The 53,663-nt window shown below is 56.9% G+C and carries 41 protein-coding genes; 22 read left to right on the forward strand and 19 right to left on the reverse strand.

From position 1 onward, the window contains the following. Positions 1–484: 484 nt before the first annotated feature. Complete coding sequence (locus tag SFX18_07245; GenBank protein MDX1962930.1) at positions 485–1,969, reverse strand: glucose-6-phosphate isomerase; 1,485 nt, start codon at positions 1,967–1,969, stop codon at positions 485–487. A 579-nt stretch (positions 1,970–2,548) separates the two neighbouring features. Here SFX18_07245 and SFX18_07250 point away from each other — a divergent pair. After that, the gene (locus SFX18_07250) at positions 2,549–3,340 is read left to right on the forward strand and encodes a hypothetical protein (GenBank protein MDX1962931.1); all 792 of its coding nucleotides are present in this window, start codon (positions 2,549–2,551) and stop codon (positions 3,338–3,340) included. Positions 3,341–3,581: 241 nt separating this feature from the next. Here SFX18_07250 and SFX18_07255 read toward each other — a convergent pair whose 3' ends face one another. Then, positions 3,582–4,514, reverse strand: a complete 933-nt coding sequence (locus SFX18_07255) for an NAD-dependent epimerase/dehydratase family protein (protein ID MDX1962932.1) — start codon at positions 4,512–4,514, stop codon at positions 3,582–3,584. 418 nt (positions 4,515–4,932) lie between these two features. Here SFX18_07255 and SFX18_07260 point away from each other — a divergent pair, with 418 nt between their 5' ends. Continuing rightward, positions 4,933–6,963: a hypothetical protein gene (locus tag SFX18_07260; protein MDX1962933.1), complete on the forward strand. Its 2,031-nt coding sequence runs from the start codon at positions 4,933–4,935 to the stop codon at positions 6,961–6,963. Positions 6,964–7,037: 74 nt separating this feature from the next. On the opposite strand, the gene SFX18_07265 is transcribed toward SFX18_07260, so the two are convergent. After that, complete coding sequence (locus SFX18_07265) at positions 7,038–7,730, reverse strand: zinc metallopeptidase (protein MDX1962934.1); 693 nt, start codon at positions 7,728–7,730, stop codon at positions 7,038–7,040. 589 nt (positions 7,731–8,319) lie between these two features. On the opposite strand from SFX18_07265, the gene SFX18_07270 reads away from it, so the two are divergent. The 4 genes from SFX18_07270 to SFX18_07285 all read left to right on the forward strand — a co-directional run bounded on the left by SFX18_07270 (position 8,320) and on the right by SFX18_07285 (position 16,703). After that, positions 8,320–12,837 (forward strand): hypothetical protein, encoded by a 4,518-nt coding sequence (locus SFX18_07270; protein MDX1962935.1) that lies wholly within the window; start codon positions 8,320–8,322, stop codon positions 12,835–12,837. Positions 12,838–12,976: 139 nt separating this feature from the next. Continuing rightward, the gene (gene trmB, locus SFX18_07275; GenBank protein ID MDX1962936.1) at positions 12,977–13,630 is read left to right on the forward strand and encodes a tRNA (guanosine(46)-N7)-methyltransferase TrmB; all 654 of its coding nucleotides are present in this window, start codon (positions 12,977–12,979) and stop codon (positions 13,628–13,630) included. Between the two features lie 412 nt (positions 13,631–14,042). Further along, positions 14,043–15,071 carry a beta-ketoacyl-ACP synthase III gene (locus SFX18_07280; protein ID MDX1962937.1) on the forward strand — a complete coding sequence of 343 codons (1,029 nt, stop codon included), beginning with the start codon at positions 14,043–14,045 and terminating at the stop codon, positions 15,069–15,071. A 42-nt stretch (positions 15,072–15,113) separates the two neighbouring features. Next, on the forward strand, positions 15,114–16,703 hold the full coding sequence (locus SFX18_07285) for a hypothetical protein (protein MDX1962938.1): 1,590 nt from the start codon (positions 15,114–15,116) through the stop codon (positions 16,701–16,703). Positions 16,704–17,189: 486 nt separating this feature from the next. Here the strand turns inward: SFX18_07285 and SFX18_07290 are convergent, their stop codons facing one another. Next, positions 17,190–17,468, reverse strand: coding sequence for a zf-HC2 domain-containing protein (locus SFX18_07290; GenBank protein MDX1962939.1), 279 nt, complete (start codon positions 17,466–17,468; stop codon positions 17,190–17,192). Beyond that, the gene (locus SFX18_07295) at positions 17,465–18,031 is read right to left on the reverse strand and encodes a sigma-70 family RNA polymerase sigma factor (protein MDX1962940.1); all 567 of its coding nucleotides are present in this window, start codon (positions 18,029–18,031) and stop codon (positions 17,465–17,467) included. Before SFX18_07295 ends, SFX18_07290 begins: the two co-directional genes overlap by 4 nt. 390 nt (positions 18,032–18,421) lie before the next feature. Between SFX18_07295 and SFX18_07300 the strand changes: the two genes are divergently transcribed. The 4 genes from SFX18_07300 to SFX18_07315 all read left to right on the forward strand — a co-directional run bounded on the left by SFX18_07300 (position 18,422) and on the right by SFX18_07315 (position 22,565). Next, positions 18,422–18,658: a hypothetical protein gene (locus tag SFX18_07300; GenBank protein ID MDX1962941.1), complete on the forward strand. Its 237-nt coding sequence runs from the start codon at positions 18,422–18,424 to the stop codon at positions 18,656–18,658. A 133-nt stretch (positions 18,659–18,791) separates the two neighbouring features. Then, the gene (locus SFX18_07305; protein MDX1962942.1) at positions 18,792–19,418 is read left to right on the forward strand and encodes a redoxin domain-containing protein; all 627 of its coding nucleotides are present in this window, start codon (positions 18,792–18,794) and stop codon (positions 19,416–19,418) included. A gap of 64 nt (positions 19,419–19,482) precedes the next feature. After that, a complete protein-coding gene (msrP, locus tag SFX18_07310; GenBank protein MDX1962943.1) occupies positions 19,483–20,466 on the forward strand; it encodes a protein-methionine-sulfoxide reductase catalytic subunit MsrP in 984 nt (327 codons plus the stop codon). 170 nt (positions 20,467–20,636) lie between these two features. Further along, entirely contained in the window at positions 20,637–22,565 is a 1,929-nt protein-coding gene (locus tag SFX18_07315; GenBank protein ID MDX1962944.1) for an FAD-binding oxidoreductase, read from the forward strand. Positions 22,566–22,610: 45 nt separating this feature from the next. Here the strand turns inward: SFX18_07315 and glyA are convergent, their stop codons facing one another. The 6 genes from glyA to SFX18_07345 all read right to left on the reverse strand — a co-directional run bounded on the left by glyA (position 22,611) and on the right by SFX18_07345 (position 29,153). Next, positions 22,611–23,867 carry a serine hydroxymethyltransferase gene (glyA, locus tag SFX18_07320; GenBank protein MDX1962945.1) on the reverse strand — a complete coding sequence of 419 codons (1,257 nt, stop codon included), beginning with the start codon at positions 23,865–23,867 and terminating at the stop codon, positions 22,611–22,613. Positions 23,868–24,004: 137 nt separating this feature from the next. Next, positions 24,005–25,003 (reverse strand): 2-hydroxyacid dehydrogenase, encoded by a 999-nt coding sequence (locus tag SFX18_07325; protein MDX1962946.1) that lies wholly within the window; start codon positions 25,001–25,003, stop codon positions 24,005–24,007. Positions 25,004–25,250: 247 nt separating this feature from the next. After that, on the reverse strand, positions 25,251–27,038 hold the full coding sequence (locus tag SFX18_07330) for a hypothetical protein (protein ID MDX1962947.1): 1,788 nt from the start codon (positions 27,036–27,038) through the stop codon (positions 25,251–25,253). A gap of 235 nt (positions 27,039–27,273) precedes the next feature. After that, the gene (locus SFX18_07335; GenBank protein MDX1962948.1) at positions 27,274–27,687 is read right to left on the reverse strand and encodes a hypothetical protein; all 414 of its coding nucleotides are present in this window, start codon (positions 27,685–27,687) and stop codon (positions 27,274–27,276) included. A gap of 59 nt (positions 27,688–27,746) precedes the next feature. Further along, entirely contained in the window at positions 27,747–28,355 is a 609-nt protein-coding gene (gene scpB / locus SFX18_07340; protein ID MDX1962949.1) for an SMC-Scp complex subunit ScpB, read from the reverse strand. Positions 28,356–28,952: 597 nt separating this feature from the next. Further along, positions 28,953–29,153, reverse strand: a complete 201-nt coding sequence (locus tag SFX18_07345; protein MDX1962950.1) for a hypothetical protein — start codon at positions 29,151–29,153, stop codon at positions 28,953–28,955. A gap of 140 nt (positions 29,154–29,293) precedes the next feature. Here SFX18_07345 and SFX18_07350 point away from each other — a divergent pair, with 140 nt between their 5' ends. The 4 genes from SFX18_07350 (at position 29,294) to SFX18_07365 (ending at position 33,086) form a co-directional block, all read left to right on the forward strand. Next, the gene (locus tag SFX18_07350) at positions 29,294–29,887 is read left to right on the forward strand and encodes a thioredoxin family protein (GenBank protein MDX1962951.1); all 594 of its coding nucleotides are present in this window, start codon (positions 29,294–29,296) and stop codon (positions 29,885–29,887) included. Between the two features lie 218 nt (positions 29,888–30,105). Continuing rightward, positions 30,106–30,984 (forward strand): ABC transporter permease, encoded by an 879-nt coding sequence (locus SFX18_07355; protein MDX1962952.1) that lies wholly within the window; start codon positions 30,106–30,108, stop codon positions 30,982–30,984. Beyond that, on the forward strand, positions 30,977–31,879 hold the full coding sequence (locus tag SFX18_07360) for an ABC transporter ATP-binding protein (GenBank protein MDX1962953.1): 903 nt from the start codon (positions 30,977–30,979) through the stop codon (positions 31,877–31,879). The genes SFX18_07355 and SFX18_07360 overlap by 8 nt, the downstream gene beginning before the upstream one ends. A 121-nt stretch (positions 31,880–32,000) precedes the next feature. Beyond that, the gene (locus SFX18_07365) at positions 32,001–33,086 is read left to right on the forward strand and encodes an MlaD family protein (GenBank protein ID MDX1962954.1); all 1,086 of its coding nucleotides are present in this window, start codon (positions 32,001–32,003) and stop codon (positions 33,084–33,086) included. A 435-nt stretch (positions 33,087–33,521) separates the two neighbouring features. Here SFX18_07365 and ilvA read toward each other — a convergent pair whose 3' ends face one another. The 4 genes from ilvA to SFX18_07385 all read right to left on the reverse strand — a co-directional run bounded on the left by ilvA (position 33,522) and on the right by SFX18_07385 (position 37,696). After that, positions 33,522–34,745: a threonine ammonia-lyase gene (gene ilvA / locus SFX18_07370; protein ID MDX1962955.1), complete on the reverse strand. Its 1,224-nt coding sequence runs from the start codon at positions 34,743–34,745 to the stop codon at positions 33,522–33,524. Positions 34,746–34,939: 194 nt separating this feature from the next. Further along, positions 34,940–36,037, reverse strand: a complete 1,098-nt coding sequence (locus SFX18_07375; GenBank protein MDX1962956.1) for a PDZ domain-containing protein — start codon at positions 36,035–36,037, stop codon at positions 34,940–34,942. Positions 36,038–36,215: 178 nt separating this feature from the next. Continuing rightward, complete coding sequence (locus tag SFX18_07380; GenBank protein ID MDX1962957.1) at positions 36,216–37,076, reverse strand: hypothetical protein; 861 nt, start codon at positions 37,074–37,076, stop codon at positions 36,216–36,218. A 41-nt stretch (positions 37,077–37,117) separates the two neighbouring features. Next, the gene (locus tag SFX18_07385) at positions 37,118–37,696 is read right to left on the reverse strand and encodes an RNA polymerase sigma factor (GenBank protein MDX1962958.1); all 579 of its coding nucleotides are present in this window, start codon (positions 37,694–37,696) and stop codon (positions 37,118–37,120) included. Between the two features lie 235 nt (positions 37,697–37,931). Between SFX18_07385 and SFX18_07390 the strand changes: the two genes are divergently transcribed. Both SFX18_07390 and bioF read left to right on the forward strand, forming a co-directional pair. Then, entirely contained in the window at positions 37,932–38,531 is a 600-nt protein-coding gene (locus tag SFX18_07390; GenBank protein ID MDX1962959.1) for an EVE domain-containing protein, read from the forward strand. Positions 38,532–38,548: 17 nt separating this feature from the next. Beyond that, a complete protein-coding gene (gene bioF, locus SFX18_07395) occupies positions 38,549–39,730 on the forward strand; it encodes an 8-amino-7-oxononanoate synthase (GenBank protein MDX1962960.1) in 1,182 nt (393 codons plus the stop codon). 128 nt (positions 39,731–39,858) lie between these two features. On the opposite strand, the gene SFX18_07400 is transcribed toward bioF, so the two are convergent. The 4 genes from SFX18_07400 to ccsA form a co-directional block, all read right to left on the reverse strand. Next, positions 39,859–40,884, reverse strand: coding sequence for a response regulator (locus SFX18_07400; GenBank protein ID MDX1962961.1), 1,026 nt, complete (start codon positions 40,882–40,884; stop codon positions 39,859–39,861). Positions 40,885–40,952: 68 nt separating this feature from the next. Further along, a complete protein-coding gene (locus SFX18_07405) occupies positions 40,953–42,323 on the reverse strand; it encodes an Hpt domain-containing protein (GenBank protein MDX1962962.1) in 1,371 nt (456 codons plus the stop codon). A gap of 278 nt (positions 42,324–42,601) precedes the next feature. Further along, positions 42,602–43,876, reverse strand: a complete 1,275-nt coding sequence (gene hemA / locus SFX18_07410) for a glutamyl-tRNA reductase (GenBank protein MDX1962963.1) — start codon at positions 43,874–43,876, stop codon at positions 42,602–42,604. Next, the gene (ccsA, locus tag SFX18_07415; GenBank protein ID MDX1962964.1) at positions 43,873–44,784 is read right to left on the reverse strand and encodes a cytochrome c biogenesis protein CcsA; all 912 of its coding nucleotides are present in this window, start codon (positions 44,782–44,784) and stop codon (positions 43,873–43,875) included. Before ccsA ends, hemA begins: the two co-directional genes overlap by 4 nt. A gap of 295 nt (positions 44,785–45,079) precedes the next feature. On the opposite strand from ccsA, the gene SFX18_07420 reads away from it, so the two are divergent. The 6 genes from SFX18_07420 to SFX18_07445 form a co-directional block, all read left to right on the forward strand. Next, complete coding sequence (locus SFX18_07420; GenBank protein MDX1962965.1) at positions 45,080–48,049, forward strand: hypothetical protein; 2,970 nt, start codon at positions 45,080–45,082, stop codon at positions 48,047–48,049. A 245-nt stretch (positions 48,050–48,294) separates the two neighbouring features. After that, positions 48,295–49,710, forward strand: coding sequence for a VCBS repeat-containing protein (locus SFX18_07425; protein MDX1962966.1), 1,416 nt, complete (start codon positions 48,295–48,297; stop codon positions 49,708–49,710). A 38-nt stretch (positions 49,711–49,748) separates the two neighbouring features. Then, the gene (locus tag SFX18_07430) at positions 49,749–50,600 is read left to right on the forward strand and encodes a PEP-CTERM sorting domain-containing protein (GenBank protein MDX1962967.1); all 852 of its coding nucleotides are present in this window, start codon (positions 49,749–49,751) and stop codon (positions 50,598–50,600) included. A gap of 137 nt (positions 50,601–50,737) precedes the next feature. Beyond that, a complete protein-coding gene (locus SFX18_07435; protein MDX1962968.1) occupies positions 50,738–51,694 on the forward strand; it encodes a DUF1559 domain-containing protein in 957 nt (318 codons plus the stop codon). A gap of 41 nt (positions 51,695–51,735) precedes the next feature. Next, positions 51,736–52,176: a hypothetical protein gene (locus SFX18_07440; GenBank protein MDX1962969.1), complete on the forward strand. Its 441-nt coding sequence runs from the start codon at positions 51,736–51,738 to the stop codon at positions 52,174–52,176. 77 nt (positions 52,177–52,253) lie between these two features. Continuing rightward, a partial coding sequence (locus tag SFX18_07445; GenBank protein MDX1962970.1) for a hypothetical protein occupies positions 52,254–53,663 on the forward strand: 1,410 nt, incomplete at its 3' end.

Consider the following 53,663-nt stretch of genomic DNA (forward strand, 5'->3'; position numbering starts at 1 on the left):
ACTGTATGGAGCGCATGGGGCACCTCCCCTATTAAGCAACGAACTCAGCTTTTATAGAAACATCCCTCCCTCCAGGATTCATTATGGCAGTCCGGATAAGCAATTGGCAAATTTTTAGAATTTATTGCTACTGTAAAATCCGTCCAACAGAGTTTGTTTTGATGGACTGGGAACACATTTGCACGGAGTCCTAGATAAACCATGCATCCCGCAGGGATGCCAGCAATTAGCCGGTGGTCGCGCAGCGCACCACCGGATGGAAAAAAACATTTCTGATTTGGCATCCCGCAGGGATGCCAGAGAATAAAATAGCCTGCCATCCCTGCCGGGATGAAAAGAATCGTTCGGGGATATTTTTCCGGTGGTATCGCTGCGCTCAACCACCGGCTAGGGGCGGTGATCCCTGCCGGGATCGGAGATAGTGGGTAGTGATAAAATGGGGCTGTCCACGTTCCCCTGACTACAATCCACTCACCACTTCCTATCAGCCCCTTAGATTCTTTTGCATGTGCTTTTTGTAGCCTTCCACGCCTGGCTGCCCGTAAGGATTGATGCCAATCAAACGCCCCTCAAGCACGGTGGCCAGCATCAACATTTGAAAAAACTGTCCCATCGAGTATTCATCCAAACCAGGTAAGTTTAGGTCGGCGGTGGGACGGCAATCATCCGCGTAGGCCTGGTTGGTGCCGTCGATCGCGGCGGTCAGGATCTGAGGGACGGTCTTGCCCGCAAGTTCATTAAGCTTGTCCTGGTCCAAATCGCTAGCTTCGATGGCCAGCCGGTCGCGCCGCACGCTATGGGAAATGACGTTGGTGATGACCTTGTCCCGGCGCCCTTCTTGGTGTTGTTGGCCGCGGGAATGCAGGTCGCGCGTGTTGACCACGGTCAGTGGCGTTGCTCCATGTTCTTTCTTACCCAGGCTTTCGCTGAGGAGTTGGTCGTACCACATCCCCGCGGCCTCGAGCCCCTTCCCCCAGGTGCTCAGGATGCGGATGGTCGCGCCTCGCTGGACTTCTAGTAAATGGCACACGCCGACGTAATCAAGCACGGGGTTGGAACCCAGTGGGGTGCGATTGCTAAACGCCCCCGCCGTGCGATAGCGCGCATTCATGGCGGCAGCTCCTTCCAGCAAGCGGACAATATCGATGCCAATCACCGCGGCTGGCAACAGGCCCACGGCGGTTAAGATTGAAAACCGCCCGCCGACGCCATCGGGAATATCAAAGATCTCCGGACAGCCCAGCGCGCGACTCAGTTCAAAAAGGCGGCCGCTTTTACCGGTGACAGGGACAATGTATTCCGCCAAGGCCGAGCGTTCCCCACCCAGGGATTTTTGCAGGGCATTCCAAAACAGGCGAAACGCGGCGGCGGTTTCCAGGGTGCCGCCGCTTTTGCTAATCACCACGATTCCCCAGCGGTCTTCAACGGCGGTTGCCACCGCTGGCGTGGCGCGGTTGCAGCCCAAGAGATCCAGCAACCCCTGCAGGCTGTCGTTATCGACGTTGTTTCCTTCAAAGTAAATCCTGGGTTTGCCTCCCCGTTCACCCCGGGACAGTTCATTATGGTAGGGGTGGCAGCAAGCCTCTAGCAGTGCCCGGGCGCCCATGTACGATCCGCCAATGCCCAACACCACGACGCGATCGATCGCCTCGCGCAGGCGGGCGGCCGTGGCTAAAATGCGGCCCAATTCGCTGGTGTGGCGGTTGGTCTTGTAATCGGCCAGGAGGCGGTCGGGCAAATCCATGAATCCCGCGTCCAACGGCTGTTTGTCGGCGGGGACGGGACCCCCGGAGTGCCACAACTCGAGATCGGCCAGGGTTTCCGCGCGGGCGGCTTCGAGTTTGGGGGCTAGGGCCGCCAGGTCGGCCTTGTCGATGCCCGTTTGGGGGATGAAACAGGCCGTGGGATCGTAAGAAAGCTCGCGATTGGTGGGATTAAAGCGCAACGTCATGGCAAATTTGCGGGTCAAGGGGGAAAAATGATCAACAACCTGGGCGGGCGTGCGTCAACAGGTAGTGTAACGCCGGGTTGGCGTAGGGAAAAGCGGGCGATGAAAAGAGCAGCCAGCCATCACCGCAGTAATACAGCAGGTGATAAGAAGGTATTCGTCCCGCAACTCATTGGGCACACAGATAAAAATGGATAAATTTTTTGGAAAACACAATTTCTGGTGATTGACAAAACTTTAATTGTTAAGCATATTCTACGAAGCTTATGGAAGCTGCGAAGGGCAGATTCCAGATGGGATAGCAGGGCAGTTCTGAGTTTTGGGCAGATTCTTTTTTTGTGTTGGGGCAATTCTGTTGGTACTGGGCAGGTTTCTTAGTTTTTTGGGCAATTCTGGTGTTTAAGGCGATTCCTATCTGACTCAATTAGAGTCGGCTTTGATTTGCTAGTTGACTTCACTTTTTTGTATAAGGGGCAGCTTATGCGGCTGGCAATCTGGGCGTGCGCGCTTGTATGGACTTTTACACATGTTTGCCATGCTGAACTTGTATGGGACCCCCTCTCGGTCGGCAACTGCAATCTCTATTTGGATGCCCGTGACTTGTCCACGCTCACACTGACCCCCGCGGGTAAAGTGCTGGCCTGGAAAGACAAGGCCACGGGATTGGTCTTTTCCGCCCCGGATGAAGATCGTGCACCGCAGTATTTGGCAAATTCCCCGCTCGGCCCGGCGGTCTACTTTGAGCCGATCCACTACCTCAAAGCGACCATTGCGGATTGGATGACAACCCAAGGCCAGATCGGGATGAACGTCCACTGGCTCGAGCAATCGTCCGAAACGTTCCCGCTCTCGAGCGCGGATGAGCAATCCAACTCAAAGTACACGATGTTTTACACCCGCCAAGTAGGACCGAATTACCGATTTGGCATGCGTATGCGTAATCAACCAGACGTACCGGCGTTTAACGGCGGGATCGAGGCGGACGGGTCCAGCCTGCAACTGGACACCAACTATTCGCTCAACATCCGCGCGCACGGGACGGGGGGAACATCCAGCTACGAACTGTGGGGGAACGGGATCAATTATCCACCCACCTATGGCAGCAACGCGGCGATGCTCAATTCGTGGATGGGGTCAATCCCCGGCCGCGACAATCTGATCCTAGGGGCGTTTCAGCTTCAGGATAGCGTCCAGCAAACGGGCAAGTTCTACATTGGCCAGGCCGTGGCGTTTAGCTCGCCATTGAATAACCAACAAAATGCCGAGTTCCAGGAAATGCTACTGACGATTGGCAGCACGCCGATCCCGGAACCGGGGAATGGTATTACATATATAACTATATTGGCTAGTCTATCAGGCTGGCTACTTCGACAGTGTAAGAGAAATATTTAGCAGCACAGAGATAGGAATTGAGGATTTAGATTATCCCCTAATTGCGTGTTGAAATTCGAACGGCCAACCCTGCAAAGCATTGATGAGAGGGTGTTTAGGACAAATAGGGGACATAAGGTGTCGGCGAGACAAGTTATGCAAGGAGAACGAAGCAGAGGAATCCTAAACTTCGTCGCTGGAGCTCGACGAAGCACAACGCGGTCGTAGCCTGCCAGAACGACACAGATAAATTATACGCTCTCTAGCAGAGTTTTTCGTTCCCCAACAGATCCCGCAGCAACTCCGCCAGACCCGTGTCAAAGGTCGCGTAGCGGGGCTGCCAGCCCAGTCGGGCCTTGACCAGCGCATTGCGCATCCGTAGGGAAACATTCAGCGCCTCGACCAGGGGAAATCCCAGCAGCAGCCCGACAATCCAGCCGGGCGCGTTTCCCACGCGCGGCAGACCCAGGGCGGCGGCCAGGCGGCAAATGACCTCGGCGCGGCGCAATGGCAGGTCGTCGCCGACAAAGTGGTTCTGCCCCGCTTGGCCGCGCTCGAGCGCTAGGACGTACACCTGGGCCAGGTCATCCACCTGCACCAGTCCCCAGTAGTTTGCCCCCTTGCCCACAATGCGATATTGGCCGCGCCGCAGCAGGGAGATGGTTTCTTGCATAAATCCCCCCGGTCCATACACAAATCCCGGCGTGACCACTTGTGCTTGCAGGCCGTGTCGCTGGTGGAGGGTCCATAGTTCGTAGACCATTTCGGCGTGTCCCCGGGCCAGCAGACACGGACGCAGGGGGGCGCTTTCATCCATCCACGACTCTCCTCCGCCAGCATGGGCCAAGGCTCCGCTAGTATAGATGAGCGGTTTATTTTGCAGCAGGCACTCGGTCGCCAGCGCGCGGGTCATGGTGGCGTCAGAACGATGCATGGCCACGATTTTGCCGTTCGTCCAGCGTCCCCGCGGTTTGGCCTGGGCGGCATGGATAACGGCCTGGGTTTGGGCCACCAACGGGGTGTAGGTTATCGGTTGGGTCATCTCGCCCACGGCGATGCGCATTCCCCGCGCCTGCAGGTTAGCGCCTCGCGCGGGATGGCGCACCAGTCCCGTGACCGCGTGCCCCCGCGCTAATAACGCTCGGACAATCGCCGAGCCAATAAATCCGGTCGCGCCGGTAACCAGGACATGCATGGGAGTTCGTCGAGGAAAGGATTCCGACCTGGGGATGGTAATTACAATCGGGAAGCGGGCTGATCCACCAGGAAGACGCAATGCGCCGCGCTTTCCCCCTCTCCAGAGCGAATTTAGGCCGCGTCTGTTACAATAAGCGCTAATCACGCCCAGGGAGGCTGATCCGTAAGGTCCAGAAGGTACAGCCGTGTGGTGATCAATTTTGGCAAGTTCTGCGCAAGACGCCGGGCAAAATGACCAAAATTGCCGAGAAATAGCCTGCGGTTTACAGCAAAATTATTATGAGTTTGTTAGTTTTGGGGAGTAATAGGGCTAACTCATCAGGACTTAACATTTACCGTATAACCTATGGGGGCAAATTCGATTTGCAATGACATTCTCGTTTCTAGCTCCTTCATCGCGCCCCTGGAGTCACATCATGCCAGTTCGGATTCAGCGATTTGCCCGGTTGTTTTTTCAGTCCGCCGCCACAGTCGCGTTTTCGCTTTGCGCGGGGACGGCTTTGATCGCCGACACTCGGCCCGGTGATTTGGATTTAGATGGCGATGTGGACTTTCAAGACGCCTTCGTCTTGAACGGAAATTACGGTACCACCTCAGGCGCGGCTTGGGCTGATGGAGATATCAACCAGGACGGAGCAGTAAACTTTGCCGACGCCTTTGCCCAGACGAACGAGTCCGGCACTTCCTACGCCACCACTCCGGGGACGCTGGGTGATAACATTTTGACGCTGATTTATGACGCCGCCACGGGGGTGGTCTCGGTGGAAGGCCCCGTCACCGAGCAATATAAATCGTTGAGCATTCAAAGCGCATCAGGCAGTTTCGCGCTCAATCAGGCCAATTGGCTAAACGGCACCGGCGGGCCTAATCCGGGCGTGGGCTTTGTGGTCAACACCGCCGCCCAACAGGGATTTGCCTCTAACACCGCGCTGGGCCACACGTTTTTGATTTCCAATGGTTACAATGTGGGGGATATTCTGGGAACGGGCTTGACCGAGTCATTCTTGCTTTCGGATTTGACGATTTCTTACGGGATTCAGGGCGTGGTGGGAACCAAAGTTGGCGATTTCCGCATGAGTGGCGCGATGGTCGTCAATCAATGGGTTGGCGCGAGCGGCGCAAACTGGACGGTCGCCGGCAGTTGGGCCGGACCCGTCCCCAACAGTAACACCGCCGAAGCCAGCTTTTTGGGAATGGGCGGGGCTAATGCCAACCTTAACGCCAGCCAAACCGTCAATAAGCTCACCTTTAATTCCAGCGTCGGCTATGTGTTGGCGGGTCCCGCAGCCAATGTTCTCAGCTTAGCAGGGACGAATCCGGTCATTAGCACCGCTGGTACGGGCAGCCCGTCGGTTAATACTTCGCTCAACCTGGGTAATAACACCGCGATCACGGTCGGTGGCGGGGGATTGAGCTTTGCTCTGCCAACAGGTTCCACGAGCACTGTGGGTACCGGTGTCGCCGCCACGGTGGCCGGGGGAAGCACATTAACCCTAGGAGGAGCTGTCAGTGCCTTGGGAAGCACCGCCGGCAATAAAGCCAATATCACCACCAGTGCCGCAACTAGCACGCTCAGTGTGACCAATGGCGATCAGGTGGTCGGCCATGTCGCGGGACCTGGAGCGGGCGCGGGGACCGCGGTTGGCTCCACTAGCATCACGGGACAAAAGTCACTGACCGTGGATGGGCTGCGGCAACAAAGGCTGACATTATCCGCCGGAAATGCCACCACCTTTACCCGGCTAAATGCCCGGGCCGTGGATGGCGGGGCAAATGGCCTAATCCTGATTAATAACACCCTTTTGAATGGCGGTTCCGGGACCCCCGGCATGTCGTTGGGAAATGAGTCCTATTTGGACCTGAATGACAACGATTTGATCTTGTATCACTCGGACAATGTGGGTGACCCCAATCCGTTGGCCACAATCACCCAATATGTGGATAATTTTTATAGTTTTGGCTCGGCTCCGGGGAATAACGTCCCGGTCATTGGCAGCTCCACGGTGGAGAACTCTGGCGGATCGCGGATCTTGATTCCCGTGGATAACAACAATAGCCAATTTGGAGATGTCGGCAATCCGTTTTATGATTTGACCCTGGGCAATAGCACGCTGGGGACCGGCTTTAATCAAATTATCGTCCGCTTTACCTATCCCGGCGACTACAACCTGGATGGCAAAGTTGACGGCTCGGACTATATCGTGGTTGACTCCAATTTGGGAACGCCGACCCCGGGATTATCCGGTGGCTGGTTGTTGGGTGACGGGGACTTTGACGGGATCATTACACCCGCCGACTATCTCCCGATCGACAGCAACTTTGGCCAGGGGGTCAGCAATCCGCTGGGGATCGCCGCCACCGCCATTCCCGAACCTAGCGTCTGGATGTTGGGCGCGGTCGGGTTATTTGGTTTAGCCGCCTGGGGTCGGACCCGCAGGCGTGGCTAAAGAAATCTGCTTGTCATGTCTGGGTCAATTTTATTTTTGATCTTTGGCGGGGATGTCGACTTAGCCCTGGAAAATTATTCCTCGGACTGGCTGCGTCCCCCGCCTAAAAAGATCATGGCATAGTAAGCCACTGTCAAAATTGACTCTAAGGTCCCCGCGACATAGGTCAGCGCGGCGGCATTAAGCACTTTATTTATGTGCGGCATCTCGGTCGAGGGGACGATGCCGCTGTCGACCAGGATCCGCTTGGCCCGGGCGCTGGCGTCATACTCCACGGGCAAATTGATAATCTGAAATAACGCGACGACCGAAAATAAGCCAAGGCCCGCCCAGATCAGCGGTTGAATCTGCATGACAGCCCCTAGCAGCATCAGGCCAATCCCCCCCGAACCGCCAAAGTTGGCGGCGGGAACGGCCAAATTTCGGATTACCAGGGGCGCATAACGCTCCGCGTCTTGAATGGCGTGCCCCGCCTCGTGCGCGGCGATGCCCACCGCCGATAGCGACCGTCCGACAAAGTTGGGTTGGCTAAGGCGGAGCGCTTTGGCCGTGGGATCATAATGGTCGGATAACTGTCCCGGCACGGCCTCGACGCCGACATGGTGCAACCCGGCCGAATCCAATATATACCGCGCCGCCGCGGCGCCGCTCAGCGGGGCGGGCATTTGACTGGCATCGTTATACGCGCTCATCATGCGCGTGCGGGCCCACAACGCTAACAACAGCGCGGGTGCTAAAAAGACAAAGTACATTGGGTCAAAAAACATGCTGACGTTCCTTATCGCTAGCGAATAACCAGAAACCTCCCGTGAATCACGCTACGGTGCCAAAATGGCAGTGGCTTGCGGTGGGGTTAAAGTTATGCCATCTTCGCCCTCCTAAGGGAAAACACGCTAGTTCTGTGCCATCAATTAGTTTTGATTGAGCCGCAGTGTGCTAGCCCAAACGGTTAGAGCGTCAAAAACCTTAGGCTAGTGTCCTGCGGCTGATCAGCTCCACTCGAATCCTTAACTTTGACACAGCACTAGTCCTCAACCTGTAATACGCTAGGCGTTCATTCTTGGCAGTCCTGGCTGACTAAAATTTACCGCAATCCATCACTGCGATTTACGTGCCAAGGAGAAATGGGTGTTCTCAGATATTTGTATTCGGGTTGGGTATATCAGATGTAAGTGTAATTGCAACAATGGCTTATGGAAAACAGTTAGGATAGTTCCCGAGCTGCCAAATCGTAAAAAACCCACAAGATTTGGCTAGTTTGCAAAAGGCAGGCTCAGTATACTTTGCCCCGCATCTTTTGTGCTCTTTTTGCATAGTTTCGCTCGAGACAAACGGATTTGTCCGCTTGGTGCTGTTTTGAAATCCTCGCGCAAGGCCGAGACAGGGGAGCATGGCTGCTCCCTCCGGGCAATTTGCCGGCCTGGAACCGCCAATAACTGGTGCCGTCGCGGCGCTCCCGCTGGTGGGGGCGTGGGAGCCTTTGCGCGCGCTTGGCGGGGAGTGGTTTGCTGGTTGGGATTAAGCTGGATCGGCATGGCCCTGGCCTCAGGAACACTCATTGCACAAACTCCGGCGGGGCCGGCGCTTTCCCCTTCGACAGCCCCTTCCGCCCCCCCGGGAATTGATTTGACGATCCGCCCCGCTCCTGCCCAAGCTTTGGGAAAAAATGAACTTGCACAAAAGCCGCGAGCAAATCCCGTTTTAAGGCTCTCGCCGGGCGAACCCTCGGCTTCATCGGATCATTTGCCGATGAACGCGCCGTCTGGTCCTCTCACCCTGGGGGCCGCGTCCGCCGCCGCGCCAGTCAGCACGCCGCATCAAACAACCGGGGATCAGCCTGGCGTGGCTAGCCAATCTGTCGCCGCGCAGCCGTTTCCGCCCGTACATGCGACAGCTCCGCCCGGTGCCGGTGGGGGCATGCTCACGGTGGACGCGGACCCGCCGGCGGACGACCTATCGGCCAAGGATCGGGGGTGGACAATTCAGGTGCGGGCGGCCTGGGGCGGGGGAGAGGAGCAAACTTGGCAGGCCGAGTTTTCCTGGTCGGCGGGGCCGATCGTGCTCATTCGCGCCCTCGGGATTGAAGCGGACGAGCCGGGTTCGATGTGGACGGAGGATGGCGTGCTGCATGTTCGCCAGCCCAGTGCGCGCGCCTATGACGGAGTGGACATGCGAATGCCCTTTGATGCCGAAGGGGTGTTGCGGTATCGCTTTACGACTAAAACAGGCGAGACAATCAACGGGCAGGTCACCGTGGCCGAGCTACTGGGGAATACCTGGCAAAAGCCGCTGGACGAGTCGGGGAATAGGCTCTTTTTACGACGTATGCCGGGGGACGCGCTGCGGGTTCATTGCGAGCGCGGGCACTTGGTATGCGACGTGGGGGAGGAATTTCGATTTGAAGTGACGCCGCATCTGTTGCCCGTGGCGGATGGCGCGGGGTTGCGCATCCGGCCAAAACTGGTGCTCAAGTCCAGTGGGCAGGAAGTGGGCGCGCAGGAATACCAGATCCATAAATACACGCGCAACTGGTCGCGTCCCGCCGCCGCGGGGGGGGCGCAACCTTCGATACCTTTTACTTTGCGCATCCCGGAACAAGAGGGAGTGTACGAAATCCAAATCGAAGTGACCGAAAAAGGCCCTTTGCGCTGGGGCAAACCCCTGATGAGCCGCACGGTGCAATTGGTGGCGGTGGCCGAATTGTCCTCGCGGCCCTCGACCGGTAAGCAGCAAAACCCCTGGGTTAAGGTGCAGGAAATAGATCCAACCAATAACAGTTGGACGGAAAAATTTCGCGGCAACTGGTCATTTTGGCCTGGCAGCCGACCCGGTTCCCTGGGAAATGGCAAATCCCAGGTGATCGAGGTCGCGGGTTGGGGAAACTATTTGCAATTAAACAACAACGATCCAGCGGGAGAGACCGCATGGGAGGCCTATCCGCTGACGATTGCCCAGCCGGGAATGCCGCACATCCTGGAGGTGGAATATCCGACGCAATTAGCGCAGCGGTTAGGGATCAGCCTGGTCGAGCCGAATGCCGCCGGCCAGGTCCAGCCGATTGGTCTGGATAGCGGAGTATTAGTAACCCCCGAGGGGGTGACCAGTCAACCTGGCTGGGGTCGCCAACGGGTGGTGTTTTGGCCGCGAACAAAGACCCCTGTGTTATTGTTGACCAATCGCGGCGCGGCGGGTGTGGCGGCCTATGGCAAAATTCAGGTTTTGGCGGGACCGGCCCATTTGCCAGCGGCGGGGAGCGCGGCGAATTTTGGGGAACGGCTGTGGGGAGCGGGCTGGCTACGGCCTCTTTTTCCTGAAAATTTTTCCGCCGCCGAAGCGCTTGACCCGTGGAGCGGGCGCACCTTGGATGACTGGCAGACATTTTGGGAGGGGTCGCAGCGGATGCTGGAATATCTGCGGCATCACGGCCACAATACCCTGGTCTTGGCCGCCTATGCGGATGGCAGCGCGATTTTTCCCGCCTCGGGACTGGGGGCCACGCCCCGCTATGACACGGGCGTCTTTTTTGACGCGGGCCAGGACCTGGAACGCAAGGATGTCCTGGAATTATTATGCCGCCTGTGCGATCGCGAGCAGGTGCAACTGTTCGCGGGATTGCAATTTGCCGCGACCATCCCCGCGCTAGAGCGGCAACTTCGGGAGGACCCCGTTGCGGCGGTTGGTATTTCCCTGGTGGGGGCCGAGGGACGCCCTTGGACCGCGGTCCATCCCGCGCGGCGGGGGCTGGCCCCTTATTACAACCCGCTTGATCCGCGCGTACAGGACGTGATCCGCCGAACCGTGCGCGCGACGGCAAGGCGCTACGCCCCGCATCCCTCTTTTCGAGGATTGGTATTAGAAGTCTCCGCCGACGGCTTTTTGCAATTTCCGGGTGAATACTGGGGATTGGATGATCGGACCGTGGCGGAATTTGAACAATCCGCCCAACTGCAAATTCCCGCATCCGGTCCCGAGCGACATTGGCAACGCGCGCGCTACTTGCAGGCAAATCCCGCCGCCCGGCAGGCTTGGCTCAATTTTCGCGCGGAGCGATTGAGTGATTTTTTTGCCCGACTCACAGCCGATGTTCGCGATGCGCGGGGGGACCTGCAATTGGTCTTTTTGCCCACGAATCCGTGGGAATCCCCCGATTTGCCCGCCGCCCGCCAGCCCACGCTGGTAGGGGCGCGGTCGCCGCGGGATTGGACCCTGCCGATTGGCGGGCAGGGGTGGGGAGCGGCAGGGACCGACGGCGATCTGCGGGACGCCGGTCCATCTTCCCCGCGGGCCGTGATCACTGTCAGTCCGGAGTCACGAGAACGCACAGCGAGCGCGGCCCCGTTGTGGCTGCATACCGCGCGACAATTTGCTTCGACGGAACTGCTTACCGGTGATAGCGAACGGGAATTTCTGGCGGAACTGCGAAGGCCGGAAGAATCGCCACGCGGCTCGGCGCCAAACTTGGCGGACATGGTGGCTGGTACGGTGTTTTTGCACGAACCGCAACGGCTGCGTCTGGCCTCTTTTGACGAAAAAAGCCCTTTTGGCAAAGAAAAGACCTTTACCTGGCAGGTAACGCAATTTTCCCCCGCCGCGTGGGGAAATCGCCGCCGCTTTGCGCTGGCCCTGGCCGAACGCGACCAGCCCTGGTTGATCGACGCCGGCTGGCTGCTCCCCCTGGGTCAAGAAGAACACCTACAGGAAATGGGAGCCGCGTTTCGCCGCCTGCCGGCTGAAACATTTGGCACGCTTGATATGGCAAGCGAGCCGGTCACCCTGCGGTGGCTGGTTCTGAATGGCCAAACCTGGCTGTACGCGGTCAATAGCGCTCCCTTTGCGGTCAAGGTCAAACTGGGGATCAATTTACCCACAGGGTCGCGCCCCGTGGAGCTAAGCGGAATGCGGGTGGTGGCCCCAGTGCAGGGAAATACCTGGACGCTGGAGCTAAAACCATACGACCTGTTGGCGGTACGTTGGCCGGGAAATGTGCAGATTATCTCCGCGGAAACGCAATTTCCCGGGGAATTGGCCGACACACTGCAATCGCGCCTGGGGGAAATGCGCGCCCGGCGGGCCACCCTGGAAAATCCACCCCCCTTGACCACACTTCTCAATGGTGACTTGGAACGTCCCGTGGACAAAAACGGCGCGTCTCCCCATTGGCAATTGTCAGCCAGCGAGGACGCCGAAGCGGCCGCCGCCCCCGAAATGCGAGTCGTTTTTGACAATCCCCAGCAAGGTACCCAGGCACTGTTAATATCCAATCCCTTGGCGCAAAGCGCTACTCTGCAAAGCGAGCCCCTGGCCGCGCCGATCAGCGGGCGTTTGGCCTTATCGGTATGGTTGAAAATTGCGGACCCCCGTGCCCAACCCCAGGTCCGTCTGGTGATAAGCGGCTTACTCCGCGATGAGGAATTCGTGCGCTACGCCCCGATCGGCGCTCAGCAGCCCGCGGCTCCCCTGCGCGACTCTTGGGCCCAATATGTGCTGCAGGTGGATGACCTGCCTACCCAAGGTTTAACACAACTGCGCGTGCGCATCGAACTGTTAGGGGCAGGCCAGTTATGGGTGGACAATGCGCAACTGTTTGATTTGGCATTTAGCGAGGCGGAACGACGACAGTTTGACAAACTGCTGGCCCTGGCCGACTTTCAACTACAAAATGGCAAATTGGGGCGTTGTTGGACGCATTTGCAGGGATATTGGTCGCGGTATTTGCACGAAGTTGTCCCGCCGCCAAAGATGGAAGTCTTTCCCGCGGCAAAGTCGGATCAGCCGCAAAATACGACTCCGCCGCCGGAATCAACTCCCACCAAGACCGGTGAGCAAGCGGCTAAACCGACCATGTGGGACAGAATGCGCGACTGGTGGCGATAAGGCCCGTAGATTTTCTGCCGTTTCGGCGGGAGCAAAGGGGGGGACTGGCCGGAAATGTCGCGCCGGAATTGCTATAATCAGGCAGGTCTCCGCCGTAGCGGAATGGTCCTGTTGATGATTTTTTGGCGCGCGAGAATTTATGCCACGTCGGAAAGTTCGCAAATTAAAATCCACCCCGCGTCTCGAGCGGCACTACGTCGAATTGAGCCAGCTCACGCCGGAAAATTTACTCTCGCGCCTATTTGCCCATTCCGTTGCGGGGCCGGACGCCCCGGTGGAGTTTGAGTTAGGCAGCGGCAAGGGGCTGTTTTTGCGAAACTTTGCCGCGCGGCATCCGGAGCGGAATTTTCTGGGTAATGAGGTCGCGCCCAAGTACGCCCTGTTTGCCGCGGGCCAGTTGGCTCAGCGGGAATTGACCAATGCGGTGATGATCCAGGGGGACGGCCTGCGCTTGCTGCGGGAATTTTTACCGACGGAGTCGCTCGCCGCGGTGCATGTGTACTTTCCCGATCCGTGGTGGAAAGCTCGTCATAAAAAGCGTCGAGTGCTTACTCCCGCCTCTCTGCGGGATATCCAACGAGTCTTGTTACCGGGGGGGAAACTACACTTTTGGACCGATGTGCAGGAATATTATGAAACCAGTATCGAGCTAATGATGTCGGTCACGCAACTGCGCGGCCCTGTGCCGATGGCCGAACCCCCCGCGCTACACGATCTGGACTATCGGACGCACTTTGAACGCCGCACCCGCCAAGCGGGCGAGCCGGTCTTTCGTTGCTGGTTTGAGAAATGAGAGACGGGAGTAGGTCCCGTCCGCCGGACGGGACTAACGCTACGGGTGGGTAGCGTCGGGAGGTAGAACGGGACGCGGGAGACGGGAGATGGGAGACGGGAGAGCAGGGGAACAGGAATGCCTAGCCGCGACGCGCAGCGAAGCGCGACTGGGGGCTGGGAAACAGGGCATAGGCAGAAGAGCGCGACAGCGGAGAATTAGCTCCAGCGGAGCGCAATCTTTAAAGCTGGTGACAAACAACCCCTTATTCATTTTTCATTTTTAATTCTTAATTGACTTGCCTCCCCAACCGTATTCAGCGGCCCGGCAATATGGTAATTTATTTATCTTGCAATCAAGGCTTTGTGGAACGCGGCATCGTTTCCCAGGCCGTTCATGAGTGGGCGTATAATCTCTGATTTAGGACGCGAAATTGTCATTTCCGGTGGAACGGATGCTGAATGTCACTTCAGCCCCTTTGCGGCAGTTGGGGGGGGTGCGAATTTTGGCTACGGGCAGTTACGCCCCCGAGCAGATCGTCACCAATGCCGATCTGGCCAGTCTGGGCTGTGATCCCGATTGGATTGTACAGCGGACCGGCGTCCACGAGCGTCGCCGGGCGCCCCCGGAAATAGCCACCAGCGATCTGGCCGTGAGTGCCGCCCAGCGTTGCCTGGCCAGCGCAAATTGCCCCCCCGGCGATGTCGATCTGGTTATCGTCGCCACTTTTACGCCGGACTTTCCCGCTCCCGCCACGGCTTGTTTGGTGCAGGATCGGTTGGGGATCAACGCTCCCGCCTTTGACCTGAATGCCGCTTGCGCGGGGTTCTTTTATGCGCTGGTCACTGGCATGCAGTTTGTGTCCAGCGGCTGCGCGCGTCGGGCCCTGGTCATTGGCGCTGACACCAACACCCGCGTGGTCGATCCGCGCGACCCCAAAATTTATCCCATCTTTGGTGATGGCGCGGGGGCCGTTCTATTAGCTCCAGGCGAGCCGGACCAGGGATTTTTGGCTTATACACTGGGTGCCGATGGTAGCGGCGTGGATCTGCTACGCATGCCCATGGGGGGGACGCGGGAACCGCCGCATGTCCCCGGTGTCGAGTCCGGCAGGCATTATTTGTGGATGGAGGGGCGGCCGGTCTTTAAATGGGCGGTGCGGATTATCCCCCAATCCACGCGCGAAGTCCTGGCCGCGGCGCAGGTGACGTTGGATCAGGTCCGGGGCGTGATTTTGCACCAGGCCAATGCACGAATTATTGACGCGGTCGCGGCCGAGCTGGAAATACCACCCCAGAAGGTGTGGCGCAATATCGAGCGTTACGGCAACACCTCGGCCGGCAGTATTCCGCTTGTGCTCGATGAGCATGTCCGCGCGGGAGAGTTGCGTCGGGGAGATTTACTCTTGATTAGCGGATTTGGGGCGGGGCTGGCGTGGGGGACGGGGCTGTTGCGGTGGTAGTCATTGAATACTTTTGAACACTCTTTTGTAATGACTCGTTCTATGTCTAATTTACAAAAGTTGGTTTGGCTGTTGCCTTTCTACGTGTTTGGTATTTGCCTGCCAAAAGCGGTGCAGGGGGCGGATGTGACGCCCCAGCCCCGCCCCGCACTAGGCATGAATCTGGCCGGTCCGGCGGATTGGAGCACCGAACTGCCGTTTGTCGATGTGTTTCGCCTGTCGCGGGAATGGATCAGCCAGCGGAAGGGGGCGGAATGGGGCAAAGGGCCCGCGCTGGCCCTGGATGAACAGGGCTGGGTCAAACAGCTAGAGCCTGATTGCTTTGCCGAGACTGCGCTCTGCACGATCGATGGCGGCCATTACCCCAGCGGACCCTGGACTGTCCTTTGGGAAGGCGAGGGAAAACTCGAATTATCCAAAGGGAAAGTCACCGTTACCGAGCGTAATCGTTTGGTGGTCAATATCGACGCCGCTGGTGGGGGATTTTTTCTACGCTTGCTGGCCACCAATCCCGCCAAGCCGGTTCGTAATATCCAAGTTCTCATGCCCAGCGTGACCGCCGCCCAAGCGGCCAAGAACCCCTGGAATCCCAAATTTTTGAACCTCTGGCGAGGCATGGCCTGCCTGCGGTTCATGGATCTGCAATTGACAAATAACTCTCCCCAAAAGCACTGGGCCGATCGCCCCCGGGTTTCCGACGCCACGTTCACCCGCCGGGGCGTGCCCGTGGAGTTGTTGTGCGACTTGGCCAATCGCCAGCAAGCCGACGCGTGGTTTTGCCTGCCGCATCAGGCCGATGATGAGTATGTGCGGGAATTTGCCAAAGTGGTGCGAGAGCGGCTTGACCCCCAGCTGCGCGCGTACATCGAATACTCCAACGAAGTCTGGAATGGCCAGTTCGAGCAACACCGCTATGCGGGCGAACAGGGGCAGCGGCTAAAACTGGCCGAAAAACCCTGGGAAGCGGCCTGGTACTTTACCGCGTATCGTTCGGGACAAATTTTTGACATTTGGGAAGAAGTTTTTGGGGGCCGGACCCGGTTGGTGCGGGTGCTGGCCAGTCAGGCGGGGAACAGTTATGTCGCCGAACAGATTGTTAATTGGCGCGATGCCAATCGCCAAGTAGTCGAGGCCGATGTCCTGGCGATTGCGCCGTATATTTCGCTAAATTTACCCAACGAGGGCGAAAACCTTACCGCCGCGGAAGTCGCCCAATGGTCGGTAGAACAATTGCTTGATCATGTGGAACAACAGGCCTTGCCGGAATGCATCGACTGGATGCGGCAGCATCAAAAAATCGCCACGGAACGCGGATTGAAACTTGTCGCCTATGAGGCAGGTCAGCATTTTGTGGGCGTGGCCGGGGGCGAAAATAACGAGGCCTTGACCAAATTATTATTAGCGGCCAACCGGCATCCGCATTTGGAACGGATTTATACAGCGTACTTTGCGGGTTGGGAGGCTAACGGCGGGGATTTGCTGTGCTATTTTTCCAGCGTGGGGCAATGGAGCAAATGGGGAAGCTGGGGCGTCGTGGAACACCTGGACGAGGATGTAAACAAATCGCCCAAGCTGCGGGGGGTGCTGAGGTGGGGAACGCGTGTGAATGAACAGTTAAAAGTTAAGAAATAACAAAGAAGTACACAGAGAAATGCGCTTTCTAGCTTAATCTAACGCGGCTAGCAATTTGTAAAATGAGCGAAGAATTAATGGTTAATCGCGATATGACATAACCGCGTTGCGGTAGGATTTTTGGCTTTCGGTATTCCCTGGGTAGCCGCTGCGCGGCAACCCAGGGCTGAGTTTCGCAACCGCGTTGCGGTACCCAGATACCGCAACGCGGTTCTGGATCATAGCCCAGCGGTTGGAGCGCAGCGACTACCCTGGGTGAGAGGAAAAAATAAGGGTCCCGTACTCCAACGGAGTTCCGTAAATTCTGGGTAAACTGGGTAAAAACCGCGCTATGTTTACTTGCGATTGGTATAAGATGAAATAAACTCTGTGAAGATACTACACGGTGTTGATTTTCAATAGAACAAGTGAATGTGAAGCACGTCAATTAAGTTAATCATTTTTTTAATTGCAAAACGATAAACGCCCAAGCTGGGCGGATTTCTTTCAGGTATTTTCCCGCGCGGCCAGGATCGCTTGGACCAGTTCTTCCGGCAATTGCGGCAGCGAGGCGGCTGATTGATCGTCGTGGCTGGATTTGACTAATCGTAGCGTGGCCTGATAACTGTCCAGATAATTCCGGCATGCGGCGCAAATGGCCAGATGCGCGTCAAAAATCGCCTGTTCGGACGCGGGCAATTCCCCATCCAAATAGGCCAAGAGAAAATCCAGCACCTGTTGGCAGCTACGCTGAGTTCCAAGTTCCCGCAATTCCGCCTGTGTCATACCGCTTCCCCCTGAAAGTGCCGGTCCAAAATTTCCCGCAAAGCTTGTCGCGCACGGTGCAATCGGGTTTTAACGACCCCCTCGCTAATCATCAGGAGGTCGGCAGTCTCCGCCGTGCTCCGCTCTTCCAGGTCCCGCAACAGGATCACCGTGCGATAACTCTCGGGCAATTGATCGACCGCCCGCCGTACCAACTGCCGCATTTCAACCGTCACCAATCCATCCAGGCTCGACGCATTCCACGCGGGACCGGGATGCAGCCGGTGCCCATCGGGCAAGTATTGCGGCAATAAATCTCCAATCGCCGTCTCGGGATGTCGTTTTTGGCCGCGCAGTTTCATGAGCGCGGCGTTGACCGCGATCCGGTGCAACCACGTTCCCAATGTTGATTCTGCTTGAAAATTCGCCAACCCCCGAAATGCCGATATAAATGCTTCTTGCAACACATCCTGGGCGGTCGATTCGCAATGGATATAACGCCCAATAACCGCTAGCAGCTTTGGTCCGTAGTCGCGCACCAATTCTCCATAAGCCGTGGCCTCTTGCCGGCGCAGGCGATCCAAAAGTGTTCGTTCAGCTGAGTTGGGGGTTTCACGTGTCGGTGGGGTAGACATACCACCACCATAAACCACACCGCCTGAACTGTCTAGCGCGCAAATAACCTCTTCCCACGCTTGCCTGAAGATTGGATGCCGGTCGATAGCCTGGGGTTACACCGTCGCTGATAATTTGCCGATATCAGGGACTTTCTCCTAAGCCCCAGGGAAAAATTGGGAAATTTGGCGTGAAAGAGCCGCCTTTCGGCGTTCCCGCCCATTTTTTTGTAACCCGCCCCGGCGGTTGGCATCAAAACGGACGGAAAAGGGACACGTGTCCCGTTGGCTCAATGGAGGGTGGCTTTTATGTAAAGGCAAACCGCCGAGCCGCAATCATTCATTAAGGGTTTTTGGCACATGCAAGCGTATTTGAAAGTGGTCGCCGTGGTCGGCGTTTTGGCGGGATTGACACTTCCCCTGACGGGCTGCGGCGGCGGCACCCCCAAGGAAAAAATGGGTGACGGCAAAATGATGGACGGCAAGATGCAGGATGGCAAGATGATGGATGGAAAAATGGGCGATGGCAAGATGGAAGATGGCAAGATGATGGACGGGAAAATGGAAGACGGGAAGATGGGCGAGGGGAAGATATAGTTTGGCGGCAACTTGGGGTCGTATGGTTGATGTCCGTTGTGTCATCAAGGCGTCCCACGCGGTGGCTGTAAGTGGCCGCGTGGGGCATTTATATATGCCGTTTCCCAGAGTTTTTTCATCAGGAAAATTCGTCATGATGAATTCCACGCATGCCTGGCCCACGCCCAAGTGGCGGTTAGGGATCTGGTGTCTGCTGATTTTGCTGGCTGGGGGAGGGATATTGAGTCTGGCTGTTGGAGGGGGCGAGCAGAAAGAGACAGCCAGTTCCCCGGGATCAGCAACGGTCAAGCCGGAGGAATCGAGCATGGCTCCCGAGCTTACCGGACTGCGTACTTGGTTTAACTCCGAACCCCTCGAGCTTCGCAACTTGCGCGGCAAAGTCGTGCTGGTTCACTTTTGGACCTTTGGTTGCATCAACTGCCTGCGCAACCTCCCCCTGTATAACCAATGGCAAGCAGACTTTGCCAAGCAGGGCGTGGTCATCATTGGCGTCCATACCCCGGAATTTGACCACGAAGCCGATTCCCAAGCGGTCGCGGAACAATTAAAAAAGCACAAAATCGATTACGCCGTGGCGACCGATCCCGATTCTAAGACATGGGATGCGTTTAAGAATCGGTATTGGCCGGCGATTTATGTCATTGATCGGCAGGGCCACATCCGCCACCGCTGGGAAGGAGAATTAGAGCATAACCAAGCGGGGGGCGATGGGCAAATTCGGACGTTGGTGGAGCGTCTTTTGGCCGAACAACCTCGTTAAATCTGGCTCTCATTGTGCAACGCCACCGCGTCCTTTTGCTCTCCCAAATAACAATATCACAACCATGGACAGCACTCGACCCATTCCCGGCAGTCAGATCACTTCGGAACGGCTCTATTTCAATCGCCGGGATTTACTGCGGGCGGGTGCCATCGCGGCGACCGCCACCGCGACTGGCTTTGGTTACCGTTGGCTAAACTCTCCCGGCGGCATGGCTTTAGAATTACCGCCATTGCCCGGTTACACCCCCCGTGCGGCCACGCCCGCGGATTTGGCCAGTGGTTTTCGCACCACCGAGCCGGCCAACACCCTCATGCACATCACCAACTACAACAACTATTACGAATTCACGACCAATAAAGAGATGGTCTCTTCCAAATCGATGAATTTTCGCGCGCGTCCCTGGACATTGCGGGTGGATGGCCTGGTGCATAAGCCGCGAACCTTTGACCTGGATGAACTCTATAAGCTGTTTCCCCCCGTGGAGCGCGTCTATCGGATGCGCTGTGTCGAAGGGTGGTCGATGGTCATCCCCTGGAACGGCTTTCCCCTGCAACAGTTGCTCAACCTGGTCGAACCGACCAGCGCGGCCATGTATGTCGCCTTTGAGACGCTGCTCGATCCCGCGCGCTTTCCGGGCCAGCGGACGATGGTCCTTCCCTGGCCCTATATGGAAGGGCTCCGCCTGGATGAGGCCATGCATCCGCTCACGCTGATTGCCACGGGTATTTACGGGAAGGAACTCCCCGCCCCCAACGGCGCGCCCCTGCGCTTGGTCGTCCCCTGGAAATATGGCTTTAAGGGTATCAAGGCAATCTCGCGGATTACCCTGACCGAAATGCAGCCCAAGACCACCTGGAACGAAGCCGCCATGCAAGAATACGGCTTTTTGGCCAATGTCAACCCCGCCGTCGATCATCCCCGCTGGAGCCAAGCCACCGAACAACGCCTGGGCGAGGCGGGTCGCAGGCCCACGTTGCCGTTTAATGGTTACGCGGATCAAGTTGCGGATTTGTACCGGGGTGTGGATTTGCGTCGCTATTTCTAGTGCTCCGTCAGTATTTGGTCTTCGGATGGGTCGTAAGTCCTTAGCCCACGGTTACAGCGGCAAAAACCCGTGGGTTAGCGCCCAGCGGCTGATCAGTCAACTCGAATCTATTGCTTTGACAAGAGACTTTTTTTACAAAGTTCCGTGATTTGTTTCTGGAGAAATCGGCAATGTCCGAAATCCGCTTTTTTAAGGGAATGCTGTTAATCAATGCCGCCGTCCCGGCACTATTGCTGGCTTGGGATGCATGGTGGCGCGATCTGGGGGCCAATCCGGTCAATTTTGCCCTGCGCTCGACGGGACTATTAGCGCTGGTATTTCTCATTCTGACCCTGGCCATTACGCCATTGGCCCGCCTGACCGGTTGGAAAACACCCATCCCGCTACGGCGCATCCTGGGCGTGTATGCGTTTTTGTACGCCGCCGTGCATTTCGCGATTTTTGTGGTCTTTGACCGGGACCTAAGTTTGGCCAGCACCGCCAGCGAGATTGCCTCGCGGCTGTATTTGACGATTGGCGCGGCGGGATTACTGGCAATGCTGCCATTGGCGGTAACCTCGACTAATGGGATGATCCGCCGCCTCGGCCCGCAGCGCTGGAAATTGCTGCACCGGCTGGCGTATGTGGCGGCCATCGCGGGAGTGGCGCATTACATCTTGTTGGTCAAAGCCGATCTGGAACAACCGCTAGTCTTTGCGGCGGTATTGGCGGCACTGCTGATTTATCGGCTGGCGGCGCATTATTGGCAACTACGAAGTTTTTATCATGCCGCGCAGCGGACGGGGCAGGGGGGGGATCATCCTGTCACCATGGCAGCCACATCCGCTGTCTCGACAGTCGGCGGCTCCGGGGCGACACAAAATGGGACCGCGGCCGCCTTGTTGGGCAGGGAGGGGCACGAACAAAACACCCCCGCGACCGCGCGCGGAAAAAACTGGATGGGCCAACTGACCGTGACCCGCATCTTTCAGGAGACACCGCACGTGCGGACGTTTCGCCTGGCGGGGAATGGGGGTGAACTGCCATTTGATTATCTGCCGGGACAGTTCTTGACATTATCGCTCAATATCGACGGCCGTCCGGTCAAGCGATCCTACACGATCGCCTCCAGTCCCACGCGCGGCGCTTATTGCGAATTAACCGTCAAGCGGGAAGAGCAGGGACTGGTGTCACGGTATTTGCATGAACGCATACAACCTGGGGATGAGCTGACGGTCACCGCCCCGGGGGGAAAATTTGTGTTCACCGGCGAGGAAGCCCCGGGAATCGTGCTGATCGCGGGGGGGGTCGGCATCACGCCGCTCATGTCCAAGATTCGCTATCTGACCGATCGAGCCTGGCCGGGAGAAATCCATTTGATCTATGCGGTGCGCGACGAGTCCGATGTGATCTTTGAAGAGGAATTAGCCTATCTGCAAAAACGCCATGAAAATCTGCGGGTCTGCGTGACCTTATCCCAAGCGACCAGCGAACTGTGGACTGGCGAACGGGGACGGGTGTCGCTAGAGCTTTTGGAACGCAAAATTCCCCGTTATCGCGATTTTCCGCTGCACATTTGCGGACCGGGCGAAATGAACAAGGCGGTCAAGCAACTCTTGTTAGACGCGGGTATCCCGGCCGAGCAGATCCGGCAGGAATCGTTTGGAGCGGCCAAGGCCAAACCCGCAACCCCCCACGAACCCGCAGAGGCAAGCATGGCGACCGCCCCCGCGACAAACAACACCGCGGGGGGATCCCCACGCGGCGTGACGCGGCATGCTGCGCTGGCCGGGTCCATGCCCAATGCCGCGCAGGCGGCGACGACAGCCCCGGCAGCATTGTCTGCCCCGATGGCCAACCTGGCGCGAATAGAGTTTGCCCGTTCGGGCAAATCGGTCAGTGTGGGTCCGACGACAACGATTCTAGAAGCGGCTGAGCAGATTGGCGTGCCGCTGGATTATGATTGCCGTTCCGGAGTGTGCGGCACGTGCAAGGTGAAACTGCTGCGCGGCCAGGTGCGGATGGCCAACCGCGACGCCCTGGAACCGAGCGACGTCGCGGCCAATATCATCCTAGGCTGTCAGGCGGTTTGCCAGGGACCCGTGAGCATCGACGCGTAAAGCCTAATTACTTCCCACTCCCCACTTTCCACTCCTCACCATCCACTACCCCACTTCCACCAGTTTACTAGCCGGGACGGGGAATTGTCGGCACAGGTCAAAGACTTCGCCATGCAGCCGGCGGTGCATTTTTTCATCCTCCGGCTGGCGCAGCGCCTGCAAAATCCAGCCCGCGATGGTCTTCATTTCTGTCACGCCCATGCCGCGGGTGGTGAGCGCGGGAGTCCCCAGGCGGATGCCGCTGGGGTCCATCGGTTTGCGCTCGTCATAGGGGATCATGTTTTTATTGCAGGTGATGCCGCACTTATCTAGCGCCTGTTCGGCCACTTTGCCGCTGGTTCCCAACACCGTCACATCGACCAAGAGCAAATGGTTTTCGGTGCCGCCGCTAACTAGCCGCGCCCCGCCCGACAGCAGTTCCGCGGCCAGGGTTTGGGCGTTGGCAATGACTTGTTGGATGTACAATTTGTAATCGGGGCGGAGCGCCTCGCCAAAGCAGATCGCCTTGCCCGCGACCACATGCATCAGCGGGCCCCCCTGGAGGCCGGGGAACACGTTGCGGTCCAGGTCCTTGGCGTATTCGCTTTTGCACAAGACCAGCCCCGCGCGCGGGCCGCGCAGCGTTTTATGCGTGGTCGTGCTGACAAAATCCGCCACCGGCACGGGATTATGGTGCAGGCCCGCCGCCACCAATCCCGCATAATGCGCCATATCGACAAACAGCTTGGCCCCCACGGATTTAGCAATCTCCGCGAATTTGTCATGGGGAATTTCACGCGGATACGCGCTTGCCCCGGCGACGATCAGCTTGGGACGATGTTCCCGCGCGAGCGCCGCCACCTGGTCAAAGTCGATTCGGTGGGTGTCGCGGGTCACGCCATAACTAACAAAGTTATACAAAATGCCGCTGATGTTCAGCTTCATGCCGTGCGTCAGGTGGCCGCCATGGGCCAGGTCCAGGCCCAGCACCGTGTCGCCGGGTTGTAGCGTGGAGAGGTAGACGGCCATATTGGCCTGGCTGCCGGAGTGGGGTTGCACGTTGGCATGTTCCGCGCCAAACAGTTGCTTGGCCCGGTCGCGAGCCAAATTTTCGACAATGTCGACGTACTCGCACCCGCCATAATACCGTCGGCCGGGATACCCCTCGGCGTATTTGTTGGTCAGCACGCTGCCGACCGCCTGCATGATGGCGGGACTAGTGTAGTTCTCGCTGGCGATCATCTCCAGCCCTTCCTGCTGGCGATTGATTTCCGCTTCGATGGCATCCCAGACGGGGCGGTCTTCGATTTCGATAAAATTCATAGTGCGCGTGGCAAGTGAAGAAAACGTGTTAAAACCCTATTGTCGCCAAAGGGGAAAAAACGTCAATTGGGCGCGGGGAGGTAATCCTAATGCAGAATTCAGAATTCAGAATGCAGAATTTTTAATACAAGCTGCAGTTACTTATCAGCCGCCACTTGATTTACCAGCGACTCCCCCCGCTCAAAGGCGGTCAAATTGGCTACCGTGGTCAGGGCGATCTGTTTCAGGGCGTCCGCGGTAAAAAAAGCCTGGTGCCCCGTGATCAGCACATTATTAAAAGTGAGCAGCCGCGTGAAAATGTCGTCGTGGATCACTTTTTGGCTAAAATCCTCAAAAAACAGGTCCCCTTCTTCTTCATAGACATCCAGGCCCAGGTAGCCCAGGTGCCCCGATTTGAGGGCGCAAATAGCCGCCGCGGCATCCACCAGCGCGCCGCGACTGGTGTTGATCAACATGACCCCCCGTTTCATCTGGGCAAAAGCCGCTTCATTGATCAAATGATAGGTACTGGGTAAGAGCGGGCAATGTAGCGTGATAATATCCGCCTGGGCCAGTACATCCGGAAGAGATGCATATTGCACCCCCGCCGCCACACAGGCGGGATTTTCCACAACATCATGGGCCAGCACCCGGCAGCCAAATCCCAGTAAGATGCGGGCCGCGCACTCCCCTATTTTACCCGTGCCGATCACGCCGACGGTCCGCCCATGCATGTCAAAGCCCAGCAGTCCGGCGAGGTTAAAATTTCCCTCGCGGACGCGGTTGTACGCTTTGTGAAATTTACGATTGAGGGCGAGCATCATCCCGACGGCATGTTCGGCGACGGCATAGGGACTGTAGGCGGGCACGCGGAGAATGGTCAGTCCCAGCCTGGCCGCCGCGCGCAGGTCGACCTGGTTAAAACCCGCGCAGCGCAGGGTAATGAGCCGCGTTCCCTCGGCGGCAAGATACTCCAGCACGGGCGCGTCGAGTTGGTCGCTGACAAAAGCGCAGATCGCCGGAAAGCCCGCCGCCAGCTTAACGCTTTCGGGAGTGAGCCGCGGGGAATAAAAGACCAGTTCGTGCCCCGCCTGGGTGTTGGCCGCCAGCAGGGACTCTTGGTCATACGGTTTGGTGCTAAAAACGGCGGTGCGCATGGAATGAGAATTAAAAATTAAGAATTATCAATTAAGAATGGGGACAATGGTTGAAACCGAATTACAAAAAAGATCTTTTTGTTGTCATGCTTTCCCAGCTTATCAGATAGCGCATTTTTATACAAAGATGAGAATAATTTTATCGATAGCCAAGTGTAGATGGGTTCTAAAACGCAAAGCCTTTTTTCAAGAATACATAATGTCCGCAACAATTTTTATTTTTTAATTCTGCATTCTTAATTTAAATTCACTCCCCCAATTCACTCAGCAGCCGGCGGATTTCCCGTTGATAGCCCAGGCGTTCGTCGGCCAGCGAATCTTCTTGGGCTTGCAGGCGCTGGCGTTCCCGCGCCAATTCTTGTTCTTGCATCGAAAGCCTGGCCGCCAATCCCGCAAAATCCTGTTCCCGCTCGCGCACCCATTGCTCGAGCGTTTGTTGCCGCTGGGACAGTTTATGTTGTTCGCTGGGCAAAGCGGTGAGAATGGATTCCAGTTTGCGGCGTTCCTCGGCCAGTTGGTCGGTCTGCAACCGGTAAAATTCAGCCAGCCGGCCCCGCGCCCGCAATAGTCCCTCGGCCAGTTGCGCGGCGGGTAGCCTGCCCGATAACTCCGTGGCAATTTCCTCGAGCGCCAGGCGATCCTGTAGCAAGTCCCGCTGCGCCAGCGTCAGTTCCGCGCGTAATTGTTCCACCGCCGCGCGACGCGTCTCCAATTGTTGCTGAGCCACGTTGACCGCCGCCAATTGTTCGATTCCGCGGGCTTGTTCCCGCGCTTGTCGTTCGGCAAAATCCCGCTCGGCCAGGCGCATCTGGCTGGCCCAGTCGCGTTCTTGGGCCAGCAATTTATCGTGGCGGAGTTCCCATTCGCGGCGGGCGCAGTCCAGCCAATGTTCGCTGGCCAAGAGGCGTTCGCGGCGACCGGCTAATTCGCGCACTTCGCGGATAAAATGTTCCAATTCTTGTTCCAGGCGATCTGCGGGGGCAACTTCGCATTCTGCAATATCAAATTCGCCGACCGCACCGGCGGTCGGTTGAGTGTTTTTTTGCTCGGCGGCTCGGAGCGGGTGGGCGGGATCGCCCGTTGAGGGCCGTGCCGCGCAAGCGCCGCGCAGGCTGCCGATGCTAATCGGCTGGGGGACTTGGCCATCGAGAAATTGCCGCACGACCATGCGCAGGGCGGCCAGACGTCGTTCCAGCAGCTCCGCCTCCACGGTGAGGCAGGCGGTCTGTTCATGCAGGGCGGTACTTTGCGCTCGTTTGTGGGTTTCGTGGCGTTCCAGCTCTCCCGCGCGCTCGGACAGATTTCGTTCCCAGTCGCGCAATTGCGCTTCGCGGATTTCCAGTTCGGCTTGTCGCCGCGCCAGCTGGTCGGTGTCGGCCTCTAGACGCGCGGAGCGCGTGGCCAGTTCATGGTTGGCCGCTTCATAAGCCAGTTGTTGCTCGGCGCTGCGCGCGTGTTGTTCGCGCAATAGCAACTGCGTGCCTCGGGCGAATTCCTCCGCCTGGGCGGTTTGGGCCAAAATGTTGGCCTCGCGGCGGTCCAGGTCGGATTGACGTTCGGCCAGGATGCGGGCAACTTGACGGAGCTGCGTGAGCGATGATTGCCAGGCGTTCCATTCGACCGGAGTGGGCAAATCCGTTTCGCCCGTGGTCTCTTGCCAAATTTGCCGGACATTTTCGGCAAGGGCGGGGTCGGCGTCCCAGTCTTGCCAGGCGGATTGCAGCGCGTTTTCCGCCATCCGCAAATTTTCCAACAGGCGTTCGGTGGCGGGTTGCTCCGGGGAAAGCGCTTCCAGGGGGGATGGAGTGGGGGAGGCGTGGCTAAACTCCTGCGTAGCCCGCAGTAGACCCGCGGCCTGGGAATTGGCCTTGTCGGTCGTGACCGCCAGAGGAGCGTCGATATGGGGGGCATGCGCGACATGGCTCGACTGGCTTTGGCCCAGGGGATGCGCGGTATCCAAGCGCATTTCCCGTGGGGAATCGGCCAGATTTGACCCGCTTCGCGGGTGAGTCGCGGGATCGGATGTCGCTGCCATATCCACCACCCGTCGTCCTGAATTGCGTGATCGTTAAAGTTTGCCAAAGGGGAATGGCACCGGGATAATCGACGTTTGGCCGGACATACCTTAGCCAAAAGCCCGCGTCGGGGGGAAATAATCGATGTTTGGCGAATAGGCCCACGTGATTTCCAAAAAAAAACCGACATGCAAGCATGTCGGCGGGGTGGCTACGATTGTATTTTTTAAGGGAAGGATTCCCGCTAGCAGCTAGCTAGTCTTCTTCTGCGGCGTCATCTTCTTCATCCCATTCCTCGTCGTCATCCTCGTCATCGTCATCGAGGTCGTCGTCTTCTTCCTCGTCCCAGTCCTCGTCTTCATCCTCGTCGTCCCAATCTTCATCGTCTTCGTCTTCATCCTCGTCTTCTTCGTCGTCGTCGACTTCTTCCCATTCATCCTCTTCTAAATCGTCACCTTCTTCGTCTTCCTCTTCGTCATCCTCCCATTCTTCGTCCTCATCATCCTCGTCATCGTCCAGATCGTCTTCTTCCTCTTCGTCCCAGTCTTCGTCTTCATCCTCGGCGGCGCAAAATGGCAGCGCCACGGATGCGACCCGGGCCGTGGCCCAAGCTTGGATCGATTCTTCCAGCCATTCCTCGAACATCAGGGGACCAGGACTTGTGGTCATCAGCGGTTTTCTCCTCATGTAAACGTATGTGATTTGCAAAGCAATTCTGATGATGTGAATTACAGGACAGGTTCGCCGGAATCCGATAACGCCGCGGCCAGTGGCACATCCGCGCCGGTGGGGGACCGGCCATCGGAAATGGACGGTGCCTCCGCCAGGACACTGGATTTACGCAACTGTTCGGCCCGGGGCAGCTCGTCGAGATGCCGCAGACCGAAAACCTGCATAAATTTTTTAGTTGTTCCGTATAATAAGGGGCGGCCAAGGTCATCGGTCCGGCCAATTATTCGCACAAAATCCCGTTCCAATAACTGACGCAACAAGTCACCGCACTGCACGCCGCGAATGGCCTCCACCTCGGACCGTAATAAGGGCTGGCGATAGGCAATCACGGCCAGCGTCTCCAACGCCGGACCGCTGAGGCGAACCTCCAACGAGGTCTGCAGCAATTTTCTCAGCCATGGTCCAAACTGCGGCCGTGAAAATAACTGGTATCCTCCCGCGATCTCCCGCACCACAAACGCACTACCCGAGCTATCATAAAACGCATTCAAACGGCGTATCACTGTACGGGCCGCCGTCCCGTCTGGCAAGTCGGTTAACTGCGCAATCTTGCGGCTGGTCAAAGGTTCACGCGCGATAAACAAAATCGCCTCCACCTTGGCCATCACGGGATCGCGACGAACGGGGCAGGAAACGGGTTGGGAAGAGGGATTCTCAGCCCGCGTTGCTCCAAGTCCCTGGAAGGGACCGCTTCGCCGCCAATTACGTCGAAATTCACTTTGCCAAACCGGTTGCCCCCCCCGTACGGGGAGCCTCTGTTGCCATCGAGGTAACATATTCACCATTTAGCCAACAAAATCGCCGCTTGGGTAACACAGTCGCCATTTTGGTAACACAGTTGCCACTTAGTTGACTTCATGGTTGAGCCTCATGACAACAGGCGTAAACCATTTTGCGGATGTGAACTTTCGTTGTCTGCAAGCACGGTTAGCCGTAGCCACATTCTGGCAATAATCGGCTTAAAAGCAAGTATTGCCTGGTGTGGCGCGGTTCAATCCATGACCACCGCCAATTCACTATCCCACCCAGTTAACCGGAATCCCCAAGAGTCTGCAAGTGGTTTTTTAGTTTGCCCGGGGAGAATTTGGACTAAGAGCGCGGCATGATCGGCACGCACTGAAAAATCGCTGTTAAATCGCGTGTTTTTTGTGTTTCAAAGGAGTAAAATTTAATTCAATTTTGCGGGCAAAAACCGGAATCCCTTATAATCCCGCTGTTAACCAATAAAATAACGCAAAAAATCCGCCAATAATAACCGCTGTCCAAGCAAACGACTTGACCGCATGGGGCAGAATCACGCGAAAATCCTCAAATCGCGTAGCCGAATAAACCAGGATGACCATCACCGCCAAGGGCAAACTGTACCAAAATTGGGCAATTGTCAGACCCCATAAATACGACATAAAACTCTCCTGGTGGCGCGTTGCGGGAAACAATCTAAAACATTATACAAAAGGTAGCCCGGTTCCTAGCGGCCACCTCAGGCTATTTCGCTTCAAAGTCCCATTTCTTGCCCAAAAACTTTTGCACAGGATCGCCACTAATGGTTCGTACCGCCTCTACCATGCTGGCCCTGGAGACCGTGGCCCCCAATTTTCGCCTGCCGAATGTGGATGGGCGAATGGTGGAACTGGCCGATTTTGCCGGTGCACCAGCTCTATTAGTCATTTTTATGTGCAATCACTGCCCCTATGTCAAACATATTGCCGATCCCCTGGCGGCGCTGGCGCGGCAGTGGCAGGCCGCGGGAGTAGCGGTGGTAGGGATAAGCTCTAACGATGTATCCACCCATCCCGCCGATTCCCCCGAACAAATGGTCCACGAGGCCGAGGCCCGCGGTTACACTTTTCCCTATTTATATGACGAGGATCAATCCGTCGCGCGGGCGTATCATGCCGCCTGCACGCCGGATTTCTTTTTATTTGACAAAGACCGCAAATTAGCCTACCGCGGCCAACTGGACGGCAGCCGTCCGGGAAATAATGTCCCCGTGACAGGGGAGGATTTGCAACAGGCGATTGAGGCGGTGCTAGCGGGAAAGTTGGCCCCCGTCCCACAAAAGGCCAGCTTGGGTTGCAATATCAAATGGAAAACCGGGGCCGAACCTGGTTATTTTACCAACCAGCCCGCCACCTAAAAAAACCGCTACGGACGCTCCCCGCGCGTCGGGCCGCCGCCAGGGGGGCATGATAGCAACTTATGAACGGTCTTCCTGGATTGCCTAATCAAAATAACCGTTAAAATTTCTCAAGACACTTATGCGCGCACGACGATACTCCGATGCGCTCCACCGCGCTTTGGCAGCCCAGAATTGACAGGCTGTTGACTGGATTCCGTTTGCAATAGAAATAGCATATGCCAGAGTTGGCCCAAATCCCCGTTCCAGATCGACCCGTGCGCCCTCCCGGCCTGCTGGGGGCGGTCGCGCATAGCGTGGCGGACTTGGGGGAGGCATTAATCCAGTTTGCGACTTCGGCGGGGGCCTTGACCCTGTTTGGGTTGCAAACCTTGCGTTGGCTGGTAACCCGGTTGCCGCGGCGCGAGACCTTGCTGCCCAACTTTTATCAGATTGGCGTGTTAAGCCTGCCGGTGGTGGCGCTCACGGGGTTGTTTATTGGCATGGTGCTAGCCGTCCAAAGTTATTCGCAGTTTCGGGTGATGAAGCTGGAGACGCGGTTGGGGGCGGTAATTAATCTGTCGCTCGTCCGCGAGCTAGGCCCGGTCCTGGCCGCGACCATGTTGGCTGGCCGCGTGGGGAGCGCCATGGCGGCGGAGTTAGGCACCATGCGCGTCACCGAGCAAATCGACGCGCTTTCCAGCATGGGGGCCAATCCCATCTATTACCTGGTCGTCCCCAGATTCCTTGGCTGTTTGGTGCTGATCCCCACGCTGACCATCATGGCGGATTTTATGGGCGTGCTGGGGGGGTATTTTTTTGGGGTGGTCGTGCTGGATATCGACTCGCACCATTATTGGGTGAATTCCCAAAAAGTTGTCGGCTTGTTTGACGTGGGAAGCGGTGTGTTCAAAAGCCTGTTTTTTGGAGCGACCATCGCGCTGGTTAGTTGCCATCGGGGTTTTAATTGCGAACCGGGTGCCGCGGGCGTGGGCCGGGCGGCCACCAGCGCCTTTGTGTACTCTTTTGTGTCGATCTTGGTCATTGATTTGATGCTGGGAATCGTGATCGACAAAGTCCATACGATTTTTTTTCCGGAAGGAATACGGTTTGTGTAGCCCCCGCGGCTACCCCGCGCTGTTTATGTCCACCGTCGCGGCACAACCCGCCGAGGAGCAAACCGATCATCCCCTGGTCGAAGTGCGGGACCTGCATGTGCAGTTTGGCCGACAGCCGGTCTTGCGCGGGATTAACCTGCGGGTGCCCCGCGGACAGACGCTGGTCATTTTAGGCGAAAGCGGTTGCGGCAAGACCGTCCTGCTAAAGTGCCTGATTGGACTGATCCGCCCCACATCCGGAAGCGTGATATTTGCGGAGCGGGACCTAAGCCGGCTATCCGAGCGGGAACTGGCCCAGTTGCGCGTGCGGTACGGTTTTTTGTTTCAGGGGGCGGCCCTGTTTGACAGCCTGACCGTGGCTGAAAACATCGCCTTTCCCTTGCGCGAACATACGCGAAAAAGCTCCGCCGAGATCGCCGCCATTGTCCGGCAACTGGTGGCCGTGGTCGGACTTGGCGAGGCGACCCTGACCAAATATCCCGCCGAACTTTCGGGCGGCATGCGCAAGCGCGTGGGCCTGGCGCGGGCGTTGACGCTCAATCCCGATTTGATGCTGTATGACGAGCCGACCACCGGTTTGGACCCCATCATGAGCGATGTGATTAATGAATTGATCATTCGCGCGCGGCAGCAGCACCCCTTGACTAGCATCGTGGTGACGCACGATATGCACACCGCCGCCAAGGTTCCCGACCGGGTGGTAATGTTGTATCCCTTGGCGCGTTTGGGGGCGGGGGAACCACAAGTGATTTATGATGGTCCGCCGCGCGACATGGCCCGTTGCCGCGACCGACGGGTAACACAATTTATCAAAGGGGAGGCCGGGGAACGCTTGCAAGAGATGCATTTGGAACAGGCCTCCGCCGATAGCTTGCTGCGGGGCGTCGCGCGGTGAAGGTATTTTGCTTTTGTCGGTTTCACATACAATTCATATTACACCTTTAGTTGCCGTTCGCGGGATGACATTGCCACCTAGTCGCGCTCAACGACACTGACAGACAGCCGGAGATATTGCCATGGATGAACGCTTGATGCAATTTCGCGTGGGGGTGATGGCGGTGGCCACCGTGCTGATCGCCGGGATCTTGATCGTGCTGTTTGGCAAGGTCCCCGCCTTTACCCAGGGAAGCTACACCCTGCAATTCAAATTCGCCGAGGCTCCCGGGGTTAGTGTGAATTCCCCCGTGCGCAAAAGCGGCATCCTGGTGGGACGAGTCAGCCAGGTCGATTTTGCCGATGATGGAGAGGTGATCGTCACCGTCACCATGAACGGGGATATCAAAATTCGCCGCAGTGAGACCGTGCGGATCAAAAGCACTTTATTGGGTGACGCCGAAATCCAGATTGTCGCGGCAAAAAAAGACCAAGCGGGGGAATTTTATCAACCGGGCGAGACGATCGTCGGCCAAACGGCTTCCGATCCGCTCAATGCGCTGACCAACCTGGAGGAAAGCGTCAAAGGAACGGTCAAATCCCTGGGAAACGCCAGTGACGAGATTGGCAAGCTGGCCGCCAGCATCAATGAACGATTCGAAAGGAACAAGGAACGGTTTGACAGCATAGTCATTAACGCGGACAAGACCCTGCAGGGAATTAATCGGACACTGGATGGTATTAAGGATGTCCTAGGGGGGGACGAATTAAAAAATGATCTGCGCAAGGCCATTCAGGAAGTGCCGGAACTGCTGCGCACGACCAAGGACGCCATTCAAGGATTGCAGTCCGCCACCGCCGGCGTGGAACGAAATGTCCGCAACCTGGAAGGTCTAACCAAACCGCTGGGAGACCGGGGAGAGCAAATCGTGGCCAATGTCGATCAAAGCGTCGCCCGGCTGAATGAACTGGTGGGCCAGGTAGAGACCTTTAGCCGTCGCCTCAATTCCGACCAGGGGACCGTGGGGCGGCTGCTCAACGATCCGGCACTGTATCAACAACTTAACGAAGCGGCGGCCAATATCAACGACGTTTCCAAACGGCTGCGGCCCATCGTGGAGGACGCCCGCATTCTGACGGATCGACTGGCCAGAAATCCTGGGATCATTATTCGCGACGCGGTCCAGCCCGGTCCCGGCACAAAATTCCTGACGCCGCAAGACCGTTAATGGACGGCAAAAAAAGCCACAAAAAAATTATATTTGCCGCGAAAAAAGTAAGAATAGCAAAAAGTATCTTATACGCATTCTATCCAAATATAGCGCAGATAGCATTTTTGATGACGTGAACTATTGAAGCTAAATTATGGTATGACGCAACCGCGTTGCGGTACCCACCTACCGCAACGCGCCTTAATTTATTGGCAATACAGTGGAACAAAGCCCACGGGTTGGAGCGCAGCGAACAACCCTGGGTCAGTTGAATCAACTAAGGTTCCTGTACTCCAACGGAGTTCCGTAAACTCAAGTTAAACTGGGTAAAAGCCGCGCTAGGATTACTTGGAATTGGTATTATTCACTTCTTTGCCTTTTTTGCTTTTCTTGCGGCTATCAAAATTAGGGCTTGCTTTTCTTGTTGCTATGTACCGTTGCCGCTCTGTGCGGCTACTCTTGGCAAATGATCCCCGCCGCCGTCAGCGACTCTCGCAGGTTCGTGGCTTGTTGAGTGTCCGTGGTTTCGACCGTGCAGGCGATGTGCACCGTGGCCAAGTCCCCGTCCGCAAACGCCCGTTCATGTTCGATATCCCGCACATTTGCTCCGGTGGCGGCGATCAGCTGGCTTAAGTGGGCGAGCGCGCCCGGCCGATCGGGCATGATGGCGATAAATCGGTACAGCCGTCCCGCCAAGACCTGTCCCCGTTCCAACACCCGGCCCAAGAGCGTCAGGTCGATGTTGCCGCCGCACAGGACCAGGACCACCCGCTTGCCATGTAAAGAGTTTAGCTCGGGCCGGACCGCCGCGGCCAATGTCGCCGCCGCCGAACCTTCGACCACGCATTTTTCCAGTTCCACCAGTCGTAAAATCGCCAGGGCCAACTCATCTTCGCTGACTTGCAGCAATTCATCATAGCGCGGCAGCGCCAGCGCCAAAGATAGCTCCCCCACCTTGCCCACGGCCAGGCCGTCCGCCAGGGTTGGCCGGGCGGGGACTTCCACGGGATGTCCCGCCCGTATCGCCGCGGTAAAGCTGGGCATGCGGTCATCCTCCACGGCAATCACCCGCACTTCTGGGCGGAGGGTTTTGATGGCCACGCTCATCCCCGCCAATAGCCCCGCTCCGCCCACGGGGATAATCACGGCTTCCAGGTCGGGGACTTGTTCCAAAATTTCCAGGGCCATGGTCCCTTGGCCGGCGATAATCGCCGGGTTATCAAAGCCATGGATATAGGTCAAGTCTTCGGTCCGGGCAAGTTCCAGGGCGGCGTGACGCGCGGCGACAAAGGTATCCCCCGCCAGGATCACCCGCGCGCCAAAAGTGCGACAGGTGGCGACCTTGATCAACGGGGCATAGCGCGGCATGACAACGGTGACGGGAATCCCCAGCGTCGAGCCGTGATAGGCCAGGCCCAGGGCGTGGTTGCCGGCGGAGGCGGCAATGACTCCCCGTTGGCGCGCCTGGGAATCAAGCAGCAGTAAGGCGTTGCGCGCGCCTCGTTCCTTAAAGCTGCCGGTGCGTTGCAGCGAGTCGAGCTTGCAGGCGATCCGCATCCCCGTGAGCCGCGACAGGGCCAGGGATTCGGGGCAGGGGGTCAAAAGAACCCCCTCGCTAATGCGCTGCCGCGCGGCCAGGATGTCCTCCAAGGTGACGGTGGGGGCCGCGGGGGGCATGGTTAATTAGTATTGGCAAGCGGAGCGTGGCGGAGCAGGTGGGGAAATTAGATCCCAGAAAAAATTATAGCCCGCCGCCACGGTACGGGAAATGACATTCCCGCAATGCGGCGACGGGCTACCACCGTGATAATGATTTTACGAGCCGAATTCACGACAGGGCGATAATTATGCCCCGCGGCGCAAATGACAGGCTACTTGGACTTTTCCAGTTCTTTCAGCATTTCCTCTCGCGACTTTTCCATTTCCTCTTGCATGGCCTTTAATTGGGCTTGCATTTGCTCCATCTGGCGCTGGATTTGAGCGTTGTGAAGTTGGTTCAAACCCTCAGGCAACTCCACCCGCAGACCGGCTTGCGGCGCTCCGTTCGGCGGAACGGCCTGAATCAAAAAATCACGCGGGGCAAATTTGTCAAATAGCATAAGCTGCGGATTTTGCCTCCCCAGCATGTGCTGGACATGTGGGCGGATATCTTCGGGCAGCTTGTCCAACTCTTTGTCTGTCAATTCCCAGGTTTTGTCGTCCCGTTTAACGGTAATCTTGGCCGGTTCATCCCCCACGCGGGTGATGGTGATGCTAAGGTTGGCAGGCAGTTTGGGAGCCAACGGCTGCATGTAGGGGTCATCATTAAGCGAAGGAGGTGCCAAGCCAGGACCTGGAAACGCAAAGGCAAAGGCATTTGCCTGGCCTTGGGGGGGAAGATTAATTCCGTGCCGCGCCATTTTTTCACGCCACTTAATGATGGCCTGGTCGTCTTGCGTCTGAAATTTTTGGGCGGGATCAAACTCGGCGGGACGTTCCGCGGGGGACACTTTGACCGTGGTAACTTCGCGGTCGCGCCACACCTTAAAGGAAAGTTCCTTGCCTTCGCTTTTGGAAATATTCTCGATCAAGGATTCCCGTGTGGAGAGGTTGGTTTCGCCCACTTGCAAGAGAATATCGTTGGCCTTGAAACCGGACTTTTCGGCGGGGCTATCGGGCAGCACGCGTAACACCAAAACCCCCTGGTTTTCCGACAGCTTCAGCAATTTGCGGACATCCTCATCCAGACTTTTGACCTCGACGCCAATCCAATACTTGCTGAGCGTATCGGGGGTTACCCCGGCGCTAGTATTCAAATCCAAAAGCACATCCGCGCCACCGGGAAGTCCGGGGGGCAACGGCTGGACATTCTTGGAAGGTTCCAATTCGACGGCAACTTGGGAAACAGCGGCCCCGGCCATGCCCAGGGACACGCTAGCGGCTAAAACAGCCCGTAATGCTAGCGGTGAACGCAGAAATTTTTGTAACATAAACACTCCGGTAAAAAAGTCATGTGCAAAAGCACAAAGGGAATCACGCGTCACAGTATCAGAGTTGCCGCCCTGGTGGTTATCTTGCCCAAGAATTGCTGATTTATTCTCCGCCGCTGGGGGCGGAAAAAAAGCGGAAAACCTGATCGCGACGCAGCGAGGTTTGTTTTTTCTACGATTACAAGACGCAGGTGGTTTTGGGGATGACCTGCGTATGTTGAAAAGGGACTAAAATTTGCCGTCCATCGGGGAGCACTTTGAGATAAAAAAAGTTTTTTTGTTCGACTTGGTAGCCGGCCTTGGACAGTTCGTCGATCAAGGGGGATTCCAGCGCGGGGATATGGGAAATGTGTTGCCAGTTTCGCAGGGATTGGGGGTTGATGCTGTCAACTTTGATGATGGGAATATCAAAATTTTGCGGAGGAAGGCGACCCGATTGATCGACCAGTTGAAATTGCATCCGTTCCGGAGCGGGGAAGGGGGAGTTGGTATCCACGGGATTGGCATCTGGTTGCCCGCTCACCGCGGGGGGGCTGATCACGGCGGGAGAAACCAGGTTGGCAAACCACTGGCCACGGGCACCAGGAACGTATTCCCGCGTCACAGCCCCCAGGGTAAACGCCACCAACAGCGCGGCCGCCAACGTTCCTCCCACGTACCACCCGCGGGTGCGCGGAGCGCTCGACAAAGATGCGGGCGGCGACACCGGCCGCGTGGTTTCTTGCGTCGCGGGGATAGCCGTTCCAGCGGTGAACTTTGCCGCCACGGCCATCGGATTGGTCGGGGGAGTGGGTGGCTCCTGGTGGCAAACCGCCCCAAGATAGCGGTGCCATGTTTTCGCTTCCCAAAAGGCCAGCGCGCAGGCCCGCCAGCGCTCGGGCTGGCGATCAAGTTGGCGTAATAACTGCTGTTCCTCGGCGGAGGACAGTTCGCCGTCCACCGCGCGATCCAACCAAATTTGCCATTCATGGGGGCTTAACACAGCAACACCACTGGCCAGTGAAGAAGGTGTGGCGTGGGGGTCGGGTGTCGTTGACATAAAACTCACTAACGGACAATAAAAAAGGCCAATCGAAACAATTAATCGCCGGTATCCACCACCTGCAGCTTGGCCAACACCTGTCTCAAGCGGCTCCGCGCCCGGTGCAGGCGGGTTTCGACCGCGCTATGGCTAATGCCTAAATGCGCTGCAAGCTGCTGGTAATTCCAATCTTCGGTGTATTTCAATAGCAGGATTTCCCGATCCTGGGTATTGAGCTGCTCCAGCCCCTGGCGGATCAGCTTTTGTCGCTCGACGGCCAGTAACCACTGCAAAGGTTCAGGGTCGGGATGGCTATCTTGATCGTCGGGAATGCGCTGCGCATAACGCTGCGTCAGTTTGCGGCGACGCCCATGCGTGCGGCGGTACAACAGGCATTGGGTCACCGCCAGCCGATACAGCCACGGGGCCACTTTAGTGCTGTCTTGCAAGGGAGCCGCCTGCCGTACCGCCGCCAAGGATATTTCTTGCAACACGTCATCCACCCCTTGGGCGTCCCCCAAGCGGGCAATCACAATCGTCCGCAGCCACCGCCCATGCTGCGCAAGCGCAGCCTCCCAATCGACAGGCACCACCGGAGCCGGTTTACCACTGGGCAGCGATTTTTGCAGGACTGCCACGGGTAAGGGTTGAGCCGGAGGTGGCCGCACAGAACGGGCAACAGGTACGGCAAAAGGAGAATTCACGCGCATGGAATGTTACCGCATCGTGCCAATTCTTGCGGGTTATTTTGTCTGAGAGGCGGATTTTTTGTAAAATAATCGTATTAGTGATGGTACGCAGCACGATTTTGGGCTGATCGCCTCTTTTTACAGGGGGGGCAGTTTTTTCTAATCTATTATCCCACAAGACTTTATGAATTATTGGCTATTCAAGTCCGAGCCGGAAAGTTATTCCTGGGCCGACCTGGAAAAAGAACGCCACCAGACAACTTACTGGAACGGCGTCCGCAATTATCAAGCCCGCAATTTTTTGCGGGATCAGATTCAGGTGGGTGACCAGGTGTTTTTTTACCATTCCAATAATCGCGAACGGGCGATCGTGGGCCTGGCAAAAGTGGTGCGAGCGGGCTATCCCGACCACACCGCTTGGGAGCCGGGGCATCAATACTTTGATTCTGACAGCCAACCCGAATCGCCGACCTGGTACATGGTGGATATCAAACAAGTGCGGCCATTCGCGCGAGCGCTTACATTAGATGAGTTAAAAGCGGAGACCCGGTTGGCGGGGCTAGAACTTTTGCGACGCGGATCGATGTTATCCATCCAACCCGTCAGTGTCGCGCACGCAAAGGTGATTTTAGAACTGGCCGAGCGCCCCGTCCCGGAACAGACCAAACCCCAGCGCCCCGCGCGTCCGTCCCGAAAAACCACGATCACAGCGCCTGCTAAAAAATCAACACCGGCCAAAAAACCAACCGTCAAAACTGCTCCGCGCCGCAAATCGACCTCTTAGCCAGCACCTCCCTTATAATGTCATTCTCATTGGATTGGCTGGCGGCGGAATGGACCGATTGGCAAGCCCGCGGCTTGGCGCGGCGCAGCTCTTCGCGTGAAAACGCCCAAGGCCGCGAAGTTTTGATTGAAGGGCGTAGCTATCTTAATTTTGGCTCAAATGATTACCTGGGCCTGGCAAACGACCCGCGATTGAAGGAGGCCGCGCGCCAAGCATGGGAATCGGAAGGTTGGGGCGCGGGGGCAAGTCCGCTGGTGACAGGCCAATCGACCGCCCATGCCCGGTTGGAGCAAGCGTTGGCCGTATGGCTGGGGACGGAGGGAGCGCTCGTGTTTAGCAGCGGCTATGCGGCCAATACGGGGACCATTGCCGCCCTGGTTGGGCCAGGTGATGTGATCTATAGCGATGCCAAAAATCACGCCAGCTTGATCGATGGCTGTCGACAAAGCCGAGCCGCGACGCGGATTTACGCGCATGCGCGTGTGGACGATTTGCGAAGCCAACTACGGGAATCGGCGGGGGACTATCGCCGCGCGCTCATCGTCACGGATAGCCTGTTTAGCATGGATGGCGATCTCGCGCCTTTGGCGGAGATTTGTGATTTGGCCGACGAATTTGGAGCCATGCTACTGGTCGATGAGGCCCATGCGAGTGGAGTGTGGGGGAGTCGCGGCAGCGGTTGGGTGGAAGAGGCGGGCGTGGCGGATCGCGTGCCGATTCGCCTGGGGACGCTGAGCAAAGCCGTGGGGAGCGCGGGAGGCTTTGTCGCGGGATCTCGGCTCTTGATAAATTGGTTGAGCAACCGCGCGCGGTCGTATGTGTATTCCACGGCACACCCACCAGCGGTCGCCGCGGCCGCGCAGGCGGGAATAGAACTGATCATCGCCGAACCCTGGCGGCGGGAACGGTTGCAGGCCCTGGCGGTAAAAGTGCGGCACGCCCTGATCGACCAGGGTTGGCGTGTCGGCCAGGCTAAAACGCAAATTATTCCAGTTGTGATTGGCGACGCGGCCAGCGCGATGGAATGCGCGGCGCGGCTGCGCGGGGCTGGTTTATGGGTGCCGGGAATTCGTCCTCCGTCGGTCCCGCCGGGAGAGTCGCTCTTGCGGATTAGCTTGACCGCGGCGCACACCGATGATGATGTTGATCGCCTATGCGCGGGATTGGCGGATCTGCGAAAAATTCAACCCGCCGCGTGAGGCAGATAAGCCCGCCGCGTGAGCTAGGGAGAGATCTAACCCGGCACGAAAGGTAGAGACCTGGTGTGCTGGTTGATCCCTTGCTGACGCTGCGGGCTGAGATGTGTGTCCCTTGCTGACGCTGCGGTTTAGGCCATTTCCACTAATTCCGCCGTGACATCCTCTTGCTCGCTAACCACGGCCAAAAACTTTTCCTCTGACTGCAAAAACGCCTCAACCACGTCTGGATCAAAGTGGCTGCCGGTCCCCTCTAAAATGATCGATTTGGCGACTTCATGGGAATACGCCGATTTGTACACCCGCTTACTGGTTAAGGCGTCGTACACATCGGCCAGCGCCACAATCCTTCCACACAGCGGGATTTCTTCTCCCTTTAGTCCTTGGGGATATCCGGTGCCGTCAAACCGTTCATGGTGGGTCATGGCAATATCGCGGGCCATGCATAAAAATTTGGCGTGCGGAAACTGCCCCAGCGCGGCCTCCAGGGTCTCGGCTCCCAGTTCCACGTGCGACTTCATGATTTCATATTCGCGATCATTGAGATGTCCCGGTTTAAGTAAAATCCGGTCTGGCACGCCCACCTTGCCGATGTCGTGCAAGGGGCTGGTGGCATAGATGAGGCGAATATATTCGGCGTCGATTTCCGCGGCATAGGTGGGCAGCCTCCCCAAGTATTCGGCCAAAATGCGGCAATAATCGCGGACCCGTTCCAGGTGCGTGCCGGTTTCGGGATCGCGGGATTCGGCCAGCCGCGCCAGGGCAAAGATCGCGACATCGCGTGTTTCCAGGGCCAGGACGCGCTCCCCCGCGCGAATCCGCACCAGCAATTCCGCCGGATCGAGCGGTTTGCGGATAAAGTCATCCGCCCCGGCATCCAGCCCGGCAACCATTTCCGCCCCGCCTTCGCGGCTTGTGATCAGAATCACATAAATGTATCCGGGAAAGTTTCCAGAACGAATTTCCCGGACCAGATCCAGCCCGTTCATTCCCGGAAAATCCCAATCCGCGATGACCACGCGACAATCCTGGTTTTCCAGCTCGCGCAGCACTTCGGCTTTGCCGCGCGCGTGCCGCAACTCATAAGCCTGCCCGCGCAACGAATTTTGCAACAACTCGCAGGTTATTTCGTCGTCATCCGCGATTAATAGTTTCATATTGCCCCAATCAGGCTGACAGACATTTGAGGAAAAAAAGGAGGATCGCCATATCGGCTGGAATGAAATCAAATTCCCAATAATTCCGAGTTCGCCTCGAGATCACCCACGCCCACGGCAAAGGGAAAAGTCTGTTGGCGTGCTTCGGCGTCAGCCGGGCCTGGGGGGTTGGCGGCTGTTTCCCGCCATTCGCGGATTTTTTCGAGGCAGCATTGCAATTCGGCCTTAACCCCATACAGCAGGATTTCGGCCCTGGCCCAAGAACCTTCGCCGCAGGCATATTCCAGGTCGCCGGCGATGGCGCGTAAATTTTCGGCGGTGAGGTTGGCGGCCATGCTTCTGAGCAAGTTGGCCTGACGGGCCGCCGCGGCGTAGTTACGGTTGACCAGGGCCGTGGCCAATTCACCAACGGTTTCGGGACCGCGCGTGGCAAATTTTTGCAAAATGCGGTGCATAAAATCCCGGTCATTGAGGCAGCGATGCAACAGATCGGCCTGGTTGAAGGCGTGGTCATCGCGGCGGCGTTGGAGGGATTGTCGCTGCTGCGCCGAACCCGGATCGCCGTTGCGGAGCTGCCGCGCGGGGTGATTGTCGGATTGCACAGCGGTCCCCGCGGGAGTCGCCGCGGGCTCGACCGCCATTACCGCTGGCTCGGCTACAGTTTGATTGTTCTCCACCTCCGCTACCAACAGTTCGATTTCCGTTAGTTGCGCCGACACGGATTGGGTAACTTCGACAACGGGGAGAGCCGGGGCGGGCTGGATATTCGCGGCGGAAAGATCCTCGGCAACGCGAAGCTCTTGGCAGCATAATCGCAATTGCGCTGGTGGTTGCCACAAGGGAGGATACGCGACAGCGTCCGCGTCAGTCGCCGCGGTTTCTGCTTCCTGATTTTCCGTCGCTGGCGGGATGGCCCCGTTGAGGGCTTCCTCTGCCGGGGGCATCGACTCGGCGATCTCCCCTTCCACGGGAGGCACCGACTCGGCAGCAACTGCCGTGGGGTATTCGGACTCGGGCTTTTTCTGGTCCGGGTGCACTCCCCAGGAATTCATTCCCGCCAGCGTGTCGCGGGCGATTTGTACATAGCGATTGGCCTTGGGCGGGAGATCCGTTCCCGACAACAAGCGCAGGACTTCTTGCATTTGCCGTAAAGCGCGGGTGGGATCAAGCTGTCCCTGCAAAAGAGCGGCGGCCGATTCCAATTCGCAAGCCTCCGCGGTTTCGTTAAAGGTTTGATCGACCTCGGCCCAGGCGGCCAGCCGGCGTTCTGAATCCGTATGATTGGCGGGTGTCGGGGAGGTTGGCACATCGTCCTCGTGTGTCACGCGAACTTGCCAGGGCCAATATTGATTGCAGAGCCAGACCATGGCCACCGCAATTCCGACTGTCAGTAGATTGACCAACAGCGGCAGCCACAGATTGGTAAGCGCAAGCTGCATCGGCCCCTCTCCTTTTACGAAATTGAATTGGGCATAACTCCAAAGTGGCCGCGCGACCGGTGCCGCCGCCGAGATTGCTCCATGCAAAATTTAGCTTGTAAAGCCGGGAGAGGGCGTCCGGGAAAAATCAGATTACCCCCCGGCCGCTTTGGCAAATGAAGTTACCGGTCGGCATAATCGCTAAAGACGGCAAGAGCGGGCGGGGGAACGGCACAAAATGGAAGAAGCGCCCCATCGTCGCTCAGGACGCCGGGTAGCTAACCGGCCACGCCAGGAAACTATTCCTCCAGGCGAAACAGCCGTTTGAGCGCGTCGAGCAAGCCGTGCGGCGTTCCTTGGCGGGCTTCGGCCCGCAGGGATTCCAGCGGTGGATGCAGCAGCTTATTAACAAAACGCTCAAAGGTTTGTTCAATCTCTTGCCGCGCGGCGGCGTCCAAGTCGGGCAATTTGTGGTAGAGACGCTGCAATTCCGCGTCACAGATCGCGTGCCAGCCGCTGCGCAATTGTTGAATAATGGGTCGCGTGGCGCGGTGATAAACGTCTGTCATAAAGCGGGCGGTTTCATCCTCGATAATGGATAACGCGCGGGGTAGCTCCCCTTCCCGCTCCTGGCGATTCCGCTGGCAGGCGGCTTGCAGGTCGTCCAGGGTATATAGAAACACATTTAACTCATCGCCGATCCGGGGATCAAAATCCCGCGGCACCGCCAAATCTAGAATAATCAGCGGTCGCTGGTAGCGGCTATCCTTGAACCGCTCATACCGTTCCAGCGTCACCACCGGTTGGCTGGCCCCGGTGGTGCTAATAATCAAGTCCGCGGCGGCTAATTGCTGGTCTAATTCGGCCCAGGGTACCGCCACTCCGTGGTGCTTTGCCGCCAAATCGATCGCCCGCGCGTCATGCCGATTCACGATACGGGGCTGCCGCGCGCCAGCCGCGCGAACATAGCTCAGTGTTTCATCGGCCATTTCCCCGGCGCCGATCACGACCACGACTTTGTCATCAAAGCGGGCAAAAATTTCCTGGGCAAAATCCCCCACGGCCACACTGGGAATACTCACCCGCTTTTCATGGATGCGGGTCTCGCCGGCAACCCGCTTGGCCGCGCGTAGGGCCGATTGAAAGGCGTCATGTGTCAAGGGACCCGCGCAATTCTGCCGCTGGGCCAAATGATAGGCCTGTTTAACCTGGGCCAGGATTTGTGGCTCTCCCACGACCATACTATCCAGGCTGGCGGCCACGGTAAACAGATGTCGAACCGCGGTTTCACCGGAATGTTCAAATAACTGGTTGAATATGTCGTGGGGGTTCAGCCCTTGGCAATCGGCCAAAAATTCGGCCACTTGGCGATGCGTGGGGAGGTCCCCCTTGTGGTCGGCGGCGGCGTACATTTCCACCCGATTGCAGGTCGAGATGAGCACACCTTCTGTCGCGGGAAAGGCGTCCCGCCACCGCGCTAGGGCCTGCTCCGCCTGGTGCGGAGAAAAGGCCAATCGCTCCCGCAGGGCGACTTCAGCGGTTTGGTGGCTGCAGCCAACAAGCAGCAATTTCATGCGCAGGCCTCCCCGGCGCAACGCCTGCAAGCAGCCATTCCCCGGTTGACGGCTTCGATACGGACTCTGTTGACCAGCGGCTGCGGAGCCTTGTGTTCCGATTTGAATACCAGGCCCAACAAAACGCTGACCATCAAAAATAAAAAGCTGGCGATTGTCAGATAGGCGACTTTGCGGCCGCGCTGGGCGGGGCGGTATAACGCGCAAAACAGCAGCGCGCAGATTAACCATCCGGTGATGATGGCCGAACGCCAGATGACCGGATCATGCCAGGGGATGATCCCTTGCTGGACCAGGTTAAAAATTACTCCGGCCACGATGCCCAGTATAATCAAAATCGCCGCCCCCACCACCGAGCGTTGATTGGCTAGTTCCAGCCATTCCAGGTTTGGCAGCCGAAAGCGGGCGGTGGGGGGCTGTTTGGCTTTGAGCCGAGCCGCCTGCAGCAAATACATGATCCCCATGGCAAAGCCAAACACCACCACCACATATCCCAGCAGCAACAACAGGGTGTGCAGGGTAAACCAAATGGAAGCGGCCCGTTCCTGGGGAAAGGGTTGTCCATCGGCAAATCGGGAAGTGGCAATCAACAATAACACCAACGGGAGAAAAAAAATCCCGCTCCGGGCGCGGGGTTGCAAAGCCAAGGTCAACAAATACATCACCCCCAACACCCAGGCGGCCAGCAGGTAGTACTCGGCGGAACTGGACAGCGGCGTATGGTGTGTCAGGACCGCCTCGTAGCCGCGATAACCCAGGTACAGGGTGTGGGCAATTAAGCCAGCCAGGGCAAAGATCCACAACAGCACATTTCGCCAGGCGCTGTGAAAGATCAGCCGGGAAATCTCCAACCCCAGCGCAACGCCGTAACTAGCGGCAAAGCAGGTGATGGAGATGCGTTCTAACATGCGCGATCCGATAACAAAATTAAACGTGTGTGGACGCCCCGCGGAGAGTGGACTAATTGTCATTTTAGGCTAACTCCCCCGTTTCGCGAATGGGCGGAAAACCCTGCGGAATTTGTCGATTCTAACCGTTAGCGAAGGCGTGGATGTCCTGGAATTTGCCGTCGAGGGCATTTTATCCCTAATTGCGGGGCAATTTGCGGGCAAAAAGAGCGCTATTTTATCGGCCAAGGGACTTTGCCGATAAAGTTAATCGCGGTTTGCTAGGGATATAACAATTATTTTGGCCTGGGTGTTCATGCGGCGGATCTACAGCCTGGTGCTGATCTTGGCCGGGAGCTGGCTGGCGGCGGCGACAGAGTCTCCGTCCCCCGACACCGCTGCGCCCCCCGTCGCTGCCCAGACGGCGCGCTCCCCCGCCCGGCCGGAACGGGTGGGGGGCGATCTTATGGCCGCCCGCCCCCAACGCGAAACCCCCGACCGTCCAGAAGAGGCGGTGCCGGTCTTTACCTGTGATTTTGGAGAGGCCTGGGACCAAAATTACGACCAGTGGCCCGACCGTTGGACCAGAGTGACATCTTCGATCTATCCACATTATTTGCCTGTAAAAATTGTGCCGGAGGTCCCCAATACCGATGCGGAGGCCGATGCGGCGGCACTATTGGCGGCTACTTCCGTGCCATCGTCCCCGGAGGCGACTTCCACCGTTCCCCCCGCGCCGGCAGGGTATGTCCTGCGGATAGAGCTGGATGGCGGCGGCGCGTTGGTACAGTCCCCTTTTATTCCGATTGTGGCTGAATTTACGTACATGCTCGAGGCCAATCTGCGGACGGCCGGCCTGCGGCAAAGCGCGGCGTTTGTCAGCATTACCTATTTCGACGCCAAGCGCCAACCGGTCGAATCAATGCGTTCCCCTCCCTTGGTGCTGGTCGAAAATTGGCATACGGTGCGCATTGCGACGGGCAGCCCGCCACGTGCGGGTGTCACCCACGCGGTGATAGGCTTGCATCTCGAACCCCTGCCGGGTCAAGCGGGGGATTTGCGCGGCCAGGCGGATTTTGCCGAACTCTGGCTGGGAAGGCTCCCCCGCATTACCTTAACCGCCAATCGGCCCAATCTGATCTATCTGGACGCCGAACGGCCCGAGATTATTTGCCGCGCGTCGGGTTTGAACCAGTCCTCGGCCAAGGTGGTGTTTGAATTGCTAGATCACCAAAGTCGGCAAATGCAAGAACTGGTTGAGTTGGAATTGAAGCCTGAACGAAATAATCAGGAGTATTCTTCCCCGCAAAAAAAGTTGTTTCCCCCCCAGGCGCCGTTGGGTGCTCCGCTTCATACGGGAATGAACCCTTCCCCCCTGCAAAAATCGTCCCACCCCCCCGTGACAGAAGTGGACCCCGGCCACCCGCAGACACCTTCGGTTGCCGTTGGTGCGTTGGCAAATCCTGGGGAAAAGCAGCAGGTTTTTTCCGGTCAAGTCACGTGGAAGCCCCCCATCACCCAACCCGGCTTTTACAAGGTTCGGGTGCAAATGCCCGGCGAGCTAGGCTCGGTCACCTTGCGGGAATTGACACTGGTGCTGATGAATTCCAAGCCCGCTGTCTCTGGCGGGGAATTTGGCTGGAGCCTGCCGCGCGGAGAAGCGGGAATTAGCTTTGGCGAACTGGCCGATCTGGCGGGCAATAGCGGTATCAGTTGGCTGAAGCTGCCGGTCTGGAACGCCGCCAACCAACCGGGCCGCGAAGAGCAAATCTTGTGGCTGGCCGAACGCCTGGGCCTGAAGAAAATTGAAATGGTTGCCATGCTGACGGATCCGCCGGACACGGTGCGGGAGGCGATCTCGGGCGTGGATACCAGCCATGCGGCCGGTGTGTTTAGCGCGCCCAGCACGGTCTGGTACCCCACGTTAGAGCCGTTGGTCAGCCGCCTATCCACGCGGGTCCGGCACTGGCAGTTGGGGACCGACCAGGATTTTAGTTTTATTGGCTTTAGCGAGACCGAACCCCTGGTTCAAAATATTCGCAAACTGTTTGCCCGATTTGGCCAGCGGATGCAGTTTTTGGTGGCTTGGGATTGGCTGCGGGAACTTCCCGCGGAAAAACCCGCGTGGGACATCGCCGTGCTTTCCACCCGGCCCGCCTTGACCGCCGCCGAACAGCGGCAATATCTGCAGGGTCAGACTGGTCAGATGGTAAAAAAATGGACGGTCATTGAACCACTTTCCGCCGAGGAATACGCCCAAGAAACTCGCATCGCCGATCTGGTCCAACGCATGGTTGAAGCTAAAACCGGCGGCGCGACCGCGATCTTTGTGGGGGATTTGATCGACTCGCGCACGGGCCTGCTTAATAACGACGGCACGGCCTCCCCTTTGTATCTTCCCTGGCGGACAACCGCCTATGAACTGGCTGGAGCCGAATACCAAGGGGAGCTGGCACTCGCCCCCAATGTCCAAAATCGCCTGTTTCAGCGGGGAACGGATGCGGTCTTGGTCTTGTGGGCTGACGCTCCCCAACAGGTGCGGCTCAATGCCGGGCCGGGGACGCGCATCGTTGATGTGTGGGGCCGGGTCTCCACCCCGGTGCGGGATGGAGAGGAACTGGTGCTGCCGCTAGGGGCCGAACCGATCTTTTTGACGCGGGTCAATGTCGGGCTGTTGCGTTTTCAAATGCATGTGCAATTCGCCCAAACCCGCCTGGCCAATTTATTTGGCAGACCGCAGACCAACGGTCTGGTGCTAAGCAATTCTTTTAACCAATCAGTTTCAGGAAGCGTAAAATTTGAGTGGCCGGAGTCGTGGCGGACCGCTTCGCGCGAGATCACGTTTAAACTAGCCCCCCGGGAAACCGCCACTTTTCCCGTGGAATTGATTTTGCCCATCAATGCCGGCACGGGCAAACAGACCGTAAAAATGCGGGTCTTTATTGACGCCGAACGCGCTTACGAATTTCGCACCGAACGCGAACTGGAAGTCGGGTTGGATGACATCTTTGCCGAATACACCACGCGGCTGACACCCCGCGGCGACCTGGAAATTGAGCAACGCCTGACCAACCAGACCGAGGAAGCCGTCAGTTTCAAATGCTATCTCTTTGCCCCGGAACGCAAACGCCTGGCCCTCCAGGTGCAGGATCATGGGCGGGGGATTGACTTAAAGACGTTTTTTTTGCCCAATGCGTCAGATTTGATCGGGGAAGAGATTTACGTCCGGGCGGAGGAAGTCAGCGGCTCGCGGGTGCTAAATTACCGGTTCAAGGTCACGCCGTAAGGAGTAATAAAATTACAGTAGAAATCTAGCAAATATTACAGGCTGATAGCTATTAAATTTAACGGATAACTGTGTTATTTGAGCAAGTGAATAACTTGTGGAGTATGGAAGTATTAAAATTATGACTATAATTCTTGTAATACAAAGGATTGTAATATCTGGCACAAAAGGTGCATAGGTTAATTTGTAAGTTCTGCTGACTGGATTAGCCAGAGGCTTTGTAATTCCCCATCAAGGGTTTTCCAATGCCTCATTCTCATAAGCTTATCCAATCATTTGGTAAATACGCCTTACACCATGTTAGCTCTGGGCAAGCGCATACGATTTTGCGTCGCCTTTGGCAAATTTTGGCGATTTTGGCTTTCTTTCTGGTCCAAATCTTTTGGATGGGAGAAGTTCGGCGAATTTCTGGCGAAGAAATTTCCCGTGTCAATCTACCTGGTGAAGCATGGCGGCGGCATGTGATAGACGATCGTTATGACGGACCCGATGGAACAAAACTGGGTGATGTCAATGGCGATGGACGCTTGGATGTGGTGACTGGGTGGGAAAGCGAGGGGTTGACCGTTGCCTATTTGCAGCCGGAATCACAATTTATCCGCCGTTCTTGGCCATCTGTCGTGGTGGGCAAAACTCCCAAGGCGGAAGATGCGGTTTTTTTGGATTTGAATCGAGATGGTAATTTGGATGTTATCAGTTCTTGCGAACAGCATGTGGAAAAAGCTTTTGTGCATTGGGGTCCGGTCCGGGATAAGATCCTGGACCCGCACGCTTGGCGACAACAGGAACTGACGCCGATTAGTGGTATCTCGCAGTGGATGTTTGCCGAACCGATTCCCTTGCGGGATGGCGATCGAGAAGTTACCGCTGTTGTTCTCGGTGGCAAAAACTATGAACGCAATCAAACAGCCAAGCTTGGATTGGTGGTACCGGGTGATGATTTGGGGGCCGTCCAGGATTATCGCTGGCAGCCGTTAGCGGATGTATCTTGGGTCATGTCAATTATTGTCGCCGATCTCAATGGTGACAAACATGCTGATATTCTTTATTCAGATAAACATGGTCCCGGTTGCGGTGTGTGGTGGTTGGAAAATCCTGGTTCCGTAAAGCCCTCTGAATCTTGGTCAAAGCATGCCGTGACCACTGGGGTTTTGGACGGTTGCATGCTCATTGCCTATGCCGATTTTGATGGTGATGGCCTGCGGGATGTGGTGGCTCCCGTGGATTTTCCCGTAGTGGAGGGGCAGACTCGACAGCGGTATTTGCGTCTACTCCGGCGGCTGCCATCAACGGAAGTCGCGTGGCAGCAACAAGATCTCATGCTTCCGCCACTTACAGGCCAGCCCAAGGCTGTCACGGTGGGAGATATCAATTTGGATGGCAAGGCGGATTTGGTTGTGAGCAGCACAGGGGCGGAAAATGGCCAGACAGGCACGTATTGGTTGGAGCAAGGTAACACTGTCTCGGCGCATGATTGGCAACCTCGGCGAATCGCGGCACCGACGGGTATTAAATACGACTTGGTGCATGTTGTGGATTTGGACGGCGATGGCGACCTGGATACGCTGACTAGCGAAGAAAAGGTGGAGGGCCGTGGCCTGGGAGTGTTTTGGTACGAGAACCCCGTACGTGCCAGAGCGGTACAGGAAGCGCCGCAATAATCGCGGGACACACGTTTTTCAACTTGAAAGGAACGCAAATGTCACACAATCGCAGATTCTTACACAGGTCCAACCGCCTAGTATTAGCTGGAGCACTCGCCCTGGCATGCGGTTTTTGCACGAGCGCGGCGCTGGCCGTACCGACCATCGTCACCGCTGGCTCCACGCCTAATAGTACAAATTACAGTGACAGCGGATTAAACATCGGGAATAGCGGTTACTGGTTCGCCAATTTTGGGGCAGCCACCGCGGTGAGCGGCGCGCCGGTGGATCAGAACGATGCGAATGCATTGCCAAGTTGGGTGCAGGTGGATTTTGATCCTGCCAGCGTGGCGTATTCATTTTCTTTAAATTCTCCTTCATCGGCCAGTTCCACCGGGGGCGTTACAACTTACAACAATTTAATTTTGCCCGATGGATCCAGTGGTTTATCCGGGCAATTGGTCGACAATACCAACGCCAGCGGCACGCAAAGCAACAACATCATCACCGCCTGGCGGTTTGGGGCTAACGCGCCTCCCGCGGCATTTATCCATGTGGTGTTGGATAACGCCCCCACCAGCGCCGAAACCATCGTCCAACGCTTGCGGGTGACGCATCGGAACGCCGCCCAGACCCTCAACCCCACTGCCACCTTTGACAATTTGGCGGCGGGCGCGAACGGCACGGCGGATGTCTATACGTTTCGCTTGGATGGGATTGAACCAGGAGGATCGTTCGCCGTGCAACTGCGGACAAACGGTAACACGGCGGGCACTGCGGATACCGCGCTGGCGGGTATTGCCTTTGACGCCATTCCCGAACCTTCCAGCTTAGGATTGCTGGCATTAGGCGGCGCGGCAGCTGGCTTGATAGTTATCCGCCGTCGTCGGCAAGCAGGGCAGTACTAACTATTGATTCAAAATATCTTGACGCCTCCCCCCCGCGATTGATGAAGTTGTAAAGCAATCTTCCCCCCGAACGCTCCTTCTTCATCATCGCGGGGTCTGGGCGTTTATAAATCCATTACAAATCCAAGGAGAATTGAATGGCACGAAATTCCCTTAGAGCCTTTACGCTCGTGGAATTGCTTGTTGTGATCGCGATAATCGGCTTGCTAATTGCATTGCTGTTGCCGGCAATTCAACAAGCTCGCGAAGCCGCCCGCCGCGCGCAGTGTATCAATAACCTTAAACAGACAGGCTTGGCAATTCAAAATTACCACGATTCCCAGAAACGGCTCCCTAATTCCCGCAGGATCTGCGATTACATCACTTGGGCGGCCGAAATCTGGCCCTATTTGGAGGAAGGGACCGTGCGGGCCTTATGGAAAAAGGATGCTGATTATTACGGCCAGGCCCCCGCTGTCAGACAATACCAAGTGACGACCTACCTTTGTCCCTCCCGTCGCTCCAGCCCGCAAATCAGCTTGGACGGCGATTCCAACACCGACGCGGGGCCTCATACACCCGGTGCCTTGGGCGATTATGCGGCTAATTTGGGGGATACGCGCACATTGATGGATCGCCCGGAAGACCCCACCAATCGAAGTACATATCCCAACGGCCCCTTTATATACTCTGGAGCCAGTGAATCGGATAATGATTGTCAAAATTGCAAAAACTTTGAAGAGCTTCGCCCCAAATTTGTCGTGCGATACAAGAACATCACTGACGGGCTTTCCAAGACTCTGTTTATCGGCGAAAAGCACGTGCCAGAGACAGCCTATGGTTTGGGGAGAGCCGGCGACAATTCAATTTACAATCCCGATTACCGCACTAGCCACGGCCGCTTCGGCGGACCAGGCTATGGTTTGGCTGAAGCCAACGAAGGATCAAATGCTCCCAATATCACAAAATTTCGTTTTGGCAGCGCACATCCGTCAATTTGTCATTTTTCTTGGGGGGATGCCAGTGTCCGATCGCTGAGAACAGACATCGATACCCTCACGTTGGCCTACTTATCCAATCGCGCTGATGGCAAGACGTTTACATTACCCCAGTGACATTGATCAGATCCTATCTCAGCATACAGGTGAATTTTAAGGTGAAGTACAAACTCCCTTTGATTAAACGGGTCGCCTACGCGCTCTGGCTGGTACTCATCATTGGTTGCGGGTCAAGTGTGCCGGTCTATGAGGTCACCGGTGAAGTTGTCTTTCCCGATGGCAAGCCGTTGACTACGGGTATGGTTGAGTTTCGATCCATTGATTTGCCCCTCACCTTCTTGGCCTCTGGCCCGATCGGGAAAGATGGCAAATTTCGCTTGGAGGGAGGCAAGCACGGGGCGGGGGCCACTCCCGCGAAATACAAGGTTATCGTGGTGGTTGATAAAGTTGCCCATGTTGATCGGCAAACGGGAAAACGCAAATCGCAATTCCCAATAGCTGCCGAATTCCGCGATTATCAATCCACACCCCTGGAATTCCGGGTCACGGACAATCCCGCGAATAATCACTTTCGCATTCAAGTACGCTCGCCGAAATAAACCGTATGACACGGCTTTCGGCATTTACAGAATTAAATTTTTGCTACCCGTCACACGCATTGATTGGAGTTTTTGCTATGCCCCGTCCAGAAGTTCGTTTCAAGAAAGTTTTATTCACAATGGCCGTTTGTGGGTTGGCGGTCAATGGACAAAAATTCTCATTTGCTGGAAACGCCTATCAGAATCCCATCGGCGGTTGGCGTTATTTATACGAAGGCACATTTAACGGCAGCATCAACGGTTTTCCAGCGGGGTGGGGGAGCGGGAACTCTTTTTTGGGCGAGGCTTTGGACGGAACTTGGCGGCATAACCAAGGTGATAAATGGGATGGTTCTGGTATTGGCGATACCGGGCCCAAGCCCGGCGGACCTGCTCCGGGAGGTGTCAGTCAATTCACCACGGGGGACTTGAACTACATCCGTTTGCAGGATACGGGTAATCCGGAAGTCCATGGTTGGTTGCAGGGAAGCACCCGCCCCCAAAATAGTAATCGGCGTATCAACTTTGCCCATAAGATCGAAGAAGACGGACCACTGGCGAGTGAATTGGTTCTGGACGAGGGGATCACGATAACGTTTCGCGCGCGCATCCCCAACACCGGTCCGCTCGATCCGATTTACACTGTGGATGCCAATAACCAACCTGTGGAGTTGCCTTGGGGAAGCGTGGGCGGGGGTGGTTACGCCATTCATGACGAGGGACGGGGGATGTTTTATGTTGCGCAGAATGATTTGAACAACTTCAATCAGGATAGCGCGGTGGCATTTTCGCTGGCGACGAGCTCCGATCTTGCCAACTATGCCGCCCTCAACCCTAATTTGGCCGGTAAATCCGGCGGGTTGTTGCTGAACAATTTAGTGGGGAATGTGGCCACCCCGCAAATTGACACCTTTGATTATAATCCCGCGGCGGGAGACGTATTTAACGTTGTGCCGATTAGTGACGAGGATTTAAGGGAATGGCAGGAGTTTTGGATTACCATCCAAGACGACCTAACTGATGCGGGTACCCATCAAATCAAAGTTTATCTCAATGGATCCACAACTCCTCATGTGTTTTCTGTAACCGCCACCAGTGATGGCAATGCCGAATATAATAATGACGCATGGTTGGCTATGGGCTTATCCAGTACGAATTTATTCGGTGCGGTGGATGTCGATTTTTACGGGTATTCGCTGGGTGTGATCGCGCCGGTGGCAAATATCACCGGTCCCCCCGAATGGATCGGCGCATCGGGGGCGAACTGGACCACGGCGGGGAGCTGGTCTCCCGCCGGCGCGCCGAATAGCGCGACGGCCGAGGCGCGGTTTTTGGGGATGGGGGGCAGCCCGGTCAATCTGGATGCTAGCCAAACCGTCAATAAGTTGACTTTCAACACGGGCGTGGATTACACGCTTAGTGGACCCGCGGCCAATGTGCTCAGCCTGGCGGGGACCAATCCTGTGATTAGCACGGCGGGCGCCGGTGATCAAAATTTATCTGTCAGC

Source organism: Pirellulales bacterium, assembly GCA_033762255.1.
GTDB lineage: Bacteria > Planctomycetota > Planctomycetia > Pirellulales > JALHPA01 > JANRLT01.

Coding starts and splice junctions, on each gene's coding strand:
- SFX18_07255 (MDX1962932.1), bottom strand. CDS start 4,514: ATGCATGTCCTGGTTACCGGCGCGACCGGATTTATTGGCTCGGCGATT.
- SFX18_07260 (MDX1962933.1), top strand. CDS start 4,933: ATGCCAGTTCGGATTCAGCGATTTGCCCGGTTGTTTTTTCAGTCCGCC.
- SFX18_07265 (MDX1962934.1), bottom strand. CDS start 7,730: ATGTTTTTTGACCCAATGTACTTTGTCTTTTTAGCACCCGCGCTGTTG.
- trmB (MDX1962936.1), top strand. CDS start 12,977: ATGCCACGTCGGAAAGTTCGCAAATTAAAATCCACCCCGCGTCTCGAG.
- SFX18_07285 (MDX1962938.1), top strand. CDS start 15,114: ATGTCTAATTTACAAAAGTTGGTTTGGCTGTTGCCTTTCTACGTGTTT.
- SFX18_07290 (MDX1962939.1), bottom strand. CDS start 17,468: ATGACACAGGCGGAATTGCGGGAACTTGGAACTCAGCGTAGCTGCCAA.
- SFX18_07300 (MDX1962941.1), top strand. CDS start 18,422: ATGCAAGCGTATTTGAAAGTGGTCGCCGTGGTCGGCGTTTTGGCGGGA.
- SFX18_07305 (MDX1962942.1), top strand. CDS start 18,792: ATGATGAATTCCACGCATGCCTGGCCCACGCCCAAGTGGCGGTTAGGG.
- msrP (MDX1962943.1), top strand. CDS start 19,483: ATGGACAGCACTCGACCCATTCCCGGCAGTCAGATCACTTCGGAACGG.
- SFX18_07315 (MDX1962944.1), top strand. CDS start 20,637: ATGTCCGAAATCCGCTTTTTTAAGGGAATGCTGTTAATCAATGCCGCC.
- glyA (MDX1962945.1), bottom strand. CDS start 23,867: ATGAATTTTATCGAAATCGAAGACCGCCCCGTCTGGGATGCCATCGAA.
- SFX18_07325 (MDX1962946.1), bottom strand. CDS start 25,003: ATGCGCACCGCCGTTTTTAGCACCAAACCGTATGACCAAGAGTCCCTG.
- SFX18_07330 (MDX1962947.1), bottom strand. CDS start 27,038: ATGGCAGCGACATCCGATCCCGCGACTCACCCGCGAAGCGGGTCAAAT.
- SFX18_07335 (MDX1962948.1), bottom strand. CDS start 27,687: ATGACCACAAGTCCTGGTCCCCTGATGTTCGAGGAATGGCTGGAAGAA.
- scpB (MDX1962949.1), bottom strand. CDS start 28,355: ATGGCCAAGGTGGAGGCGATTTTGTTTATCGCGCGTGAACCTTTGACC.
- SFX18_07345 (MDX1962950.1), bottom strand. CDS start 29,153: ATGTCGTATTTATGGGGTCTGACAATTGCCCAATTTTGGTACAGTTTG.
- SFX18_07350 (MDX1962951.1), top strand. CDS start 29,294: ATGGTTCGTACCGCCTCTACCATGCTGGCCCTGGAGACCGTGGCCCCC.
- SFX18_07355 (MDX1962952.1), top strand. CDS start 30,106: ATGCCAGAGTTGGCCCAAATCCCCGTTCCAGATCGACCCGTGCGCCCT.
- SFX18_07365 (MDX1962954.1), top strand. CDS start 32,001: ATGGATGAACGCTTGATGCAATTTCGCGTGGGGGTGATGGCGGTGGCC.
- ilvA (MDX1962955.1), bottom strand. CDS start 34,745: ATGCCCCCCGCGGCCCCCACCGTCACCTTGGAGGACATCCTGGCCGCG.
- SFX18_07375 (MDX1962956.1), bottom strand. CDS start 36,037: ATGTTACAAAAATTTCTGCGTTCACCGCTAGCATTACGGGCTGTTTTA.
- SFX18_07380 (MDX1962957.1), bottom strand. CDS start 37,076: ATGTCAACGACACCCGACCCCCACGCCACACCTTCTTCACTGGCCAGT.
- SFX18_07390 (MDX1962959.1), top strand. CDS start 37,932: ATGAATTATTGGCTATTCAAGTCCGAGCCGGAAAGTTATTCCTGGGCC.
- bioF (MDX1962960.1), top strand. CDS start 38,549: ATGTCATTCTCATTGGATTGGCTGGCGGCGGAATGGACCGATTGGCAA.
- SFX18_07400 (MDX1962961.1), bottom strand. CDS start 40,884: ATGAAACTATTAATCGCGGATGACGACGAAATAACCTGCGAGTTGTTG.
- SFX18_07405 (MDX1962962.1), bottom strand. CDS start 42,323: ATGCAGCTTGCGCTTACCAATCTGTGGCTGCCGCTGTTGGTCAATCTA.
- hemA (MDX1962963.1), bottom strand. CDS start 43,876: ATGAAATTGCTGCTTGTTGGCTGCAGCCACCAAACCGCTGAAGTCGCC.
- ccsA (MDX1962964.1), bottom strand. CDS start 44,784: ATGTTAGAACGCATCTCCATCACCTGCTTTGCCGCTAGTTACGGCGTT.
- SFX18_07420 (MDX1962965.1), top strand. CDS start 45,080: ATGCGGCGGATCTACAGCCTGGTGCTGATCTTGGCCGGGAGCTGGCTG.
- SFX18_07425 (MDX1962966.1), top strand. CDS start 48,295: ATGCCTCATTCTCATAAGCTTATCCAATCATTTGGTAAATACGCCTTA.
- SFX18_07430 (MDX1962967.1), top strand. CDS start 49,749: ATGTCACACAATCGCAGATTCTTACACAGGTCCAACCGCCTAGTATTA.
- SFX18_07435 (MDX1962968.1), top strand. CDS start 50,738: ATGGCACGAAATTCCCTTAGAGCCTTTACGCTCGTGGAATTGCTTGTT.